Genomic DNA, 55,407 nt, shown 5'->3' with positions numbered 1-55,407 from the left:
CGCGCTGGCGCGGCAGACAGTGTTCGATCCGTTGATATTGGTTTTCAGTGATTTCCATCACCATATTATATCAAATAGTGTTAACAGGCCCTAGTTATTATTCTCTTGATTGCCGCGAGAGTACGTTCTTACTGGTTGCCTTTACTAAATTGTAAACAAGATTCTGATGTTAGCAACGGCAACAGCGGAATTAAGAAATGGATCCGTATTGAATTTATTTTAGCATTGCTGCTACTTCTATTAGCCACGATCATTACCAACATAACACCTGCAAAGCATGCACTTATTGAAAACTGGCCATTTTCATTTCGTTTCTCAGTTATTGCTACTTGGAATCAACCAAATGTCGCTATTCAAGTCTGGAGTGGTTTGGCGGTTCTGGTGCTTGCCGCAGTGATCTTACAATTAGGCCGGCTAAGAAACTGGGAGATAAAGCGTTTAATTTTTATTCCAGCTATATTGTTTATATCGGGGGGAGCGATTGCATTGCAAGCTCTGACAATCCAAGCTTATCCTGAAACTTATCGGAGACCACCTGTACCTTTTGATGTGATTTCTGTGGCGCATGGTGCTACATTATTTGCGCAGCATTGTGTTGAGTGTCATGGACTTCAGGGAATGGGAAATGGTATTAAGTCACGGACTCTATCCACAAAATTGCCGGATTTACTGATTGAGCCGCATACCGTAGAACATACGCCGGGAGATTTCTATAATTGGATTACGAACGGTATGGTGAATACGGATATGCCAGGTTATATCGATAAACTATCTGATGAAGACCGATGGGATCTGATTAATTATATTCATGCATTGTCTCGCGGCTATCAGGCGCGGATTTTAACGCCGGAGATTGTACCCAATAAAGCATATGTAAAACCGCCAGTTTTTTCATACCAAGGCCATGATGGAAGTTCAGGTACATTGCAGGAATATCGAGAAAACAAAGCTGTTTTAATGGTGGTCTTTTCGTGGCCGCAGTCTATAAGTCGTTTAGAGCAGTTAAAACAGGCTTATGGAAGATTAAAGGAGCAAAATGTTATGCTGCTTGCGGTGCCGGATAAAGATCTTGCTGTTGAAGATATGAAGCAATTAGTAGCAAAGGAACTACCTTTCCCAATTGTTACTCAAGGCGCTGCTGAAATTGCAACCAGCTTTGCATTATCACGTAGAACGTTGAGTCATCCTGATATTATCGGCCGAGGAACAACTCCAGATCATATGGAGTTTCTCATAGATAGAAAGGGATATTTGCGTGCACGTTGGATTCCATCTGTAGATCATTCGGGGTGGTCAGATATTGATCAACTAAATTTGCAAATAAACGCACTAAATCGTGAGAAAATGAATATACCTTTTCCAGAAGATTTTGTTCGATAATTGGTTTAGCTATTCAAATCAAGTTGGAGAAATTATTGAATCTGGCAATTCTGGCAGGTTATTGGGGGAAAACAGAAATAGCTGATAGGCGTTATTTTAGGTTCTAAGCAGGAATGGCATGACCGTGAAGGTTGTAGTCGTCACGTCCTTCAGATAACTTCTTGTCAATTTGAATTTAATTTGTTTCAGGTACCTGATAATAATTCAATCGTTGCTTTTTCTGCATTGTTTTCGTTTTTATCCGTCATAAGGAATGATGCGTATCACGTTTTAATACTTTCCACGGTGATCGGAATAATCAGAAAGAGACTTGTTTTTTCTATCGAATGCTTGTGTATATTCCGGGGAACGACCAATTAGTAGCGTGCCGGTGTGTAGCGGATATCTCAATTTACTATTTCAAAGCCTGTATCAACTATAGCTTCTTTGATTTGATCAATATTGATATTGTTCGAATCATATTGGATGGTTGCCTGAGCAGGTTGGAGCGTTACTTCCACTTGAGCTATTCCTGATAGGTTCTTGAGGACCGCTTTGATACTATTAACACAGCCCATACAGGTCATGCCTTTTATTATGATGGTGACAGTTTGCATCGTACATTCTCCTAAAGGAAGATTATTCATGATTGATTTGCCATCGTTTCAATAGCAGCGAATTGCTGACAACTGAAACAGAGCTCATAGCCATGGCGGCGCCGGCAATTACCGGATTAAGCATGCCAATGGCTGCTAATGGAATTTCCAATATATTGTAGACAAAGAATAGGTTCTGACGAATTTTTTGAAGCGCGGCGCGCGATACACATGTCATGCCTTCAATTGGCAATTCAATTTGTCTGAGAGACGATGAATTCAACAGTGTTTCCCGATCTAATTTACTTGTGGGTAGCTATTGACGATCCAATATTAATGCACCATCAACCCATTTAACCCTATCTCCTTGCTGAAAGCTTGCTCCTTCAGGGAGTGCGATAATTGCTTGCCTGCCATCATCCATAGTAATGTTGATCTGATACTGATTCCCAGGATAGATAATATTTCCTCCCTGATTGTAATAATTATCACCTGGAGCCTGTGGATAGTCTGGGTTATGCGGATGATGAGTTTGGCGAATGATCTCCCGCGCGACAGTTCCGGCAACAATTCCGCCCGCTATCGCATTCATGCCAAATCCTTGTCCAATTTTATTGATTGAATTGATAATTCCACAGTTGATACACCCTGATACTGGTGATTGCCGACGAATAGCTCCAGCGTCCGTACTTTTGATGCTGATACTGTTTCGTGGTGCGCTAATCGCTGTGCCAATACGATGAATGGTTCTTGGTGGTTCTGAATCAAGAGGGGTGTCCGGCGGTAAAGATTGAGTTGTCAGATTTTGAGTTTTTGATGGCAATGAATAGTTATGCTCACTATTAGTCATTTGTGGAAAGGCAAAACTAGCGTGGAATGTGCTCAATACAAGACTTATAGCAATGACCAGTGCTTTTAAATCAGCGGCATGGTAACTGTTTGACATCGCCAATCTCCTTCAACATGCGGATCAGAATCAATTTAAAGTTTTTAGATTAAACGGGACCTGGATGGTTGCATTTTATTATGACTGCTGCCTGCTGCGCATAATTCTGTGGGCATGCATATTTCTGGTCATATTTCCTTCAACTATCCTTTTGCTCTGAAGAGGTTTTCTTAGATTCAGATGAAGTGCTTGGGTGAATGCCCCGGTTACGTTTTTTGATCATCAATGCCGCGATAAGTATTCCCAGTTCGTAGAGCAGGCACAGTGGTATCGCTAGCATAAATTGCGAAATAACATCAGGAGGTGTAAAAATAGCAGCAACGATAAATGCGCCGACAATCACGTAAGGGCGCATTTCTTTGAGTTTCTCAATGGTAATTACATTTGTTTTAACTAAAACAATAACAAATACGGGTACTTCAAACGTGACCCCAAAAGCCATGAACATGGACAAAACAAAATTTAAGTATTTGCTGATGTCCGTCATTACCGCCACACCTTCCGGTGCAAAATAAGTAATAAACTCAAATACTACCGGCAGTGCAGCAAAATAGGCGAATGCCATTCCAGCAAAGAACAGCAAGCTGGTACCAAAAACTAAAGGCAGTGCCATGCGTTTCTCGTGGGAATAGAGTCCGGGTGCAACGAAAGCCCATATTTGATATAAGGTGTGCGGTAGAGTAATGACAAAGGCCAGCATCATGGCGACTTTCATGGGTACAAAAAAAGGCGTTGCTACATCCGTGGCGATCATTTGACCACCTTGTGGAAGTTTCTCCAGTAATGGTTGTGCCAGCACGGTATAAAGTTCCCGTGCAAAAAAAGCACAGGGGATAAAGCCCAGTAGGAGCACACCCAGAATACGTATCATCCTGGCACGTAATTCCACTAAATGAGATAGAAATGAACCTTCAAGCATAGTTCTATATTAGAAGTTGTGGGATCGATAACGTGAAAAGTATCGATTAATTTATGATCGATACACTGTAAGCTACTATTTTTATTTTTGTATATCAGCACGTTGCGGATTTTTGCTGTCACTTAGCTTTGATTGCTCGGATTCTAATTGTGATTGAGGCATTACCAAGTCTCTGGGTGATTTTTCCGTAGCCTGAGGATCATTCGTGATAGCCGTCTTTAGTTGCTCTACACTTTCTTGAACTGAAGTTTCAAGCGAATCAACTGTGTCTTGCACAGAAGATTGCATTTTTTTTAGTTCTTCCATACGCATTTCATTATGAATATCAGTTCTGATGCTATACATAAAATTACGACAACGCCCGTACAAATGTCCTATTGTTCGTGCGACAGTTGGTAGTCGTTCAGGTCCGATCACAATTAAGGCTACCATCAAAATGATCAGTAACTCCATGAAACTTATATCAAACATGTTGTCTCGTTGATTGAGATTGCATGAATATAAATTCGATTAGAACTCGATGCAGCAAATAATATACAATTTAATTCTCAGGTCTTGGTCTGATTTTCCTTGAAGTCCGCGTCGTCGGCTTGTCTATTGGTATTCGATGGTTGCGATGCACTGCTTTCAGTTTCGGTAGTTGATTTACTTTCTTTGAAGCTATTGGGAGCAGTATCCTTGTTTGTGGTAACTTCAAAAACTGACTTATTGGCGGATGAAGGCGGATTCTCGGTTTCTGACTCTTTCATTCCTTCTTTGAAGCCTTTTAAGGCGCTTCCTAAATCGCCACCCAGATTGCGTAATTTTTTTGTTCCGAATACCAGAACGACAATAGCCAGTACAATAATCCAATGCCAGATGCTGAATGTGCCCATTACTTCCTCCTGTTAAATGGAACGGAGCTGGTCTAACCTGGGTGAATCATTCCAGGCAAACGCTCTCGGCCACCGATGATATGGAAATGTAAATGAAATATTTCTTGTCCGCCCGCAGGCCCAGTATTAATGATAGTGCGGAAACCATTTTCACATCCTTGTTCTTTTGCCAATTGTGGAGCTAATGATAGCATTTTTCCAAGCAAATTCTGATGAATGCCTTGAACATCAATGAGCGAGTCTATATGCAATTTCGGGATTAGTAAGAAATGAACAGGAGCAGCAGGGTTGATGTCATTAAAGGCAAGAATATTTTTATCTTCGTAGATTTTGCTGGAAGGTATTTCTTTTCTTGCAATTTTACAAAAAATACAATTCTCCATAATCTCTAATTCGATGTTCTTGAAGCTTTTTCTTGTATTCCGGACATGCCTTCACGTCTTTCCAGTTCTTTCAATACGTCATCAGGGGAGAGTTCGTGGAAAGCGAGTAGTATCATGCAGTGAAACCATAAATCCGCAGTTTCGTAAATAATCTGACCGGTATTGCCATCCTTAGAAGCCATGATGGTTTCGGCAGATTCTTCTGCGATTTTTTTAAGTATTTTATCCTGTCCCCCATGAAACAGTTTAGCTACATAAGAGCTGTTTGTCTCAGCTGATTTGCGTGATTCAATGGTTTGTGCCAGACGACGAAGAATATTTATATCGCTCATTTATTGTAAATTTCCTCAGGATTCTTGATAACAGGTGCGGCAAGAACCCAGTTATTGCCTTCTAATTTCTGGAAAAAACAGCTGTGTCTGCCAGTGTGGCAGGCAATTCCGCCAGTCTGTTCTATAATAAGAAGCAATACATCTTCGTCACAATCAAGAAAAATATCTTTCACTTTCTGAATGTGACCAGATTCTTCACCTTTATACCAGAGCTTTTTGCGTGAACGTGACCAGTATACCGCTTCACCTTTTTCTACCGTCAACTTAAGCGCTTCTCGATTCATCCACGCAACCATGAGGATAGTGCCGCTATCTGCTTCTTGAGCGATGACCGGTATCAATCCGTCCTCGGACCAGTTAATTCTGCTAAGCCAGCTATCTGTAGACATGATATAGCAACACTTACAAAGTTAAATTTTCAACCTTCTGCAATTTTAGCATTATAACCGCACTTCAATGCCATGCTGTGCCATATATTGTTTTGCCTGTTGCACGGTGAATTCGCCATAATGAAAAATGCTGGCTGCCAACACGGCATCTGCGTGCCCTTGCAGAATACCGGCAACCAAATGATCCAGATTGCCAACACCACCGCTGGCGATCACTGGTATATTGATAGCATCCGATACTGCGCGGGTTAAAGAAAGATCAAAACCGCTACGTGTGCCATCATTATCCATACTGGTAAGTAAAATTTCACCGGCACCCAGAGATTGCATTTTTATTGCCCATTCAACAGCGTCAATGCCTGTTGCTTTACGTCCTCCGTGGCTAAAGACTTCCCAGCGCGGCGAATTTCCGGATGCATTAACTTGTTTGGCGTCAATTGCCACAACAATACATTGAGAACCATAATGCCCGGCTGAATCAGCTATCAGCTGCGGATTTAGAATTGCCGATGTATTAATGCTCACTTTGTCAGCGCCGGCATTTAGCAACCGGCGTACGTCTTCAACCTGACGTACACCTCCGCCAACAGTCAAAGGAATAAATACTTGCGCGGCAACATCTTCAATAATGTGCAGAATCAGGTCGCGATTATCCGAGCTGGCTGTAATATCCAGAAAAGTGAGTTCATCGGCACCTTGCTCATCATAACGGCGCGAAATTTCCACCGGATCTCCTGCATCACGCAGTTCAACGAAATTAACGCCTTTAACTACACGCCCATTGGTTACATCCAGGCATGGAATAATACGCTTTGCGAGACTCATCAGTGTAAAAGGCCGATTGTAGGTAAGGAAGTAAAATACGCGGTATTAATTTTCTAAAAAAGGGTTTTTTTACGATATACCGTTATCTCTACTCAGTTTATCAGCCAATTGCTGAGCTTCTTTGAAATTCAGAGAGCCTTCATAGATGGCGCGCCCAGTAATGGCTCCGATAATTCCTTCGGATTCGATTGCGCACAGTTTCTGAACATCACTGATATTGGTAATACCGCCGCTGGCAATGACCGGTATAGTAAGTTCTCTAGCTAATTCGATGGTTGCTTCAATGTTAATCCCGTTGAGCATGCCATCTCTGCCGATATCTGTGTAAATAATCGCTTCTACTCCATAATCCTCAAATTTCTTGGCTAAATCAATGACATCATGGCCGGTAATCTTAGACCAGCCATCAACCGCCACTTTACCATCTTTTGCATCCAGTCCAGCCATAATCTGTCCTGGGAAAGCGTTACAGGCATCTTGCAGAAAGCCTGGTATTTTGATGGCTGCAGTACCGATGATTATATAAGAGATACCATCGTCAAGATAACGTTCAATTGTATCAAGATCACGAATGCCGCCGCCTAATTGAATAGGTATCTGATCATCGAGAGATTGGACAATTTCACGTATTGCTACTTCATTTCTTGGTTTGCCGGCAAATGCACCGTTTAAATCGACAAGATGGAGTCTGCGTGCACCTTGACTTAACCAATGGGCCGCCATTTCACCGGGTTCCTTGGAAAATACCGTAGCATCTTCCATTACTCCTTGTTTTAGTCGAACACAGTGGCCATCTTTAAGATCTATTGCAGGAATAATCAGCATAGCTTAATCAGAATTAATAGTTGATTAAAAAAGTCAGTTTACTACGTTTTGATTTTAGAAATTTGGTGTCCATTTGGTAAAGTTGCTCAATAGAGTTAATCCTGCTGATTGACTTTTCTCTGGATGAAACTGTACCGCGAAAATATTATCTTGTGCAATGGCGCAGGTAAATGGAAAGGGATACTGACTTTGAGCAGCGATTGATGTTTCAACAAGGGTTTCGACATAATAACTGTGTACAAAATAAAAGCGTGCATCTTCTGCGATGCCTTCCCATAACGGATGTTTTATAGCTTGGTGCACTTGATTCCACCCCATATGAGGCACTTTTAGCTTTTGTCCATCCGGTGTTGTCATGGCTGCGGCGGGGAAGCGCACTACCTTTCCTGGCAAAATATTCAAGCCCTGGATATTTCCTTCCTCACTTTCTCTAAATAACATCTGTAAACCGAGGCATATGCCGAGATAGGGTTTGTGGGTAGCTGCTTCTATTACGGCTTCTCGCATTCCGCGAGCTTCAAGTTCCTGGATGCAATTACGCATTGCACCCTGTCCCGGTACTACGACACGTTTCGCTTTTCGCACGATATCCGGATTACTGGTTACCGCAATTGATAAAGTAGGCGCAACATGCTCCAATGCTTTGTGAACGGAACGCAGGTTTCCCATTCCATAGTCTACAATTGCGATATCAATCATATGATGATTTAGTTGAAGAGAGTAGCTTACAAAGTACCTTTGGTGGATGGAATAATTCCGGCTGCTGCTGGATCAGGTTCGATTGCCATGCGCAAAGCTCGTCCAAATGCTTTAAAAGCGGTTTCCGCCTGATGATGTGCATTTCTTCCGGCAATGTTGTCGATATGTAAAGTTATCAGAGCATGATTTACCAGTCCCTGAAAAAACTCATGAACCAGATCGACATCAAAATCACCAATATGTGCACGAGTAAAATCAACATTAAATACCAAGCCAGGACGACCGGATAAGTCTATTACAACGCGTGTCAATGCTTCATCAAGTGGAACATAGGCATGACCATAGCGACGTAATCCTTTTTTATCTCCCACCGCTTTCGTCAGTGCCTGGCCTAGAGTAATGCCGATATCTTCAACGGTATGATGCGCATCAATATGTAAATCACCTTTAGCTATCACTTCAAGGTCGATCATGCCGTGACGAGCTATCTGATCAAGCATGTGATCAAGAAATGGCACCCCGGTTTCCAAAATGGATTGACCTGTTCCATCCAGATTCAGATTGATGCTGATCTGAGTCTCCAGCGTGTTACGAATGACTTGTGCTTTGCGCATAGGGGGAAATCTTGGATAAGATAACGAATTTAAAGTTGATTTTAAGCTGTTTTATTCAGTATGGCTTGTAATGATGAACAAAACTGAGCATTCTCGTCGGGTGTGCCTATAGTTACACGTAAGCAATTTTCTAATAAAGGATGTGTACCATCCAAATTTTTGATTAATATTTTTTGTTGTTTCAGCGCTAGAAAAATTTGAGTGGCAGCATGGATTCGAAACAAAATAAAATTAGCCTTCGAAGGATACACTGTGATGCTATCCATTGTAGCAAGAAAAGTACTCATTTTCGCACGTTCTGATTTTATGGCTTCCGCTTGTTCCGACAAAACCACAGTATGGTGTAATACCTTCTCAGCGATTATCTGTGTCATTATGCCAATGTTATAAGGTAAACGCATCTTTTCCAGCTGCGTCAGCCACTCAGATCTTCCAAGTAATAACCCTAATCTTAAGCCCGCCAACCCTGATTTGGATAACGTGCGCATTAATAATAAATTGGGATGATGATTTATTTCGTTGATAAAGCTCGCATCAGCGAAAGCTTGATAGGCTTCATCAATGACAACAATACCGGAAGTGGCCTGTATTATGCTTAAGATTGCTGCATAATCAAAAAGATTTCCTGTGGGATTGTTGGGGTAGGCCAGAAAGATGACGGCAGGCTTATGTTTGGCAATTGCGGTCAACATGGCTTCCAGATCTAGTGAGAAATCCTGTTTTAAGGGCACTCCGACATATTGGATGTTCGCGAATGTGGCGATCATCCGGAACATCACGAAAGAGGGTTCCACACTGATTAATACTGCACCGGGTTTGGCTACAGCCATCGCAATGATTTGAATAATTTCATCTGATCCATTGCCAAGCAGAATATCGATGTCATCGGAAATCGCCAAGGTCTGACGTAATTTTTTCTTAAGCGAAACAGCACTGGCATCGGGATAACGATTTACTGGCGCATTGGCTGCCAGCTGCGCAATTTCGTCACGCAATTCCGGTGATAATGAGTAAGGATTTTCCATAGCATCCAATTTAATCATGCCCGTAGCGGACGGAACGTGATAAGCGGAAAGTGCAAGAATTTCCGGTCTGATAATATGTTCTGGAAGATAAGAGTTACTCATAGGCGCTTATTTTAACTCAATCCAAGGGTAATGACTCAAGTTATCATCGATAATTAAAATAGGTAAACCTCCGTCTCCGCCGGAGGTAATTTACGAGCAATGTGAGATGCTGTGAGGCCATTTTTTCTAAATGATTGAACTATAGATTGGTTTGTAAAACTTATTTTGATATCTGTGCATTCTTGTATTCTTGTTCAATTAATGTTTGCAGCTCATGAATGTATATACCTTCAGTTTGTGCGTGGTCGATATAAGAGTAAGTATCAACTGTTTTTTTATCGGGTTTTCATAATAAGCGACTCATATCTCCCGCGCTAAACCCAATCAGCGGTTCAGTAAATTCTTTTCCAAAAGCGATAACTTTGAATAATTCACCCATTTCGGCAGGGTTGACCAGTTTCTGCAATTGATTGGATTGTGGTAAGTAGCACGCAGTATCCTCGACAGGTATTTGTGCAAGAATTTGGGTAATGCCAGAATTGATCAGGAAGAAAGCTTGGGTTGTGTAACCCAGAAGCGTAAGGTTGCTATCGACCGCAGCATGAGTGACGGCACTGAAATCAACGTGACTGGTGATATCTTGCAGGCCAGGGAGATAAAATGGATTGTCATGGGCGTGGTGGCGATAATGGCACATCAACGTGCCTTGATTGCGTTGGGGATGATAGTATTCGTTACGTCCAAATCCATAATCGATCAATAGAATGACGCCCTGGTGAAGAAGTTTCGCCAGGCTGCGCATAAAACCGATGGCAGTAAGATTAAATTCGCTGACATATTCAAAGCGCGAATCACTGTTTGGGTTAATTTGTGATGCTATTTGACCGGCAATTGAATGAAGATCGATATCCTGCAAAGGCCGGTCTTGCCAGGCGAGTTGATTGTTTTGCCAGATTACGCCACGCTCGAAAATGGCATTATCGTGCCATGCGACCAAGTGCACGGGCATTGCATCCAGTACTTCATTGGCAAGTATGATGCCATTAAATTGATCGGGTAGTTGCTCCAGCCATTCCACGCGATGTATGAGGTGGGGTGCCTTGCTTGCAAGTAACGTTTGTTGTCGTTGGCGCAATTCGGCGCTCACTTCCAGAATAAAATATTTTTCCGGTAATTTAGAGGCTTTTTCCAGTTCAATCAATATGTCGAGTGCCAGCCTGCCTGACCCAGCGCCAAATTCAAGTATGTAAGGATGTTTAAGGCATTCGGAGATTTGTAATAACTGTAGTGCCAGTGTGCGGCCAAATAACGAAGAAATTTCTGGGGCAGTGACAAAATCTCCGGCACTGCCTAATTTAGTTGCGCCACTGCTGTAATAACCCATTCCAGGTGCATACAGCGCCAGATTCATGAATTGTTCGAAGGAAATCCATCCATCTGAAGCAAGAATCCGCTCTTTTATCAAGGTCAATACTGATTGACTGTGAGCTAGTGCGATTTTGCTGGCAAGGGGGAGGGGAGTATGTGAAGACATAAGCAAGTTTCTTTGTGGTAAATTGCAAAAGCAAATAGTGTAGCAGTACTTGAAGGAGGTATGAGTGCAGGAAAAAGTGATTCTGGTTACCGGGGGGGCGAAACGGGTAGGTGCAGCTATCTGCCGCAGATTGCATGCACAGGGCGCCAAATTGATTGTGCATTATCGGTCTTCATTCGAAGAAGCCAAGCTATTACACGATGAATTGAACCGGGAGCGGGCTGATTCGGTGGCTTTGGTGCAAGCCAATTTATTAGAGATTGGATCATTTTCCAAATGGGTGAAAAAGGCGGTTAACTGTTTTGGCCGGCTGGACGTGCTGATTAACAATGCTTCAAGCTTTTTTCCGACACTGCTTTCTCAATGCACACTGGAAGATTGGAACAATCTTGTTGGCAGCAATCTTCAAGCCCCTCTTTTTCTGACCCAAGCAGTAGCGCCATATCTTAAAGAGCAGAGGGGGTGTGTCGTGAATATTGTGGATATTCATGCCGAGCGGCCGCTGAAGAATTATGTGATTTATAATGCTGCCAAAGGCGGATTGTTAGCGCTGACCAAATCACTGGCGGTGGAGATGGCACCCGATGTACGTGTCAATGGAGTTTCTCCGGGTCCCATCTTATGGCCACAAGATGGAACCTGGGAGGATGAGGCGACACGTCAGCAGATAATCGCCGGTACCTTGCTTAAGCGCTGTGGTGAACCGGATGATATTGCCAAAACCGTGCAATTTTTAATTGCTGATGCGCCTTATATTACAGGGCAAATTATTGCAGTGGATGGCGGGCGCAGTATTCATTTATAGTTCATGGAATGAGGTTGATGCGATCAAGAGTATTTCTATCGCCGCAGTTGATTTTTCTCTTGAATCAGACAATTTTAAGAGATTATTTCAAATGTTGTATAAATAATAACCACCACAATTGTTGTGGTAAGATATTGAATATTAATTGTTATATGCTTCTGTAATTTTGGTTTCCTGACCCGGTCCGATAGTTTTGGCGGGCTATGCCATTCCGGCACTGAGACTATTGTATAATCCCGTTCCAACAATTCTTAGCTTAGAGCGGCTTGCCTGATTTCAGTAGTACAAAATTACTCGTCATGCAGTTATCCCAATTATTTGCTTTGCCACAATGAATAAAGTCCATCCTTTGGCATGGCGTGCTGCACTGACATGTATTTCATATCATCACCGTGTCTGGCTGCAGGATCGGGGATCCTTGACGCGCCGCATCCAGAACCGCTGCGTGAAGTTTTGTGTCAAGCGCGTTTTTCAATCACTTAGCAGAATTTGTGAGGATGAGCAAAGAATGATGGGATTGCGCGCGAGTGAGTTGGCGATGGTGCGGGAAGTGTATCTCTATTGTGATACTACACCCGTGGTATTTGCGCATTCGGTGGTGGCGCATAAGGACCTGCGTGGCGCGTGGCGAGGGTTAAGTGGTTTGGGTAATAAATCCTTAGGAACGGTGTTATTTACCAATCCAAAAATCAAGCGCACACCGCTGGAATTTAAAAAAGTAAGCCGTGGTCATTTTTTGTATGATCGGGCGTGCGCGCGTTTGCCAGAAAAACCCCATAATCTATGGGCCCGGCGTTCTTTGTTTACGTTGCACGGGCAATCGATTTTAGTAACCGAGGTATTTTTGCCAGCTATTCTGGATTTGCCCTTGTGAATATTGTTGACCGAATTAAAACTTACGCACAATTGATGCGGCTCGACAAGCCGATTGGAATTTTATTGTTGTGGTGGCCGATGCTGTGGGGATTGTGGTTTGCGGCAAAAGGACTACCCGAGTGGCATATTTTGCTTATTTTTGTTTTGGGTACCGTGCTGATGCGCTCGGCGGGTTGTGTTATCAACGATTTTGCCGATCGCGAAATTGATCCTCATGTCGAACGCACTAAGAATCGCCCGATGGCCGCAGGTCGTGTCAGTACCCGAGAAGCTTTGCTGCTGGCGGCGGGATTGAGTCTGGGCGCATTCTTGCTGATTTTACCATTAAATCAATTGACTATCCTGCTATCCGTGCCAGCGCTTTTTCTTGCCGGAACCTACCCTTTCACTAAACGTTTTTTTGCAATGCCGCAGGCTTATTTGGGGATCGCGTTCAGTTTTGGCATTCCGATGGCTTTTGCTGCGCAAACGGATAGCTTGCCAATGATTGCCGGAATCCTGATGCTGGCCAATTTGTTTTGGGTCATAGCTTATGATACTGAATATGCCATGGTCGATAAGCCGGATGATCTGAAAATTGGAATTAAGACTTCGGCGATTACTTTGGGTCAGTTCGATGTATGGGGTGTGATGGTATGTCATGTCTGCTTTATTGCGGTTATGGTTGTAATCGGCCAGTGGCAGCAGATGAACTTGGCATATTACGCTGGGTTAGTGATTGCAGCGGGGTTGATCGCATACCAATACACGTTGATTCGTAACCGTGAGCGAGCGCTGTGTTTTAAAGCATTTTTGCATAATAACTGGGTAGGTATGGTGGTGTTTGTTGGCATCGCACTCGACTTCTGGATTTTTCAGCATTAAGGATTTTTCATGCGATATAAAGATTTGCGCGATTTTTTGGGGCAGCTGGAAGTAATGGGTGAACTGAAGCGTGTCCAAACAGAAATTGATCCCGTGTTGGAAATGACGGAAATCTGTGACCGTACCCTGAGAACGCAAGGTCCGGCAATTCTCTTTGAGCGTCCCAAAGGGCATGACATACCGGTACTGGGAAATTTGTTCGGCACACCAAAACGGGTTGCGCTCGGGATGGGGCAGGAATCGGTCGAAGCGTTGCGTGAAGTCGGTAAGTTATTAGCCTATCTGAAAGAACCTGATCCACCCAAAGGCTTGAAAGATGCCTGGGATAAATTGCCGGTATTGAAACAAGTGCTGAATATGGCACCCAAAGAATTAAGCAGTGCGCCGTGTCAGGAAATTGTGTGGGAAGGCAATGATGTCGATCTAAGCCGAATACCGATTCAGACCTGCTGGCCGGGCGATGTTGCGCCATTGATTACCTGGGGTCTGACAGTAACCCGAGGACCGCACAAAGCGCGGCAGAATCTGGGTATTTACCGCCAGCAAGTGATTGGTCCCAATAAAGTTATCATGCGCTGGCTAGCGCATCGGGGAGGAGCGCTGGATTTTCGTGAATTCGGCATGCTGTATCCGGATAAACCCTATCCTTTGGCGGTGGCCTTAGGCGCTGACCCAGCGACTATCCTGGGTGCGGTGACCCCGGTGCCCGATACCTTAAGCGAATACCAGTTTGCTGGGCTATTGCGGGGCGCTAAAACAGAGGTGATTAAATGTATCGGCAATGCCCTGCAAGTGCCCGCAACCGCAGAAATCGTGCTGGAAGGCGCTATCCATCCGGGCGAAACTGCGCTGGAAGGCCCTTACGGCGATCATACCGGTTACTATAACGAGCAGGAAACCTTTCCGGTATTTACGATCGATCGCATCACGATGCGGCGCAATCCGATCTATCACTCCACTTATACCGGTAAACCACCCGATGAGCCTGCGATTCTCGGTGTGGCATTGAATGAGGTATTCGTGCCATTACTGCAAAAGCAATTTCCGGAAATTACCGATTTTTACCTGCCGCCGGAAGGATGCTCATATCGTATGGCGGTAGTCAGTATGAAAAAGCAATATGCAGGGCATAGCAAGCGCGTGATGTTCGGTATCTGGAGCTTTTTACGTCAGTTTATGTATACCAAATTCATTATTGTCACCGACGAGGATATTAATGTGCGCGACTGGAAGGAGGTGATATGGGCGATTACTACCCGGGTTGATCCGGTGCGCGATACTTTGCTGGTCGAGAATACTCCGATTGATTATCTGGATTTTGCCAGTCCGGTCTCGGGATTGGGCGGCAAGATGGGACTGGATGCGACGAATAAATTTCCAGGTGAAACAAATCGGGAGTGGGGAACGCCGATTGTGATGGATGCGTCGATCAAGCAGCGAATTGATGCAATCTGGAACGATTTGGAGATTTGATCTTGCGCGCGATAATTATAATTTTGCTATCTTGCTGAATTATAATTCTGTTTTTTGATGGTTGCCGGTTAAAAGTGATAGTACAATGGCGACTAATTTGAATAGTCATTTTCGCCAAGTATTGAGGTGATCCGGGTGCATGAATCAAAACAAAAGAAAAAGCGCGCAATTGAATCAGTTCCGCCGGGATTTTATGAACTAGCAGTAAAATAATGAAACGAATTATCCGAAGCATATTCTTTCTAATCTTGCTTGGCTTGCCGCTGACCTGCTGGAGTGATGAATCATCTGCCGTCAAACTGGAAAGCGAGCAAAATTCAATCATAAAGCCGCAGAAAAAACCGGTACTGATTGAAGCTGACAAAATTACCGGTTATTACAAGCAGGAAATCGAGGCGACTGGAGATGCGGTACTGCATCATGGCGATAATGTCCTCACTGCGGATCGGATGAAATATTATCAGCAAACGGAAGATGCAGAGGTTGAAGGTAACGTGCGTCTGGAACGGCCCAACGATATCCTGCAAGGGCAACAGCTTGAAATTAACCTCAAAACCGAAGTGGGTCATTTAACCGAGCCGCGTTATTCGATGAAAGAGGGCAAGGGGCGCGGTACAGGGGATATCTTGTTGTTTGAAGGTAAAGATAATTACCGGATTAAAGATACTAATTATACGGCTTGCCCGGAAGGGAATCATGATTGGTATTTGCGTGCCAAGGAACTGGAAATTGATAACAAGAAAGAGGTGGGTACTGCACGTCATGTTAGTGTCGTGTTTAAAGATGTTCCGCTTCTATATTCACCCTGGCTGGATTTTTCCTATAGCGGTAAACGTAAATCCGGGTTGCTGGCTCCTGTTGCGGGCTATAACGTTAGAACCGGTTTTGATGTAGGTTTACCGGTTTATCTAAATATTGCACCCAATATTGATGCCACGATAACACCACGGATTATGACTGAGCGTGGTTTCTTGCTGAGTAACGAGTTCCGGTATATCGGTAATAACAATATGAACGGCCATCTGCAGTTTGATATTTTGCCGCAGGATATTGATAGAAACCGGACCCGCTGGGGTATTTTATTTACGCACACGCAAAATCTTGGGAAAGGTTGGCAGGGCTTTATGAATTACAACCAAGTATCGGATGATCGCTATTTTCGTGAGCTAACGCCCAATCTGGCGCAAACCAGCTTGGTTAACTTGTCGCAACAGGGAGGGGTGAGTTATAACGGTAAGCTGGGTACAGACGGTGTATTGAGTTTTATCGGGTTTGCGCAACGTTTTCAAACCATCCAGGATCCTTTTGCATTAATTGTGTCGCCTTATGAAAGATTGCCGCATTTTGCTGTGAATGCGGCTAAATATAATGTTGGAAAACTGGATTTTGAACTGCAGAGCAGCTGGACGAATTTTTATCATCCGACACTTGTCGACGGAAACCGGACTATTTTTTATCCCAGCGTCAGTGCGCCATTACGCAATGAATATGGTTTTATTACACCGAAATTCGGCTTGCATTACACGCATTATAATCTGGCGGCCCCGGTGGATACCAAAGGAGAAAACGTGGATCGCACAGTTCCCATTGTGAGTCTGGATAGTGGGATTGCATTTGATCGTCAAGTGAATTTGAGCGGTAGGAATATTGTTCAGACGCTTGAGCCACGTTTGTTTTATGTTTATGCGCCGTATCGTAATCAGGATTATTTGCCGAATTTCGATTCGGCAGTCAATGACTTCAGTTTTGCGCAGATGTTGACTGAAAACAAGTTCAGCGGCGGCGATCGTATTAACGATGCCAATCGCGCGGTAGCGGCACTGACATCACGCTTCGTTGATAAGGATACCGGCGTCGAGTTTTTACGGTTGGGTGTCGGACAGTTAGTGAATTTTACTGATCCCAGAATCCAGTTGCTGCCACCGCAGGTGACCAGTGGAAGGTCGGATTTTATTGCTGCGATATCAGGCCGTTTAACCTCGAGTATCAGCACGGATGCTAATGTTCAGATAGATCAATCCAAAGGAGTGTTTGAGAAAATCCGCAGTGGTGTCAGTTATCAGCCGGAACCTGGAAAGGTAGTGAACTTTGGTTATCGTTTTACACGTGATGTGCGTGAACAGGTCGATACATCCATTGAACAGGTCGATACGTCAATGCAGTGGCCGATTTATGGGGGTTGGCGTGGTGTTACACGAGTAAATTATTCATTGAATGACGATAAAATTCTGGCAGGTCTGGCAGGACTCGAATACAGTTCTTGCTGCTGGGCTTTAAGGGTAGTATTGCAACGATTGACGACGGCAACACAAACAACGACCACGGCATTTTTTTTGCAACTTGAGCTCAAAGGATTGATGGGGCTTGGTAACAATCCGCTGCAAGTATTGCAGCAGACGATTCCCGGGTATACCAGCGTTCATTAATTATATTGGTTTTGCATTATTGTATTCATCACGTATCATCATTCTATGCACCAAAGAAACGATTTTTGGATTTTTCTGATACTGACCATTCTCATACCCGCTCAAATTACCGCACAAGAATTGGCGTTTGTTCCGGAAGCTAAACCGATTAATCACATAGTCGCTGTTGTGAATGAGGATGTGATTACCCGGCATGAGCTCGATGAAGCAATAAAAACAGCTATCAGCCGAATGCAGCAACAAGGGATGCAAATACCAGATCGGCATACTTTGGAAGAACAGGTGCTGGAGTCTGTTATTACCAAACACATACAGATCCAGCATGCACAGGAAGTCGGTTTGTCCGTTGCTGAAACTGAATTGGATGAAACTATTAATCGCATTGCCGCGGATAATCAATTAACTTTGCCGGAATTTCATGCTGTGCTGGAGAATGATGGCATCAGCTATAACAAGTTTCGCGAAGAAATCCGGGAAGAAATGATTATCGCGCGGCTTAAAGAACGGGAAGTTAAACATCAGGTCAATGTTACAGAAGGCGAGGTGGATAATTTTCTGCAGACGCAGGAGGCGTCGGCTGTAGGTGATGATGAATACCGCCTTGCGCATATTTTGATCCTGGTGCCGGAAAATATGACCTCAGATCAGATCCAGCAAAGAGCCGAACGCGCTGAAATGGCATTGACCAAACTGAAAGAGGGTGTTGAATTCTCACAGATAGTTTCGGAGTTTTCTGATGCGGCAGATGCAAAAAATGGTGGTATTATCGAGTGGCGCCCCATTTCTCAAATGGGACCGGCTTTTGCCCAAATACTGGAAAAGCTTCAACCGGGCGATATCACATCAATCGTGCAAAGCCCGAATGGTTTTCATATCTTTAAATTACTGGGCAGGCGTACTCAGGAAACACCGACAGTCATTATAGACCAAACCCATGCACGTCATATATTAATAAAAATCAATGAATTGACTTCTGAGGATGATGGAAAGCTAAAGATTCTTGCGCTTAAAGAGCGATTAGATAGAGGAGAGAGTTTTGAAGAAGTTGCCAGGCTTTATTCTGAGGATGCCAGCGCATCATCCGGTGGTGATTTGGGTTGGCTCTCACCCGGTGATACCGTGCCGGATTTCGAACGGGTGATGAATGCGCTGCTGCCGGGTGAAATCAGTGATCCGGTAAGATCTCAATTTGGCTGGCATTTAATTCAAGTTGTGGAGCGCCGTACTCAGGATATCAGTCTTGACCGGCGCAGACAATCAGCACGGCAAGCGATACGGACTCGCAAGGCCGATGTGGTTATTCAGGATTGGTTACAGCAATTGCGTGATCAAGCTTATATCGAATATCGTCTGGATCAGGAATTATGAATCAAAAATTCATTCCGGTATTGGCGCTTACAGCAGGAGAACCGGCAGGAATCGGCCCTGATTTATGTGTACAGATCGCGCAACAATCATTGTCATACAAGCTGGTGGTGATTGCAGATGGCGATGTATTGCTGCAACGTGCGCAACAACTTGGATTTCCTTTAAATCTGATCGAGGTTTCTGCGATTCCTCCAGGTCAACATACTGCGGGAAGTCTGCAGATTTTGCATATTCCTGTTGCGGAACCGGTAATGCCAGGCAAGCTCAATCCGGCAAATGCACGATATGTCCTGGCTACATTGGATCGCGCTGTTGAAGCTTGTAAATCAGGACAATTTAACGGCATGGTGACTGCGCCGGTGCATAAGGGAGTGATCAATGATGCCGGTTTTTCTTTCACCGGTCATACAGAATACTTGTCGGAATTGATGCATAGTCCGGTTGTCATGATGCTAGCGGGTGGAAACATGCGTGTCGCGCTGGCGACCACGCATTTGCCGCTCAAGGACGTGGCAAAGGCGATTACAGCAGATAGCATTGAAAGTAAATTGCGCATTCTTCAGCGTGATTTGATCACCCGTTTCATGCTCGATAAACCACGCATCGCGGTCGCGGGACTCAATCCGCATGCGGGCGAATCCGGTCATCTGGGGCGCGAAGAAATTGATATCATTATTCCCGCTTTGAATAAACTGCGGGCTGAAGGCATGCAGTTAGCCGGTCCCATTCCCGCGGATACGTTATTTAGCCCTGCACAACTTAAGCAATATGATTGCATCTTCACCATGTACCACGATCAGGGGTTGCCTGTTTTGAAGCACGCGAGTTTTGGCGGCGGCGTAAATATCACATTAGGATTGCCGATTATTCGAACCTCAGTTGATCATGGCACGGCTCTGGAATTGGCTGCAACCGGGAAGGCAAGCGCCGGAAGTCTGCTGACAGCTATTGACATGGCTGCCCAGCTGGCCAGTAACCAAGCATTCTTTCATAATCATGCGGCATAATCCCCGTAAGCGTTTCGGTCAGAATTTTCTTTCTGATCAATATATTATTAATAAAATTATAACGGAATTTTATCCGCGGAAAGACGATAGCATCATTGAGATAGGACCGGGCTTGGGGGCGTTAACGCGACCTCTGCTACAAGTAATTGATCATCTGCATGTGGTAGAGATCGATCGTGATATCGTGGATAAGTTGAAGATCGAATTCTCGCATGAGAATCTGACTATTCATACGGCTGATGCATTGAAGTTTGATTTTTCTGTTCTTGGCAATCGGCTGCGAATCATCGGTAATTTGCCTTATAACATTTCTACACCGTTATTGTTTCACCTCAGTCAGTTTTCTGAACATATTTCTGATATGCACTTCATGCTGCAGAAGGAAGTGGTCGAACGCATGGTAGGCGTGCCGGGGACATCCGATTACGGGCGGCTTTCCATCATGTTGCAGTACCGGTTCGACATGGAATATGTATTTGACGTACCGGCAGAATCTTTTCGTCCGCAACCGAAGGTCGAATCGGCTATTGTGCGCATGATTCCCCGGCCGGTATCATTGTTGAGGGCTGTTGATGAAGCATTATTCTCACAAATTGTATTAGCAGCATTTTCGCAACGCCGTAAAACCTTGCGTAATGCGCTGCAGCACTATTTAACTGAGGAGGATTTTAGCGCGCTGGGTATTGATTCTGGGTTACGTGCTGAAAATTTACCAGTGGAAAAATTTGTTGCAATCACCAATTTTTTAACCTGATTATTCCAACCGCCAGGATCATTTTGTTATTCTAGTAACAACAGGATTCTGCAAAAATGAATTAAGAAGGCTTGTTGTGATATGACGATACTAATTTCTGGAGGGAGTAAATGATTCGCTACGGGTATATGTTGCTTGCGTTATTCATTTTACTCTTGCTTCCCGCCTGCGCCAGCAAATACAAGGAACAGAAAGCGAGCAATTCAACGAATAAAATAAAAGCTCCGACGTCCTTTGAACAACTGACCTTCAAGTCAGAAGGAAGAACGGTTTTTGAGGATGAAGGAAAATTCATTCTGATTGAAGGTAGTAAATGTATTCAGCATGACAGTGGTGAAGAGGCGGCCACTGTGCTTCAATGGATTGAACTGCCCAGTTACGTGGACAGCGGCACAGTAGTATTGAATGGTTGGGATCTGCGATTTTTGCATGGCGACCGCGAAGTCAATTCGATGCTTGCGGACATCACGCATAGCAAGGTGATTAAGAGTGAGGGTTCTACTTTTTTAGTATTTGAAGCACAAGGTAAATTAAGTGATCAGCATCGCAAAGATGCTTATGAATTTTGTGTATTTTATAGCGGTTTTGGTTATCGCTCAGTCTTTTTTGATGCCACGATTGAAGACGATTACAATGGAATTGAAGTTTCAACCTTACAGGACAAAAATCAAGGCGCACTTGCTACGCTGGAAAATACTGGAAGCAGAGGTACGCTAAAAGGTAACGCCGCCATTGCGATTATTCCGCGTGGATTTGATTTTCAGTTCGATGATACATTTGAATGCGAGTGGCGATTCCCGCCTTGCAAGTGGGGAGATCGCGTGGATTATCGCTTGCTGCAAGCCGCGTACAGCCTCTCTCAATCCAGCACGTTTCCCAGTTTGGATGGTAGTCCGCATTGGACCGTACAGACATTGTTTAAGGATAATAGCGCACGCACGTACCGGATCAAGGCACGTGCTGCAATGATCCGTGGCAGTAGCGTTAAATTGCGCGCAGATTTTCTGGCCTTGAATTCTCGCACTGGAAAAACCGGTATTTGTCGCAAAAATGTCGATGGTGTTGTTCGCACTCAGACATTCCGCATCAGAGATTTGCCTTTTGACTATGCTGTACCCCTGCTGACCGGCTGGGATCTTTCGTATGAGTGTGAGCAACAACAAGTGCAACGAGCCGGGATTTGGTTGCACGATATTCGTTTTGACCCAAATTCAAGCAGCCTAGAATACAAAGTGTCGTCCATTTTGCGGGACAAAGATGGTGCGCCCAGATTCAGTGCCGCACAGCGCATTACAGTATTGGGGCTAAATCGAACTCGTGCGTCGGTTCAGAACAACCGTGCGCCTGTAAACGTTAAGATCAGAGAGCATTGATAGGATATGTTGTAATGCAAGTTGATTGATGGGATTGTTCAGAATGCTTGTAAGCCAAGCTAGTGTTTTTTCTTGATCAACTAATTAACTCTGTTTTTGCTTTGCTTTTCAGACTTCAATGTGAGTTTAACGGCATTATTTAATTGGCGATTTCTGAATATTTTATGAAAGCTTGGTTCGTTTGCTTTTACTAGCAGATTGAAAAGCTGATGATTCGTTAAATCTCGTTTCAATTGTAATAATAAAGCGGTAAGACCTGAAACATGCGCTGTTGCTAAAGAATTTCCGGAAACAAAGTCATAGGTACCTTTGGGTAAGGTTGTTAATATTTCCTCACCGGGTGCATATACTGTAAGAAGATGATTTTCGTATAACGATTGCATGATATTGTTGGCGCTAATGCTGCTAACACCGATGACGCCTGGTTGCTGAGCCGGGAATCCGGATTCTTCGTCGTCTTTATCAGCTCTCGAAGCAATGATAATGATGCCGCGCTGAACGGCTTTCTCGATCAATCTGGCCAAAAGAGGATCATACGGGCCGGTTAAACTTAAATTAAGAATATCTGCTTCCATCTCGATAGCTGTGTTGATTGCTAATGCTAATGTAAAGCTATTGCAGATTGCTTCCAGGCTACCGGCTTTAACTTCCCAGCAAGCTTTTAGCGCGATTACATTGCTATCGGGGGCAATGCCGACTATGCCTTCTCCATTATTTGCTTTGGCTGCTATAACCCCGGCAACGGCTGTACCATGAAGTTCGGTGGATGGTTGTTGTTCCAGTGCCCTTTGTGCGACAAAATTCTTACTGTACTGAATCTGGCCTTCCAAGTCAGGATGTCTGGTATCAACACCGGTATCGATGATTGCGATGGTTACATTCCTTCCGGTAGTCCGCTTATGTATTTCATTGATATTCATTGACTGAATGTTGGTTTGCAGGCGGTAATAAGGATCGGTGTATTCACTACTTGCCATAACCTGGAACGTGCTCATTACTTGCACGCCACTGACGCGATGGTCATTTGTTAACGCATGAATGACATCATCGATAGAGCGGTCCTCATCAATTGCATACACGACACAATGCTCACCAATCTCACTGATTGACCATTGGGAAAGGATTCTTAACTTGTAGTCATCTCCGATATTGGATGCTATTCGTTTGCTCCAAGTCGAACTGCTATAGCTGCCCCTTTGGCGATATATTAGATTGGACATCCCAATGGGGATATTGGTGATGTGCATATCAGTGTAGGTTACTAATATGATGCGATTTGTTTGTTTATTATCATAAATTTCAGGATCGATAAATAGATCCCATCCGGCTTTTACCGGAAAAGCAAAAATCATTGCCATTAACAATAAGGCAACGCCCAGATAGATTTTTGTATGGCTATTCAACATCAAAGTATGAACCTATTCAGAAACAGATAACCCTTGAGCCAGCTCGGCAAATATAACAGATGAATGCTCTCGCAAACGAAAAACTGCATCATTTACCTGATGAGAATCTGTTTGATGATCGCCAATTTGAACTTCGTAAACGCCATTTGGAGAGGGTCCTTTAATAATATGACCTGAAACGCTGTGCACTACGGCGTCAATCTGCTCTGAATCAGGGTGATCTGAAAAAACGATCCTAACGACGTTGTTTATATTGTCTGCGCTTTCAGTTGAGCTGGCCAGTGTTCTGTATGCGCCTTCTATTTCAGGCTGGGCAGTCAAAGAATTAAGCATGAATGGCACTGTCAGGAAGAGCAAGCTAGCTGCTAAGGCAGTGTATTTTGCAAAGCTAAGAAACCGGATTTGAAATGGGAAAAATATTAAATTTTTATTTAAAACATCATAGTTACTCGAAATATAAACTTCTGGTTGTGTTTCAATCCGTTTCTTCAACTGGACAAAAGAAGCTTGTGATACTTGCTGTAGCAAATCAGTTTGCTGTATCTCCCTGAATAGCCGCTCTTGTTGATTTAATTCAATCCTACATGTAATGCAGGTTTTGATATGATTTTTTACAATAGCATGTTCAGCAGGATCTAACGATCGGTTTATATACCAAGGTAAAAGATCCCATGCCTTTTGATGTTCACTTTGATTGGTCATTTTGATCTGCGTGGATATCATCCGTTAACTCCTGCTATTAAGCTCTAGAAAAAATTTAGCTAAAATTTTGCGCGCATGAAACATTCTGGTTTTTACTGTATTCTCCGGACATTGCATAATTTCTGAAATTTCACTGTAGTGCAATCCTTGAAAATATGTCATTTCCACAACGGCGCGTTGCTCTGCCGATAGCTTTTCAAGTGCGACTTCAAGCCAATTACTGTCTTCTAATTGCGAGACCCAATGGACTCCTCGGTCAGGGAAGTAATCCAGCTCATCATTAAACTCAACCGATTCATCTTCTCTTTTTGTATTTTGTTTGGCGCTTTTTAATGATTTTAAATAAGCGATACCTAAAATCCATGTTGACGGCCGACACGTTTGATTATAAGTGGCGGCCTTTTCCCAAACCACATACATCACATCATTGATGATTTCTTCAATACAATCATGGTGCCTGTTAACACGAAAAATAAATTGATATAACCGATTAAAATAGAGTTGATAAAGTTGTTCGAAAGCTTTTCCATTGCCAGCCGCGGCTTCTGCAATCAAGTGCCGTTCCTTAGCTTGTTGTTCTTGCGAGCTAAAGGGTTTCTGCATCATTTTTAAGTCGAGTACTTCCGCATGTTATCTATTAAATTTATTGTATTGATTCTGCGCCAACTAAAATTTAACCGTCTATTACTTATATTGAGTAAAAGGTTCAGTATAGTAAGCAATTTTGAAAAATTAATATCCTACAGTAAAGGAGAATAATATGCGATCGTCAACGGCATGTGGGTGAAATTCCCAATGCGGCGATAATGGGGCATAATGCTTTGTTGCAGTATGTGTGGCTCCATAATAACGAACATCTACGCCTATATTGCGGGCGAAATGCCAAGTTAATCCGGCAGTCCAGTAAAGATAGTTATACTGTAGTATTTTTTTTTGATTATTATAGCCTAAGGTGCTGGATATTTGGATTGAATTAGTAATTGAGTAACGTCCGATAATCTCATACCCGAATGCCGGGTGATTTTGTTGATAGCTATTTTCAGAAAAAAAGAAATTGGATGTCAGTAAGTCACGAAAATGACCTGAGATATAAAATTCGTTGTAATCGGCCTTTTGATCGAATATTTTTCCATTAAAAATATAGCGTGTCCATTCAGCATTAAATCGCCAGTCATCAGATACCTTATAAGCCCAACCTAAGTAAGGACGGAATTCCAGATTGGAACGATTTTCAAGTCCAAAGTCGGCAAAATTAACAGTTGTAATATTCGAGCCCAGGTAGATACCGGATTTGGATTCATAATCAATATTGGCTTGCGCTGCTGGTTTTTCGTTGCTCTTCGAGTAGCCGCGCCAAAAATAGTCTGTTGTTCCGGTAATGTTTCCACTGAGTTGGGCATAGCAGTTCAACGAATTAGTAAGACATAATACTAACCCAAGAATAATGTTGTTTAAGTGTATTAAACGCACTGTTATTTATTAAATTAGAACAATTGTCAATAATCTAAAAATTAATCCGGAGGGCATAATTTATTTTCTTGACAAAGAAATGATTGGGATAAGTTGGTGTGTTCTGCTAAAAGGTTGGCTGCGTAGATTTCTCAATTAGATTAGACAACTCGATTGTTGGCGATTTTATTTTGTTACTTAAATTTTGCAACAAAGTATATTGGTTTTCTACGCGGAGTATGTGATAAGAAGCATTGTGAAATTAACTTATTTCTTTTTTTCAATAACATAATCAAAAATGATGAGAAATTTTCCTTACGATTTGAACTTTTTTAATTTTTATAGAATAAACATTTTCGATGGAAGGGGATTGGATTTTTTTTAAGAGAGGATCGTTGTGTCTTCTTAATCCATTTTAAGTGTATATTTATATTGGGAGATCGTAAGATTGAATAAGTTTTATATAACGACAGCCTCAGTAACATCATTTTTTTTTAGAATGACAATGGCTGCATTCGAGCGGGGGATGGGGGGAACAGGCTGAACCATGCAAATATAAATAACAAGGCTATTTGATTTGCGATGTGCAAGATAATTGTTATACACGTTAATGACTAATACTAATTGCTGGTTTATTTCAAATAATCAATGAGCTGATCTGCTTTTCCCAAGTGATCAGGCTGTTGCATATCACTGCGGCGGCAAAGAGAATGTTTTTTTCAACGGCATGCTGGATTTGTAGGTTGAATACAGGATTGTGCTATTAGATGTGGTTCGATGTTGTTGTGGCCGTTGCTCAAAGTCCGTAAGGACTCAAAAAAGAATTTTTTAGTATGATTTTTTTTGTATTTGAGTGAATATCATGGTTGACCATGAAGCTTCAAAACGTTAACATGCGCATCTCACCAGTTCCCTGATAGCTCAGTCGGTAGAGCGACGGACTGTTAATCCGCAGGTCCCAGGTTCGAGCCCTGGTCGGGGAGCCAATTAGATATAATCCGTATTCTTAAACTCAAAGAGTCCGTTCCGATTATTATTTCCAAGTGCTAAATCGCTGCTCGTTTATTCCGGTTTGATTGTCATTATGTGAGTTTAGCTCGCAACAATTTTAAATGCCCTTTGTAGTTTCAGGCCTTCATTATTCGGGGCGTATACCTTCGTGTCGCCGCTGTTATGCTGAGAAAAAGCCTAATGATTAGACATACATGGTTTTTTGTCTGATCAATTTCTTGAAAATTTTTCAATGTTCTACTGAATATCTGGCAAACCCCAGAGGTGGAGCAAATCAAACTGACAGAATTGCTGGATAACGCTCTCGTTTTACTTTCTTATATAGATTGTACAAGTCTCATAGAAATGAAATTACGTGCTTCATTCAATCAATTCTGATCTTTCAACTTTAGAAGGGAATGGTATGAGAAGTAATATTCAAACCTTATCGGGAATCAGTCTCAGGGTATCGACCACTAACAAGCAAAATAACCAAGCGCATATTTTGTTGGCTGCAATATTATTTTGTATAAGTATGATCTTAGTCCCATTGGGAGCTGTAGCAGCAACATCAGATTCCACAGCGGTCAAGTGGCATCCGGGGCACTACTACATAATCAAAGGTTCGAAAAAAAACAACACTGAATACCTGTCTCAGGTATATAGCGAACTCGATGCAACACCCGCATTGAACGGAATGATGATCCGGTATTTTTGGATGGATCTGGAAGATTCGAAGGGTGTGTATGACTTTTCGTCCATCGATAAACGTCTTGCCGAGCTGGCCGCCAGGGGAAAGCGTCTTGTTATTCAAGTGCAAACAAAATCATTTAATAAAAGGCAAGTTGTGCCAACTTATATGAAAACAGCCGAATATGAGGGTGGCGAATTTTATACTAGCGACTATGGCAGCACAGAAATAAGAGGACGTAATATCAAGTTATGGAATCTTCAGGTGCGGAGTCGCTTGATTGCTTTATTCAAAGCCATGGGGGAGCGATACAACTCACATCCCAACTTTGAGGGTATCAGCATGATAGAAACTGCTCTCGGACAGCCTATTGAGCCACTTTCAAGCACTCAGATTGCTGGATTTTATAATAATAAGATCTTTGTGCATCGGCAAATGCGTTCGTTTTTTCCCAATACGATGACGATTCAGGAAGTAAATTATCCTCGTTCAATTCTCGCATCATTCGTGGGCAGCCTCAAAGATATCGGCACGGCATTGAGTAGCCCGGATACTTTTATTGAGGAAGAAGACCTGCTCTATAAAACAACAAAATATGATCCTAATAAGGGAATCTATAATTACTACGCAGATTTTTCCGGCATGATACCTATGGTTCCAACGGTTATGCCACAGAATTATAAAAATACGAAAGGCGATGGAACGGGTTATGTGCCGACTATTGCAGAGATTTTGACTTTTGCGCGCGATACCTTGCGTGCTAACTACATTTTCTGGGCACGGGAGGCACGGGAAAAACATTACGAGCAAGTATTGGAAGTGTTAAATCTGAATGCACAAAGAAACGCGCCCGCAGGCGGGTTAAATCCCGCATGTCCAGCTGCCTATACATCCTGTATAGATTAAAGCTCGCTTTTTCATTTGTTTTTGTCTGGTCGAGATATTCATTCTTCTTAATAGCTCGCTAAGCGTCTACCGGATTCTCAGTGGAACAGCACATTAAGATCATAGAACTGTTTGATCGCGCTACCCGTTTTACTTTCTACTACGATTGCAGGGTTCTTTTGCAATAAGTTTTGTAGCGTATTCACGCAGTTCCTATCTGCTAACTTTAGAAAGGAATTAATGTATGAAAATCAGCATTCATGCCGGTCTGGCAACACCGAGCACTAACAAGTCAAATAATCACGCACATATTCTACAGGTGCTGCTACTTTTTTTGATGGGTATGATTCTAATGCCCTTGAATGCAGTAGCAGCGACGATGGATCCTACCGCTGTCAAATGGCATCCAGGCCACTATTACATAATCAGGGGGGCGAAAAAAAACAATGCCGACTACTTATCCGAGGTCTATAGTGAACTCAATGCAACTCCCGCATTAAAGGGAATGATGATACGGTATTTCTGGAATGATCTGGAGAAAGCAAAAGGCGTGTATGATTTTTCATCCATTGATAAACGTCTCGCCGAATTATCCGCTAGAGGAAAGCGTCTTGTTATTCAGGTACAAACAAAATCATTTAATGGCAGGCAGGTTGTGCCAAATTATATGAAGACGGTTGAATACGAAGGCGGTGAATTTAATATCAGTGATTATGGAAATAACGTAGTAACCGGACGTAATATTAAATTATGGAACTCACAAGTACAGAATCGCCTGACTGCTTTATTCAAGGCAATGGGAAAGCGTTATAATTCACACCCTTATTTTCAAGGTATCGGCATGATAGAAACCGCTATGGGGGTACCTATCAAACCACTGACGAATGCCCAGATCGCTGAATTTTATAACAATAAGATTAACGTGCAGAAGCAAATGCGTTTATCTTTTCCCAATACAATGACGATTCAGGAAACAAATTATCCGCGTCCTATTCTTGCATCGTTTGTGGGAAAACTCAGGAATATTGGAACTGCATTGAGTAGTCCGGATCTTTTTATCGAAGAAAAAGGTTTGAATTTTCAAGGAACAAAATATGATCCTCATAAGGGAGTTTATAATTACTATGAGGATTTCTCTGGTTTGATACCTATGGTTCCTACGGTTATGCCAGATAATTATAAAAATACCAGAGGTGATGGAAAAGGTTATGTGCCGACTGTTTCTCAGATTCTGGTTTTTGCGCGGGATAAATTAAATGCTAACTATATCTTCTGGACACGGGAAAAACATTACAAGCAAGTACTGGAAGTCCTAAATTGGAAGGAACAAAGAAATACCCGTGCGGGTGGTTTAAATGCAGCTTGTCCCAGAGCCTATTCTTCCTGTGTTAACTAGGGTCGGTCAGCGAAGAGTTTGAGCGGTCTTTTCAAGTTATACGCCATCGCCAGGCATGCGCTTTGGCCAGGCGTCGCCGATGCGCTTCCAGCGTTCGGCGACACGCGGATCGGCCTTGGCCGCATCGGCATACTCCGATGCGTTTTTCAGCAGCCCCAGTTCGACATCGGCCTGTTCCGCCAACTTCAACGCCAGGTGCAAGTCCTTGGTGATGATGTTGTAGGTGGCCACGAAGTCCTGCTCCGGCCCGTCCCAGGCATGGTACTGCTCGCGCCCGGTTTGGGCGTCGACGGTCAGGAAGTTCATGCCGGTGCTGACCGCAAGGATCGGCGACAGTTTCTCGAAGCTGACGCCGTGCCGCTGCGCCAGATCGACGGCCTCGGTTCCCGGCCATGACAAATCACTTGTAAAGCGTCCTGATCGACAGGATTGTCCTGATCAATCTCAAAATTGACGCTATCACCTTCATGAATAGCCTGCATATCATTAAATATATGGCGCAATCCCGCGACTTCCATCAGATAATCACAAGGTGCATTATTTTGCGAAAAATCGGGTACCAAAGCAAAACCGTCACTCGGTAAGCGTGCGCCGGTATAACCCAGCAAAGCCATATCCGAATAACTAAACGGACAAGGCAAACGATGCTGCGCCAGGAACTCAGCGAAATCCTCGCGATTACGCGGCGGCAAACGGCGCAGCAATGATTCAATCACGCCTTGACGCACTTCGTCATTTTCCAGCCGGAAAGCCGGAAAGCCTTTAAAACCCGCTTTGCGGGCTGCCTCAAAATCGGGGGTGTTTTTTAGATAGCGAAAAACGATCTGACCATCATTTTCCCGGCAGACTTCACCAATGACGCGGCGCGTGCGCGATGGCGCATTCATATCCAGCGATTGCCAGGTCATCAATAGTCGCGATGGCTCGACGATATGGCGCAAAATATTCATAGCAATAAAGTGAATCGGTAACGCATGAGATGAAACATACATTCAGGCCTTTCATTGGAAAACGAGGTAACTGCGCATTCGAACAACTCAGCTTGCAGCAGCCGGATTTGTTTTGCTGCGCCCGCGCTGTTTCGTTGCTGGTAAAGTTTTTTGGATGCGTTCCAGCAGCACGCTGGCCGGTTCATCGTTGGGATCTTGCGGCACCAATTCGCCGCGGAAGGCTTTGGCGAGAATTGCGGACGTCAGCTTGTCGGCTTTGGCGCGGGTGGCAGCATAGCGGGCTTCGAGGCGATCGGCGTAGGCGAACAGTTCCTCAACGCGGCGGACGATTTCGGTTTGTTCTTCGATGAATGGCACTTTGATGAGAAAAGTTCGCAGACCGGTTAGCGGGATAGTAAGTTGCGCAGTCCCTGTAGCTGCAGCCAATGCCTGTTTTTGGGTGTTTTTTGCTTCCAGCGCATACTTTAGATAATTGCTAGTGATTTTTGAGTAATCTGGTTTCAAGATTGCAATGTGTCTTTGAAAAGTAAAAGCACAATCAGTATCAATCAGTACCGGAATACCAATAGAGCCGGTAACCGAGTACAAAATATCACCGCGATTTGGCCTTCGATTTCCCTTCAAAGCTTCAAAGTAATATTGAGGGACAAATCGACTCGCTTTTTCCAGCCGGAGGCGACCATCATTAATGGCGGAAATTGTAATAAATGGAATACCAGTTTCAGTTTGTGGTGGAGCCTGATGATCTCCATCCGTGATTGAAAGACACACATCTGAAAGAGGTATCGTTATCCATCCAATTGTCTCTGAGACGCCACGCCATTCCTCCGTCAATTTTCCCGAAGTCGCGGCAGCGAGGACGGATTGGCGGAAGCGTTTGAGGATGGCCGGAATACGGTCGAGGCGTTCGCGGCAGGCATCGACCCGGGTAAGAATGCTGTCGAGTTTGTCGGCGATGCGTTTTTGTTCGTTGAGTGGTGCTAAAGGAATAATGAGACTTTCTATATCATCCTTTCGAAGAGATGGAACTGTGGTTGCCCGGGATAATTCCGTGAAATCTCTTGTTCGTAGAAACATGTATATGTATCGATCTGAATCACTCAGAAAAGCCTTTACTGCCATCACATTGTTGTCAACTAAACATTCATTAACAACAAAAGCTCTTCGATTTAATTTAACAGCCTCTCCGATCTTGGCGAAAACAGTAGCACCTGAAGGAATCGGTTTTCCTTTTAATTCAATAGCGATTTCTTTGGATACACAGTGCTGAGGATTTTTGAGGAATCCTCCCTGTTCAATAACAGCTCTTGATATATCTCCGACTTTATAAAATCCAAGCTCTCCTTCAGTCCTTCCTTGAAATTGCAACGGGAATCCAATACCACTGCATGTTGAGGAAATTTCTCCCAGTGATACTTCACACCAATTATCTGGAAGCTTTTTCACATTTCCACCTCACCCGCCTCTTCTCCCAATTCCTCCAGAATCCCCTGCAATTCCAATAGCGCGCCTTGCAGTTCATCGATGGCTTCCTGCGCGAGCAGCGCCGGTTCCGGCAGGTCGTCGTGACCGGCGGCGCTGTCGTCCTTGAGCCAGCTGATATCGAGGCTGTCGCCGCGTTCAGCGATTTGTTCGCGCGTGAAGGCGCGGAATCGGCCGGTTTCTGGATTCCCGCCTTCGCGGGAATGACGATGTTGGGTGTTGTCGCTGTGTTGGATATCGTTACTGCTCGTAGCACTACGATCCGTGTTCTGGTGCATGTCGCCAGTGCGGGAATGACGGTGTTGAGTGTTTCCGCCTTGCGGGTCGGGGCCGAAGAAGTCTTCGAATCCGGCGAAGTGTTCGGCGTTGAGTTGCGTGCGCTTGCCGAATTGCGGCATGTTGGTGCGCAGGTCGTAAATCCACACTTCTTGCGTGTTGGCTTTGTCGCTGTGGCCGCGCGTGAAGAACAGCACGTTGGTTTTGACGCCTTGCGCGTAAAAAATGCCGGTCGGCAGGCGCAGGATGGTGTGCAGGTTGCATTTGTCCATCAAGTCGCGGCGGATTTGCGTGCCGACGTTGCTTTCAAACAGCACGTTGTCCGGCATCACCACCGCGGCGCGCCCGCCCGGAGCCAGGCCACGGTAAATATGCTGCAAAAATGCAAACTGTTTGTTGCTGGTGGCGTAGGTGAAATCGTCGCGGCTCGGCAGGCCGCCGCCTTTCTTGGTGCCGAACGGCGGATTGGTCAGGATCAGCGTCGCTTTCGGCAGCGCCGCACCTTCGGGACTCAAGGTGTCGCCGTAATGGATGCCGCCGTCGATGCCGTGCAGCATCAGATTCATCAACGCCAGCCGGTGCGCATCCTGCACGTGTTCCATGCCGTAGAAGGTGCTGTTGCGGTATTTACGCTGCTGTGCCTCCGTGAGTGCGTCAAAATCATGGTGCGTGCGCAGATGGGGTATGTTAACTTCTCCCAAAACGCCGTACACTTTTTGAAAGAAGTACAAAATGAGGAGAATAAGCTACCTTGTCACTGCTAACTTGTTATTACCCAATCGTTTGAGTAATCCCACATAAGCATTAATTTCTTCTCGAATCACCTTATCCGGTAATATAGCTTTTGTTACCACAATGCGAGCTAATTGAGGATGCACTCTTATCACGCCCTGCCGATCAATAACAAAATCAGCCCTACGCCATTGCTGCGAAGTTACCCAAGCAAAAATGATTTTATCGATAACTGGTCGCAATGGCTCCATCAAGTCATAGACTAGCGATGCTCTTCCGTCCTGATCAGCATGCAAGCTACCTACTGCCACATCAAGCCCAACAATCTGTAAAGCCCGTTCCACTTGCCCTGCTAATATCGCATAAGCATAATTTAATATGGCATTGACCGGATGAGTAGCTTTATAACCTTTCCCAGAAATTCCCGAGGCTCTTTGAGAAAACCCTCTCCATTCTATCGGCACATCTTTTTCTTTCCATTTTATAACGCAATTATTCCAAGTCGACCAATAAATGATTGCAGCTCTTGCTTCTATAAGGCGCATTTCTTCTAATGTATTAGCATACAAAATTGAATCTGCCGATTGAGTAAAACTTTGAGCGAGTATCGGCATGCATTTAATACACGCATCAAATTTACGATACAAAATCTCTTTAGCGAGCGTTAATGTTTCCACACTATATTGCAATCGCCTTAACGATACGACATGTGGTGTAGGAGCATGCGTTAATGCAGTTAAATGAGCATCACGATCTAATACATAAAGCGCAATGCGCTGATCAGAACACCATTGAATTGCTGCTGTAGATAAATTGCCCGTCGTATTGATCACGATAATTGCTCTGACCGCATGAACACCCCGAGTTATGCGCTTTTCACGTTCTGTAACAGTAGAACAACTATAACCCGATCTTAAAACCAATTGTCCTTTCTCCACTTGAAGACTACATCCATTACCTGCTAATGTTAAAACATCTTTTTCTTTGGCCTCTGCTGCCCAACGTTCACCAGATTCAGCAAATGCTTTGCCATCGAGATTAAATTGAATAAATGCAGGTTTATTATCGGTCGGGATAACTTCAAGGGGTCTATGATCATTAATAGCGGGAATGGCGTGTAATGTGCCAACTGAGTTTGTTGTTTGTTTGGAATTATCTTTCCGATGTAAAGGCTCAGAAAGACTTTCAGTTTTATGCGGCTTTAAGTGCGCTCTGCCACTATTAGAACAAGGCTTGGAGCAATATTTAGCTAGTTTATTTCTGGTTGCAAATTTGGTTTTGCAATTTAGACATATTAGATTAAACATTCAATTGCTCCAACTTGTCGATTGATACCATATTCTCAACAGCTTGACCAAATTGCTGCCTAATCACTTCTTGCAATACTTGGGCAAAAGCTTGACCGTGCACATATAACAGAACACCCCACAGCAGGGCTGAACGACGAAACTCAAACGTGAGCACGTAATCTGTATCCTTAGAATGCATAGGTGGAATAATGGGTTCTATCGCTCCACTCCAACCATGCTCGCGAAACAAATTGGTTATTGATCGAGTTGCGAATCCAAACGAACTAAATTCATCCTGGGATTTTGTAAATATAACTGGCAGTGTTTCATCTGTAACTTTCTGAAATGCGTCTCTTAGTGCAGAGGGATTTAAGAACTCCCCAAGCTGTTCGTAAGTGGATTGCGACACTGATAATTTTGCAGTTCCAACAACAACTTCAGCAAGTGCATTAATCCATTCCGTTGGCTTTTGTTCGTGAAGTATTTGGTCTTTTGAATGTCTACGCTTGACAGATTCTGTAAGTCTTGAAGCTTTCGATGAATCCGAGATTTTGGATTCCATAAATGAGCGCTGTCGCCTCAAATTTGATTCAAGTCTGTCTGGGATTTCTTCCAAATATTTACGAATCAAATCTCCTCGAAGTAAAAATCCATTTGCAAATATCCTTTTACCAGCCTCGTCCATATTTGGCTTGTTTTTCCTATAGGTCGCAACAATCAACTCAATCATAGGAATGCATATTGGCTCCCAGTACTGTGGAATACCTCGGCCCCTACCTCTGGATTTTCCGGCTTTAGGTGGTGGTAAAAGTCCATATTTTACCCAGCGCTTAAGCTGTGGTTCTGTCACTGGATGATCAGAATGACATCTCGCAACCTCTTTTATTAGTTTTTCTTTGGTAAGTTGATCATTCATAACATCAAATTATACAGAGGTACGGAATACAAGTCATTCTATTATTTCAGAGGTATGCAAAATAACCTAGTTTGTTGCGCACTAACTGATGAAAAATAACATTATTCATCAGCAATATAAATATATTAATGTACTATAAAGGAGAAAACTTATTATAGCTAAACTTTCTATTACAGGTAGATGCATTTAGTGATTTCTTTAATTATTTAATGGAGGATTAAAATGAATAAAATTATGCCATCAAAGAAACGCAACTACCAAGCCGAGTATCAACGCAGACGACAATTAGGAATAGAGCGAGGACTATCTATCGCTCAAGCTCGAGGCCATGCTCGCAAAAGTGAATCCAAGATTTCTGAATTGAAACGTTCAGGGATAATTGATCGCACACGCAAATCAACGCTTGAGCGCTACTATCAAGCTATTAATGGAATCGCATCCGGGAAATCACTCTCCAAAGCATCTAAGGAGGCTCGAATTTCTTTAGGGACAATCAGAAAGCTTGATATTGAACGTAACACATTACATTTTTTAAACAACCATAAGTGGGAGATAAAAAGCTCTGCGAGTTTTCCTATCCTAACAAAAGATGGGAAGCTATTTAAAGAGGTTTTACTTGATCGCAAAAATGCTCGCATAGTAGGTCAATATTGGAATGCGGCTCATAATGCTTATCTAGGGGATACCTCAGCAATAACAACTTTCTCAAATATTGTCGTATTTGACTTGTTCGGAAATCAATATTCTTTACTAACTATAGTAGATGATTTAATTTCCATCATGGAACAAATGAATGATGCTGACCGTGAAGCGTATGAACGAATGTTTTCTTCCGAACAACGTGCATTTAGGGTGATGAATCATGGTTAACGATTATCGCTCCTGTAGTGAATGCGCCGAATATCGTAAACCAGCTTTACGAAAATTTGATCGCAATCTATGCCATAACTGTGCTGACAAAACACATAGTCACAGTCATTGTTGGATTTGCCGTCAAGATGACTTGCCTATTGAACTTCATCACTTAGCAGGTAAAAAGCATGCACATCGGACGGTTCCCATATGTCTTAACTGTCATGCCATGCTGTCACGCCGTCAATACCAATGGCCCGATCTATGGCGATGCGAACCTTGTGTCGCCTTCTTATTTGTTGGTTTTATGGACTATTGCGCTTTATATACTGATCCAACTATGCCTCTGGAAGTGTTAAGCGAAAAATCGCAGCAAATGGCAAAGGACACTATTTGGACAGCAATCGATGCAGTGATATTTTTAGTCAAATTAATGCCGTTAGCCATAGTTCTAATCCTTGGCCTAAAAATGGCCCGAGCATCCGTTCAGAACTAATAACGATATTTATTAATATGACAGAATCACGCGATAGAGCAGTAAAACCAGTTTCACAGTATCTACGCTGTTTCATAGACCGCATAAATACAGAAAAACAAGATAATTCAGCGAGTACTAAAATTGAATTAATTGCTGATTATCAAAGTAATGCTAAAGATGAGCTAAATATCGAAGCTCAAGCCATTTGGGAGATTGAACGGCCTTATGGCGGCTATTGTTTTGTATTGGATACCGAAACCACAACCGATAGCCGCCAAGCATTGCGTTTTGGTGTTTATGCGATATATGGCATTGATGAGGAAACCCGCATGTGGCTCTATCGAAAAGGCGAGTTAAATCGTGATGCATTGGATAAATTTGTTAAAGCGGGTCTTTTTTATAATCCTGATGAGATCAGTAATGAAGAACTGATTATCATAAAAAGCTTTGCTGCAACCCATGATATTGAACTACTCGTGAGAGATGATTTTATCTGCAAAATACTTTATCCGTGGGTTTATAAACGAGAAGCTTTATGTATTGGCCACAATCTGCCATTCGATCTTTCACGATTGGCTACCTATTGGGGCGAAGCCAAGGAAAAATTTTATGGCGGTTTCTGGTTAACGCTTTGCAGTTGTCGCGAGGACGATTCCTGCTTTGATCATCCTCCAATACGTATTAAAACGCTAGGTGGTAAGAAAGCTTTATTTGATTTCCGTACCCAGCGTAAACCAAGCAAAAAAGTAAATCGTTATCGGGGGCGGTTTCTGGATACGTCTACTTTTGGAAAAGCGTTGCTCGGGCCTGGTGATACAACGCTTTCAGGCATGGGCAAGCGATTTAAGGCACGTGTGGAAAAAATGGGGGAAGAAGTAAATCATGGAGAAGTCATTACTGAAACATATCTGAAATATGCCGTTCAGGATGTAAAAGCGACTTGGGCGCTATATCAAGCAGAACGAGAAGTTTATCGCAAGCATGGTTTGTCACGTGAACCTTGGAAAATCTTTTCTGAAGCGTCCATTGGCAAAACCTACTTGAAAGATTTGGGGATTCTCCCATTTCTTAAACAACACGCAGATTTCCCAAAGGATGCAATCGGCAAAGCCATGACTGCATATTATGGCGGAAGAACTGAAGTTCGTATTAGATTGCAGCCGACTGAAGTTATATATACCGATTTCACGAGTGAGTATCCAACAGTTAATGCCTTAATGAATATTCAGCAATTGTTGCTTGCCGAGAAAATATCGGTAGAGCCTTGTATTGAAGAAGCGCAGCTACTATTAAACGATTTAACGTTAAATGATTTGTTGAAAAAACAAACATGGCCTTTACTCCGATGCTTTGTAAAAATAATACCTGATGTCGACTTATTACCTATTCGCACAACTTATGGAGAGCAAAGCGCAGCCACTAACATTGGCTTAAATTATGCTAATTCTCATTTATCTGTTTGGTATTGTTTAGCTGATGTACTGGCTTCAAAATTGTTGATCGGAAGAAACCCTCAGATTGTAGATGCGTTTAAGCTTTTACCTCAAGGCCAAATTAAAACCAACCAATGGAAACTATTTGGTGATGAGCGTTTCTCCATCGACCTGACAACAGATGATCTGTTTGCACGTGTCATTGAAATGCGCGCAGATATCAAGAAACAAATGAAAGATCATCCAGTAGGCAGCAATGAATCTCTTTATCTTGATGGTTTGCAGCAAGCCCTCAAGCTAATCGCTAATTCAACCAGTTATGGCGTGTTGGTAGAAATCAATCCTGATGATAGCGAAAGCAAAAATATTCCCGTGCATATCTATGCCGATCAATACAGCAAAGGCAAGACCAAAGCGATTGAAGAACCAGGGCCTTATTTCATGGGGCCGTGTGGAGCGTTAATTCCTGCTGCTGGACGTTTACTTTTATCGATGGCTGAAAAATTGGCAAGTGATCGAGGCATCGATTATGTGTTGTGCGATACCGATTCAATGGCATTTGCCAAGCCTGAGGATATGGATCGGGAAATGTTCAGAATTAAGATTCAGGAAATTTGTGATTGTTTTAAATCATTATCCCCATACAACAATGTTTCTGAAATATTAAAGATTGAAGATTTAAATTATTTCACCAATCAACTTGAACCATTGTACTGCATAGCTATTTCGGCAAAACGATATGCATTGTATAACCGTACAGATACTGGTTATCGAATAAGGAAATTCTCATCACATGGTACGGGTGGCTGGATGAAGCCAGCAGAGTATCAATCCAATACACCGGAGCCTTGGGAGAATGTGTATAAGCTTGGCGGCCATCGATGGATGTACGATTTGTGGTATCACGCAATTACAGAAATTGAAGATGGAAAATCGAGGGTATCTCTAATCAATCTTCCATTTCTATCTGAACCGGCACTAACAAATGTAACTGTCTCTACAACTCAGTTACTGAGAAGATTTAAACATATTGCTGACATAAGGCCTTTCTCCTTCATGGTGATGTTGCCATCCCTCAATCAGTTCGAACTGTTAGCTAGATCGCAAAGTCAATTTGAGGCAATAACTGAAGCAGTCACAACTGATAAAAAGGCCCAACCTTATAATCCAATGGAACTAAAAGGGGTTGCTTTTTATGCACCATACGCTAAGTCATATCAAGCTGTTTATGATCAAATTAGACGGATGGATAGCAATCAATTGATAAAGATTGAGCATAAAACATTGGCTGAGTGTGTAGCAGACTATTTTTTACATGGAGAAGCTAAGGCATCTAACCCGAAAGGAATTGGTATATTGGAGCGGCAACACCTTCAAATAATTGAGCACATCTTTATTGGAAAAGAAACCAATCGCGTCAAGGATGACATTAGTGAGGAAAGTGAAGGGATTATTGAGCTTGAAGCAGTTGTGGAATATGGAAGAAAGGGGTTAGCTGAATTGCTCAAACAGAAACCTATAAAAGAATGGATTCAATTGACGAGGATTCCTAAGCAAACATTGTATGATATTCGAAAGGGAGCGAAACCAAATAGGGATACTATGAGGAAAATTGAAAGTGCTGTGAATAAGTTGAAATAAATTTAAGCTTGACCGTATTACTAGAATATACCGAAAAATAGATTGAATGTTCTAAATTGTCATCTATTGATGGAAATAGCAATATAAACCTAGGCCCAATTATTAATTATAAATATGAGTAAAATTAAGTCTGAAGAACGACAACGATCAAATTTAACTGAAGAAAGACTTGCGGCATTTAAACAGAAATTTTATATCTACTTCTCATATTTCGCTAAAGATTGCAACTAGGAGGCAGCATTTGCAGCGCAGGCATTCTTAGAGAGATTGTTTAGTTAATAACTTGCGAAAAATATACAGAAATCGTAAACAACACAACGTGGGCTACTAGCAGCTTACTCAAAAATTTGAAATAAATTCAATTCCTTCCAAGTTTAACTACTAACTGCTAAGCTCATATGTGGTCGAGGTACATTAAAACAACAAGATTAACTATTACAATTCAGCAGATATTATTAATCTCTGCTTCAAGAGCCTTGATTTATTTTCTAAGAGACTAAAGATCATAGGAAGGTAATGTGATTAACGAAATTGAGAAATCTAATTCTAAAACAATCGAACGCTTGAAAGAACTACTTAGCTATGTACGTCATTTGGGAATTCTCAATCAAAAAGCAGTTTTCAGAATTGATGAGTACAAGCAACTAAATATATGGGAACACGAACTTAAGGGTAAAATTGGCATCCAGCATAATATTGTTGATACCGATGGCATTTTCATCTGGCTTAGAATAGAACGATTAAAGAGGTTAGCGCCTCCATCTCTCCCTAAAAATTTAATTGAATGGGTATCAATCGAAAATGATCCAGAAAGCAATCCTCATATTAACGACAAATTAATAAAAACCCTACCTGAAGCTGATGTTATTCAGCTTGTTAGTGATGGAGTTATTGCAGAAATAGATGTTATTGAACCTTTAAGCGAACAATTTACCGATATAAAAAATAAGGATGTGATATTTCGACTTGAAAATATTCCCCAGGTAAAAAAAGACATTGATACTTATGTCAGCGAACAATGGTTGCCTTGGTCTGAAGAAGAAAAGCCACGTAGAGAAACTATTAAATTATACGACTCTTTATTTAGCTTGCAACAAAACATTGAAGCCCAAGGTGATGAACAACCAAATGAATTGATATTAGGTATTGGGATAGCTCGTTGGTCATGTGAAGGTCATAAAATTGATCACCCATTACTCGAAAAGTCAATTGAAATCGAAATTGACCAAAAAGATGGTGCTATCCTCATACACCCAAGAAACATTGAGCCAGAGCTAGCAATTAGCGCATTCTTTGCGTTAGAAAATCCGGGAGTCGATACATTGTTGCGCTTCAGCAAAAAACATTTTTCTGAATTGTCTGATGATATTGATTTTTCGCCATATATCCATGAAAGCTTTGAGCCTGTACTTAGGCAAGCAGCAACGCATTTGAGTGAAAGCGGAATATACTGGCCAGATATAAATCCTAACAAAGAAAACCGTGAGCCAAATAAAGTAAGTGATTCTCTTGAGATAACAGATAGCTGGGTAATTTTTGCAAAACCCAGGAGTACAACTAATTTTGTACAAGATATTGAGCGTTTTCAAAAGAATCTTGAAGAATCAGATAACTTAGTAGGATATATTCCCAGCCCGACTAAGAAATTGATTACTGAGCTATCCGACAAAAAAACAATATTAACAAGCGGCTCCTTAGATGGCGATTCGTCCTCATCTTCGCTAACCTTATCATCACATATTAACAAAAATTCAGAACTATTTTTTCCTAAAGCTTTCAACGAATCACAAATTCAAATAATTGATAGGCTTGGAGAAAATGATGGAGTTGTAGTTCAGGGCCCTCCCGGCACTGGGAAAACACATACTATTGCTAATATCATTTGCCATTATTTAGCTACTGGGCGGAGCGTACTAGTCACATCTAAAGGCGAATCTGCATTATCAGTATTACAAAATCAAATACCTGAAGAGTTAAGAAGCTTAACGATAAGTCTTCTTTCAAATGAACGACAGGGTATGAAACAGCTTGAAACCGCTGTACAACTGCTAGCTGCTTTGGTTAGTCAAACTAACATAACAGATTTAAAAACGGAAATAGAAGCAAGTGAGTCACGCGTCAAGCAACTCAAATACGAGATTACCCAAATTGATTCAGAAATTAAGGAATGGGGACTAAAGCAGCTTAATCCGATTGAGAAACAGTTTGATGACGCAGGCACTGGAATAACTGCAATGGAACTGGCTCAACAAGTTATAAACGATTCTGGCAACCATGAATGGCTACCGGACGAGCTTGGTTCATCAGAAAAGTATGTTCCTAGTTTTACTGATTCAGATATTTCAAAAATTAAAGTCTGCAGACGTAAGGTTGGTAAAGATATTATTTATGTAGGTAAGAACCTACCCAAATTGCAGGATATGCTCGATAGTGCAAACATCGCTGCTATTCACAGTGATCTTTTGACCTCCATAGAAATTGAAAACAATTCAAAGAATAGCCATATACCACCTCTCGCAGTTTCAGTTGAGAGATCAATTGAGCGAGCAAAAAATCTAGCCAAGTCGCTAAAACAATTGTCTGAACTTTTAGATCACTTTGAGAAACATGATTGGCTTGAGCAAATTTACTCCTCAGGGATTGAGAATATAAAAAATGACTCGGAGAGCAGTGAACTTTTTGCCAGCTTGTTAAATGCTCTATCATCATTGATTAGAGAAAGACAGAAATTTATAACAACCCTTGTAGAGATGGCTGATGTCTCTTCCTGTATTGAAAATGCAAAAACCGCCTTAGAAAATCTTGTAAACGGCAAAAGGGCATTCAGTATATTTTCTTTTGGCAACAAAGACGTCAAAGAAATTATTTATCAAGTAAGTGTAGATGGCGAAAAACCTAAAAATGAAGAACAGTGGCAGTTAGTTCTAGATTATGTAATTTTTCAAGACGAAATGAGAAAATTTATAATCAAATGGAATCATGCTGGCCAGGAATTTGGATTACCCAAATTTACATATACTTATGGCAGTTTATATTCAGAAATTTCCTTTATTCATTATTTAATTACAAACACAAAAAAAATAACTAACGAATGGATTTTTATTAGTCGTGAGGTTTCAGAGCTGTTTCCGCACGGGATTGATGTTTCTAAACTTGCCAGAGATAAGGTAGAAATTGTAAAAATAATTCAAGCAATTGAGTTTAATACATCGCGAATAAGTCTGGGTGCCCAACGATTAAAGTTGCAAGACTTAATGGTTAAACTAAGTCAAGCTGAAGGAGAAATCTCAGAAGAAATAAGGAAATTTATTGAGAATAATATAGGTAATCCAATGTATTCATCGGATAAAATAATCCAAGGGTGGCAAGGATTTGTGGTCGAATTGAATAGATTGAACGAACTTTCTAGCTTTTTAAGTGAAATTGAATTAATTACGGACAAAATATCAGATTCCGGGGCGCCTATTTGGAGTATAAAATTAAAATCCGAACCGTTATTAGGAACTGATGATGAGTTGACGCCAGTTGATTGGTATGGAACATGGCAATGGAAACGACGTAAACAATATTTATATGAAATAGATGGACGTGATCAACTTAAAAGACTGTCGAAAAAAAGATCGACACTAGATCATGATCTAAAGAAGACGTTTTCTGAGCTTGTAAGATTAAAAACGAATATCGGTCTGCATATGAGCATGACAGAGCGAGTTCAAGGTGCTTTGATGCGATTTTTGTCTTCCCTTGCAAAAATTGGTAAAGGCACAGGAAAAAGAGCACCTAGACACCGCAAAGATGCTTACCGAGCAATGCAAGATTGTTATAGTGGAGTCCCATGCTGGATTATGCCCACATGGCGTATCAGTGAAAGTCTACCCTCAGATTTTGGTACTTTTGATTTGGTAATAATTGATGAAGCATCACAATCTGACATAACAGCACTACCTGCTATATTAAGGGCAAAGAAATTATTAATAGTTGGTGATGATAAACAAGTAAGCCCAACGGCTGCATTTGTTGCTGAGGAAAAAATATTGCAGCTTAAACATAATTTTCTCAGAGATCAGCCTTTCTCAGAACTGTTCCTTCCCGGAGTTTCCATATATGATCTAGCTAATGCCACATTTCCCGGTCAACGCATAATGCTAACAGAGCACTTTCGATGTGTTGAGCCAATAATACGGTTTAGTATGCAATTTTATAATGAACCGTTAATTCCATTAAGAATTCCAAAATCTTCAGAGAAACTTATTCCTCCTCTGATTGATGTTTTTGTCAAGGGTGGCTTACGTGACGAACGGAAGAAAGTCAACGAATCAGAAGCAGAGGCGATTATATCTGAAATAAAAACTTTGGTTTCCGATCCAAAATTCAATGGGCGAAGTATTGGCGTTATTTCGTTACTAGGTAATGAACAGGCAAAATATATTCAAGACAAATTGCTGACTACCTTGGGAGAAGATGTATATCAAGACTATCAAATTGCTTGTGGCGATGCTGCGACTTTTCAAGGTAAAGAAAGGGATATTGTATTTTTGTCAATGGTAGATAGTTACAATCCTACTAAGGATAAAGTAACAGGTTCATCAGCGACAAAACGGGAAGCAGAGCAGCGATTTAATGTCGCATTATCTAGAGCAAGAGATAGGATGTATCTCTACCGAAGCCTTCAGGAAGAAAATCTTACTAATGAATCAGATTTACGTTTGAAGATACTGCGTCATTTCCGAGCGCCTATGCCTCAATATCAACATATTGATAATTCTATTAATCTATGTGATTCAGATTTTGAAAGAGATTTTTATAAAAGACTCGCTGAAAAAGGATATAACATTACACCACAAGTAAAAGTAGGTGCATTTTCAATTGACTTAGTTATTGAAGGAGAAAATGATCGCAGATTAGCAATAGAATTAGATGGTGACAAATACCATCCGCCTGAAAAATGGATGGAAGATTGGAAGCGGCAACGGACTATGGAACGAGTTGGTTGGCAATTCTGGCGATGTTGGGGGTCGAGCTATACAATCGATCCGGAAGGCTGTATCGACGATTTAGTAAGCGTACTGAATAGTATGGATATACTGCCATGCAAGCGTGCTACCAATACAAATATTTATACAGAACAACGTGTATATAAAATTGAAAATAATTAGTTTAATTTGAGTTGATGGATAATAAAAAAAAAACCAAATAACGAATAACAGAAGAATTACAGAATAATTCTTGGGGAATGTTGGATTGGGCATTGATATATATATAAACCTTTTCCTCATTTTTACTAATATTTATTATGAAGTAAAGCGATAATTAAAGCTGTAAATTCTCAGCAAGTAAATAAATTTCCTTAAACAGTTAACTCTATTGATCAAGCCGATACAATAGAATCGTTGTGCTTGATAGAAGCAAGAGCTGCAATCATTTATTGGTCAGCCTGGAGCCATAGCGAAATACCTTGGAAATAAAAATACCATATGCAATATTAGCTGGACAAGTGGAGCGAGCCTTGCAAATCACAGGGCTTGATGTTGCAGTGGGAAGCTTGCATGCTGATCAGGATGGCCGTGCATCGCTGGTCTACGATTTGATGGAGCCGCTCAGACCGGTAGTTGATAAAATCATCTTTGGTAGCATTACAACGATGGCGAAGGGCTGATTTTGTGGTGGATCGGCAGGGTGTGATCAGGGTGCATCCTCAATTAGGTCGAGTGGTAGTCACAAAAGCAATGCTACCGGATAATGTGATTCGAGAAGAAATCAATGCTTATATGGGATTACTCAAACGATTGGGTAATAACAAGTTAGCAGTGACAAGGTAGCTTATTCTCCTCATTTTGTACTTCTTTCAAAAAGTGTACGGCGTTTTGGGAGAAGTTAACATACCCCGTGCGTGCGCAGATAATGGTTGGCGGCGATGAGGAAACCGCCGGTTCCCGCCGCCGGATCCTGAATAATGTCGGTTAATGCCGGTCGCATTACGTTGACCATGCAATTGACCAGCGGGCGCGGCGTGAAATATTGCCCCGCGCCGGATTTCTTTTCGTTGGCGTTCTTTTCCAGCAAGCCTTCGTACAGATCGCCGAGGTCTTCGCGGTGCACGCTGTACCAGTCGAGCTTGTCGATTTCCGCCACCAGCGTCGACAGCGTGGCCGGTTTGCGGATGAAACTGCTGGCGTTGGCAAAAATTTCCTGTACCAATGCAGCGCCATGACCGCCCAGATGGATCAGCAGCATTTTGTAGAATTCCAGCCGGTCCGGCGCAGCTTTGGATTCCAGATCGGTCCAGCGGTAACCTTGCGGCAGTTGATTCTCGGTGCCGGTTTCCTTGGCCATTTTGAGAAACAGCAGATAGGTCAGCTCGGTGACGTATTGATGATAGGTGACGCCATCGTCTTTCAGGATGTTGCACAGATTCCATAACTTGGCGACGATATCGGAGGTGATTTTGCTCATGCGGATGGAGAATTCCTTATTCTTTTATTGTGTTGGCGGTTTGTTGCCAAAGTGCGTCATTAAAGGTTTCCAGCACTTGCTGGAGTTCACCGTTGAAAAGCTTATCCAGCCGGTTGAATCCGCCGCCTTCGCGCTTGAACACGAGATCGGGATCGTCCAGCGCTGCGCGATCCACCAGCAAGTTGGCTTTGGTTTGCGCCGCGATGCGTTTGAGCCAATCACGTTGCGGCGTTGTCCAGCTGCCGCGGGCAAGCAGGTTTTGCAGCGCGCGATCGACACGCTCATCGTACGGAATGAGCGCATCGCCGATGGCGGCTTGGCGAATGTAACCCACGATGCGCGCGGCGATATCCTGATTGGTGATTTCACGCCAGGCGGTTGCCAAACCGGTTTCGGTGAAGCCTGCCTTATCGAGCGCTAATATCAATTCGCGCAATTGCTTGCGGGTGAGGTCGCGCGGACGGGTACGAACCGTGAGCAGCGCCGGGATGTCGTTACTGTGGCTTTGAATGAAGGCTGTAAATTCTTTCAAGTAATCATCCGGCTTTTTCCCTTGGCCATACCCTCGCTCCACGTCTCGCAGCCTGTCTTCGTGTTCAGAGATAAACAGGGTTGCCGCCGTTCCTTCACGCTTGCGGTCAAGAATTTCACCCAGATCCGGGTTTTGGGTAAACCAAGCGGTTATTTCATTTAACGGCATGGCCTTAATCTTGCGGATAAATGCTTCCGGCGGCATACCCGCCTGGGTTTCAAAGTCTTGCACGGACTGTCCGGATAAATGCCGTTTTTTACTTTGCAACTTGGCCAGGATTTGATCGCGCACCAATTGACGCGACTCATCGTTATTGACCGTGACCAATTCCTGGATCAGCTGAGTAAAGCTGATTTTGGGATTGACCACGACCGGTTGCATGGCGGTCATGTTATTCAATGCCGCAAAAATCCGCACGGCATCGAACACATGGAAGGCGTCTTTGCCGATCTCATCGCATAAGCGCGTGGCGCGGCCGAGCATCTGGTCAAACAAGATGCGGCTGTTGACCCGGCGCAGAAATACCAGATTGCAAATTTCAGGCACGTCGATACCGGTCGTCAATAAGTCGACCGTTACCGCTACATTGGGATTGCGTTCATTTTTGAAGCGGCGGATTAATTGCAAGGGCTTATCCGCAGCGCCGGTGATTTTGATGACTGCATCGTCGTCCACGCTGCCATAGCGCCCGGCAAAGGCTTTTTTGAGCAAATCGACCACCATGTCGGCATGCGCATCCGTTGCGCAGAAAATTAGTGTTTTCTGGCGTGAGAGCGGATCCAGTTCTTGCGCCAGATACTCGCATACCACACGATTGAACGATTCGGTGATGACCTTGCGATTGAAATCCTCGATTTCCAGTTTGATTTCATCGGGCGTCTTGAAAAGCTCGATCTGGTTATAGCCGTTGAACACCTTGATATCTTCACCGATTTCCCATTTGATGCCCTGAGTGGACAGCTCGGTTTTAATTTGTATCGGCGGCTCGTAATCCACCAAATAGCCGTCAATAACCGCTTCCCGATAACTATAGGTATAAATCGGTATACCGAAAATTTGCGTGGTGTGCAAAGCAGGCGTTGCCGTCAGTCCGATTTTGTAAGCATCGAAGTAATCCAGCACACGGCGGTATTTGGAAATATAGTCTTCAAAGCCTCGAAAAGTCATTTCGGTATCGGAAAGCTCCCGATCCAATAAATAACCACGGTGGCATTCGTCCACCACAATGCAGTCGTATTGATCGACACTGGGCGGCACTGCGTCTTCCGAAGCAAACAGCAGCCGCTTCACCATACCTTGCACTGTGGCAATATGCACTGAGGTAGCCGCATCGGGCGCTTGTTCTCCTAATTCCTTGATACCGAAAGTATCCGCAAAAGTTTGCAGGTTTTCCATGCGGGTATCTTTGAACGCATTCGCCGCTTGCTCACCCAAAGCGGAGCGATCCACAAGAAACAAGATGCGGCGAAAGCGTTTTACTTTGAGTAAGCGATAGATTAACGCGATACAGGTTTTCGTCTTGCCGGTTCCGGTGGCCATCGCCAGCAGCATTGCCCGTTGATTTTCAGCAATCCCTTTTTCTACCGCGAGAATCGCTGCTTGCTGATAATGACGGAGCTGAAAACCATAATTGAACGGTGTTTCCACCAGTTGCGCGTGCGCTTTAGCTTCATCACGTTTGATAAGCGTATTCAAACCTTCCGGCGTATACCAGCCATCCAGTGGATGGCCCAGGTTATCTGCGCGGCGTAGATCACAAAACCAGATACCGCTTTTAGTGGCAAGCTGGCGCAGGAATGGACGGCCATTCGAAGAAAAGGCAAATGGAATGCGATAGTTGCCATCGCTGCCCCAATTTTCAAGCGGCAGCTCGGTTTCGCCGCTGGGTGTAAAAGAACGGCTATACCGTTTGGTTTGTTGCAATGCACCGGATACGTCGATATTTTTGCGCTTGGCTTCAACCACCGCCACTGGCGTAAGACCAATGAACAGAACGTAATCGGCTGGGCCGCTTGCCGTGGGCCATTCTGCAATCGCACGATTACGGCTTTTTTCAGGCCGGGCGCCTTTTTTAAAAGTCAACGTATCCGAATCGACTTCCCAACCGGCTTGGCGCAATTGCTGATCGATGAGTTTACGCGTGTCGGCTTCATCCAGTTGCACGGCTTCGGCAGCCGAATTGGCAGCAGCGGCAATCTTCGCGAGCGCCTCTTTCGGTTGTGCCGATGCGGTTTGCTGTTGGTCAAGGATACTTTTCTCCAGTTTAAGCTTGGCTTGCTCGGTTTCAGCGGCCATCTGCTCCCAGAATATCTGCTCATTCTTGGCTTCACGCAAACTGGATTCGGTGATGCTCAATTTTTCCGTGACGACGGCATGCGACGCTTGATAGTCATTCACCAGCTTTTTGAGACGATCCAATTCAGCGCGCAATTCCTCGCTTTCATCTGGTGGTGGGGAAGGCGGTATGAAGGGGCCGGATTTGAATCCGGCATCCTGGAATGTGCGATGAAACCAGAGGCCGATTTGCCAGGCAAGCTTAAGCGAGGATAATGCGCTGCGATGATCGCCGGATAGCGAATGGTTGGCCGCATTGCCGCTACGGCGTACTTCATTGAACATTTGGTACATTTCGCGCGGCAATATGCCATTATCCTGCAAACGCCGCAGCAGATCGTATTGCGTCTCTTCCGCGGAAATGAACAATCCCGTCCGCGCAGCCAGCAGTTGCGCCAGCGACTCCGTTAGTTGGCGCAGCTTTAAAAGACAGGTATTTGGATCATCCGCAAAATACTTCTCAGCCAACATACCCAGACGAAGCAGTTGTTCGTCGTGCTGGCTTAATACCGAAAAGTTTGACCCCTTCATTGCTATTGATTTTCCGGATGCTTGATAAATTCTTGCATTCTATTACATTTCGCGCGTCTATTCTTTGAACTGCCGGATAGCTCCAAGCTCATGTTTTGAAAAATTCAGCACAGTAGTTCTCGACTTTGACGGCATTGAAGAGATTGATCAAGCTTTCGCAGATGAAGTATTCAGAGTGTTCCAGAATGCGCATAAGAATGCTCACGCCCAGCAGCAAGATTCATCAATCCAATTTGTATGGAACCGTTTTTATGTCAGCTTGATCCCAATGATCCATTGCTGAAGCTTGCATCAGCGATACCGTGGATTGATGGTTGGGTTATTGATACTTCAACGAGTGAAAGTTATTTTTCACAAACAATCGAGACTTCAGATTCGATCTTAAAAAACAATTGCAGGATCCTTTTTCAGGGACGACTAATTAAAACGGGCGGGCAAAACCATGCGGGAGCCGGCGAGGTATGGTTTCGCAGAAATTCCACTGCACAATTTCGCCCATAAAAGGGTATCCAGTACGCAGTGAAGGAGGGTGAAGGGAGCGCGTACTGGATAAGGGCAACTTTCCAGCTCTCCGGTTAAGTGCGAGCATACATCCGGGCTGGCGTGGATTATTCATCTTCAATTTAGCTAAAATGAACGAATAATAGCGGACATTATGCTCTTTTTATTTATCCTTATCTGTACGGTTTGAACACGTATTCAGTTGACCGCCATCGGCTGTCAAAGAGTGCGATTTCAAATCTGACCCTTCTCCATTTCAAAATAGTCGGCAACGTTACCGGATTGCGGATATTAATTACAAACCCGCCAGCCAACAATACACCGGGCAAAAATATCGGTGATAAAAGCCACATAAACAAATCCCGTCTAAGTCGCAACAAAGGTAATGTCTGCAACCCGTAGTTGATTTGGCCGGGTTGCTATAAATTGCCGATTGACTCGCTTTCTTTAAAAAACTTGATCGATTTCTTGCCAACATCATGATTGTATTTAGTTATTATAAATTTCATCTTCATCCTTCATTTAATCTCTCCATTCTAAGAAACTTCGGGTTCCATGAAAATCAGCATACCTCACTTTGTTCTCAATGTAGCTGATGGATTGCTTTGTTTAATGGTTTCCTTTAATAAAAAACAATAGTTTCCTTAATAGGCACATCGTGTTGGTTATATTAAGATCGCCTCATACCCTAACGTTTGAGAGGAATTAATAGAAAGCGCAATGGGGTATTTAGCTTAACAAGCTGAAATGCGCTGTGTTTGTTGACGAATTTGTATGCTGCTTCACTGATACCGATTTGGTATTTGATCCTGGATGTTTAGGGCACACGAAATCAATACGTCACAGCCTCGTTCCAAGCTTATCGAAGAGCTTAATCAAAATTCCTAAAGCTATTTAACGATTATCATGTTTTTTGGAGGATGTAATGAACAATTCAATAGCAATGAAAAGATTCGAAGTCATTGTAGAAACAGAATATCATGATGCGTTAATTGAATTGCTAGAAAGATCCGGAATACGCGGATATACTGTTATTAAGGATGCGGGAGGCTTGGGAGCGCGGGGTTTTCGAAATCCTGATGATAGAATTTTACCCGATGCAAATGCGATAACAGTTTTTGCTTGTAAGGAAGATCTGGCACAGAAAGTGCTCAATGAATTGCAACCCGCGATGGAAGGTTTCGGGGGTGTATGTATGATTTCAGATTGTCATGCACAAATGCATTTCGATAGTTAAGAGCTCGCTTTAAAATTAATTGGTTGTGCCATGACCAAAAAATTGCTGTTGTGTTGTTTACGACAGAGTGAAATAGATTCAATGGTTGAATTTCAGGTTAATGTTCCTGTTCTGTTTTTTTATTTGAAGCAGTTTTCAGTTATTTATGGAAGTATAAATGCTGGAGTCTTGTCGAATTCCTGAAGATCGGAAAAATCACATCAGAATGGACCGGTTATTTCAAATGTTACGCCATTCGCGCTATTTCCGGTTTTGCCTCGCTGAGAACTGAAATATAACCGTGATCCATCGGGGCTCAGAGCTGGCCCGGCTATTTCTGAATGGTCATGACCAATTACTTGTAATAAGGGCAGAACATTATCTCCGGATAGCACCACAATTTGCATATTGCCGCTATCCTCAGCCACGAGCAATTCGCCTGCGGCATTGCCGGTAATATTGTCAACACCGGTTAACACCGGCGAGAGATATGATGCTGCATTATAGAGGATGCTGAGACGCTGTTTCTGTATGTCAAAAGCCCACACACAATCATCTCCCTTGGTGGCAAAGTAGATAAAATCCTGGTGATACCAGATGCCTTCACCGCCATTGAATGCGGTGCTACTGGGAACTTGTTTGCGTGTCGGCATGTTGGTCGCTGAGGGATCTGTCAGCGCGTGCCAGTGAACTGCACCGGTGTTGCCGTCAATCACCTCGGCAACTTCAAGAACACCGTCATCCAGGTTAGGATTACCGGCAGTATCGAATGAATGTGCAGTGTAGCGGTAAAATCGGCCTTCCGGCTTGTCTTCGGTCAAATATAGCTGTTTGTTGCGCATATCCACCGCTACGGCTTCATGCCGAAATAAACCTAGGGATCTTCTGACCTGCGCCGGTTTGTGGCCAAATGGATCGCATTCCCATACTTGCCCTTTATCGGTTTCTTCACACGATAGCCATGTTTTCCAGGGTGTATGTCCACCTGCACAATTACGGTTGGTTTGGCTCAAAATCGAATATGCATCAACCAATTCTCCCTGTGCATTGAAGCGTAATGCGCCTACGCCGCCCGCTTTATTCTCCAGTTCGCAGTTGGAAACATAAATCCAACCGCCATCCGGAGTAGCAAAGGTGGCGCCTCCATCCGGTGCGGCGTGCCAAGTATAGTCAAAAAGCTTTTCACCTGAATGCGCCACGATACGTGAAGTAAATCCTGCAGGCAAACGCACACCATTTTGATCCGGCGGTAAAAGCTTGCCGCGTGCAGCTAGTGATAATGCCATGGTGGCAGCTTTGACTGGGGAAGGTAGCAAGGTGTTACCAAAAAACGCTCCCAAGCTCATAAATCCATACTGCAATAATTTACGCCGCTTTAGATCTGATATTTTCATTCTATATGTAGCCTTATGTTTAAACTCCGCGATAGACACAAGGTTTTATGCGGCGAGATAGTTTACAATGCTGCATCATTTTATATCTATGGGATGAAAGTATTGAGCAATGATTCAAATATTAAAACCAATTGTATCGCTTCTAATGTTTTTAACCGTGCTGTTTTTTATCAACACAATACTTACAATCACGACCAGCTTTTCCAATTGGGTTAATATACTTTTTTCTCTGACCTGTGCTGTTCTAGCTGCTGGGCTTGCATGGAAACTGATCGCTGGCGAGAAAATGAATGCTCTTACTGCCGTCATTGGAGGTGCGTTAATTCTTGGAGGATTATTTTTTACACTAGGTTTTTTAGGGCCGATGATTATCGCCAAAGACACCAACCAAGGACCTATGATCGGAATCTTTATCGCAGCACCGTTGGGGATTATTCTGGGTGGAATCGGGGGGTATGTTTATGCTTCGAAGCAAAAGGGGAATTGACGAACTTCTAACAGGAATGGTGAAAATTGAATGGCTTGTTTGAAAACTCTGGCTTAATAGTGGATATTTTTTATATTTATCAATATCTTCTAGCTAAATTTTCCGCCTCTCGGAGTGAAAGCTGGCTCGAAACCAGAAGATCAAAGAGTGCAGTTCAATACCCCGCAACTCGCGGCGGGGCGCTTTATTTTCACTGGAATATTGTTTGCGTTTCTTGCTCATGCATGATCTTCTATCCTGTCCATAACAGAGCTTAACTACCTGTCCAGTTTTGCGGTATCACTTCATGGCTGCTTTTTGCATTTTATGCTCTCCTAATTGTATGCTGGAGTACTCACATAAAAAATCAGAAGATTCTGATTAAGTCTGAGGACTCAGGCAGCATTGGCAAGCTGCGCGACTTGTTCGGCAATGATTCGGATTTCTTCTGTAATTGCATCGGCTTCGTTGGAATCGATACCTAGATTGCCCCATTCCTGCTGAGTAATTTTTTGTGCGGAGTGCTCAGTAATTCCTGAGTCAGGCAGTAATTTTTCTGCGATATTAACCAGCCTGACCAAGGATTGATTCATTTTCGAATCCATTTTCTCGGGTATATGGTGGTAGCGTATCACGGCGATAATTTCCACAGGTAATTCCCAATAAGTACCAAGTTGTGCGCCGATCTCGCCATGATCTGTCCCCAGCAGCTCATGTTCTATCTCTAATAGCGATATTTCGGGAGTTGTTTTCAATCTTTCGTGAAGTGCATCACTGAGATCTTTGGCGATGAAGCTCAGAACGTTATAGCCAATATCATGCAAGAGACCTGCAAGGAAAATCTGATCCTCCATCGGGCGGATTTGTGCGGGCATGTGTTTAGCGATGGTACGCATTGTAGAAGCGATAGTGAGACTGTGAATCCATAAATCTCTTGCTTTCAGCTTTCCTTCGGGCGGACTGGTGAATGCTGAAATGGCTGCCATGCCGATAGCAACAGATTTAATATGTATTAATCCTAGACGCATGGCAGCATCACTGATAGAAGAAATTATACTTGGTGAACCAAATAAGGAAGCGTTTGACAAGCCGATAATACGTGCAGAAATCTGTGGATCTTGTGCGATAAGTTTGAGTAATTGAGTTTCGCCTTCATCGGTATTTAATGCTAATGCAAGCATTTTTCTTGCAATAATTGGCATGGCGGGTAGTGTGTGGATATGCTCGAGGGATTGTTTTAAATCAATATGGTTAATCATAATAGTATGCTCTTGCAATGAATTATCATTTTTTGATATATGACTTTATTCATCTTGATGGATCATAATCAATTAAAAAATAAGGCTAATGTACAAAAAAGTTCTGAGTATTCTTATAGAGTGTCCAAGTCAACTGTTTATCTTGATGCTTGAAGTGAATTTTACATCCAGGCTTATAGAAGAGGGCTCCAATTTTTGGGCAAGTGTCCTTAGGAGTTTTTTCCACACATCAACTTGTTTTAGCGGCTTAATGGATTCATATAAGTAATGGTGTACCAATCTAAAGCTTTTAAACGGATGCGATGAGCATATATTCGGTGGAACCATATGTGAAGATTCGACAAGTGGTAATGGTGTAAGGCAGAAGCGAATGCGAAGTTGCGCGGTATTTTGGAGTTTACCGCAAAAGACTGCCGGTGCAAGAAAGAGCCCATTTCCCTTAAGCTAGCTGGATTCACCGGCATCCTGGATGCCATTCTGGAAGCTGACACAAGTTCATTCCAAACGGCGCCATACTGCGATACTGCTTCCCGGCAGATACCTGAAACTTGTTGTATGGTAATGAACTCAGCGCGCTTGCCTCGATTCTCAACTGTAACCAGTATCGGTGTTTTGCTTTCGATGTCCCGTTCACGTTCCCTCTAGTTTTTCGTCCTTCTATCATCCACGATACATTAATCTGCTTCGATAAACGTAATGCAGAAATACCGCCTTTATCTGAAGCTAACATGTAAATTATCCGAAACTACTTAGTCATCCCTGAAAAAAGTACCCAACAATTGTTGTTGAGAAATTGAATCTGATATTTCCATTCAATGTGGAGAATAACTTTGGTTGGTTGGAT

General features: G+C 43.0%; 48 protein-coding genes, 1 tRNA gene and 4 pseudogenes. 22 read left to right on the top strand and 31 right to left on the bottom strand.

Going from position 1 to position 55,407, the window contains the following annotated elements; all coding sequences use genetic code 11:
• The first annotated feature begins 105 nt into the window (after positions 1 to 105).
• A complete protein-coding gene (locus C4S39_RS10740) occupies positions 106 to 1,380 on the top strand; it encodes a c-type cytochrome (RefSeq protein WP_258039407.1) in 1,275 nt (424 codons plus the stop codon).
• Between the two features lie 386 nt (positions 1,381 to 1,766).
• Here the strand turns inward: C4S39_RS10740 and C4S39_RS10735 are convergent, their stop codons facing one another.
• The 15 genes and pseudogenes from C4S39_RS10735 to C4S39_RS10665 all read right to left on the bottom strand — a co-directional run bounded on the left by C4S39_RS10735 (position 1,767) and on the right by C4S39_RS10665 (position 11,363).
• A complete protein-coding gene (locus C4S39_RS10735; RefSeq protein WP_103966996.1) occupies positions 1,767 to 1,976 on the bottom strand; it encodes a heavy-metal-associated domain-containing protein in 210 nt (69 codons plus the stop codon).
• Positions 1,977 to 1,998: 22 nt separating this feature from the next.
• Positions 1,999 to 2,184: pseudogene (locus C4S39_RS10730) on the bottom strand (hypothetical protein); the annotation flags it as partial.
• Positions 2,185 to 2,271: 87 nt separating this feature from the next.
• Complete coding sequence (locus C4S39_RS10725) at positions 2,272 to 2,901, bottom strand: urease accessory protein UreE N-terminal domain-containing protein (protein WP_103966995.1); 630 nt, start codon at positions 2,899 to 2,901, stop codon at positions 2,272 to 2,274.
• A gap of 139 nt (positions 2,902 to 3,040) precedes the next feature.
• The gene (gene tatC / locus C4S39_RS10720) at positions 3,041 to 3,820 is read right to left on the bottom strand and encodes a twin-arginine translocase subunit TatC (RefSeq protein WP_103966994.1); all 780 of its coding nucleotides are present in this window, start codon (positions 3,818 to 3,820) and stop codon (positions 3,041 to 3,043) included.
• Between the two features lie 81 nt (positions 3,821 to 3,901).
• Entirely contained in the window at positions 3,902 to 4,291 is a 390-nt protein-coding gene (gene tatB, locus C4S39_RS10715) for a Sec-independent protein translocase protein TatB (RefSeq protein WP_103966993.1), read from the bottom strand.
• 248 nt (positions 4,292 to 4,539) lie between these two features.
• A pseudogene (tatA, locus tag C4S39_RS16055) lies at positions 4,540 to 4,695 on the bottom strand (Sec-independent protein translocase subunit TatA); the annotation flags it as partial.
• 32 nt (positions 4,696 to 4,727) lie between these two features.
• A complete protein-coding gene (locus C4S39_RS10705; protein WP_103966991.1) occupies positions 4,728 to 5,078 on the bottom strand; it encodes a histidine triad nucleotide-binding protein in 351 nt (116 codons plus the stop codon).
• Between the two features lie 5 nt (positions 5,079 to 5,083).
• Positions 5,084 to 5,410, bottom strand: coding sequence for a phosphoribosyl-ATP diphosphatase (locus C4S39_RS10700; RefSeq protein ID WP_103966990.1), 327 nt, complete (start codon positions 5,408 to 5,410; stop codon positions 5,084 to 5,086).
• Positions 5,407 to 5,799 (bottom strand): phosphoribosyl-AMP cyclohydrolase, encoded by a 393-nt coding sequence (gene hisI / locus C4S39_RS10695; RefSeq protein WP_103966989.1) that lies wholly within the window; start codon positions 5,797 to 5,799, stop codon positions 5,407 to 5,409. Before hisI ends, C4S39_RS10700 begins: the two co-directional genes overlap by 4 nt.
• Positions 5,800 to 5,850: 51 nt before the next feature.
• Positions 5,851 to 6,624 carry an imidazole glycerol phosphate synthase subunit HisF gene (gene hisF / locus C4S39_RS10690; protein WP_103966988.1) on the bottom strand — a complete coding sequence of 258 codons (774 nt, stop codon included), beginning with the start codon at positions 6,622 to 6,624 and terminating at the stop codon, positions 5,851 to 5,853.
• Between the two features lie 69 nt (positions 6,625 to 6,693).
• Positions 6,694 to 7,449 (bottom strand): 1-(5-phosphoribosyl)-5-[(5-phosphoribosylamino)methylideneamino]imidazole-4-carboxamide isomerase, encoded by a 756-nt coding sequence (gene hisA / locus C4S39_RS10685; protein ID WP_103966987.1) that lies wholly within the window; start codon positions 7,447 to 7,449, stop codon positions 6,694 to 6,696.
• A gap of 54 nt (positions 7,450 to 7,503) precedes the next feature.
• Positions 7,504 to 8,148 (bottom strand): imidazole glycerol phosphate synthase subunit HisH, encoded by a 645-nt coding sequence (gene hisH, locus C4S39_RS10680; RefSeq protein WP_103966986.1) that lies wholly within the window; start codon positions 8,146 to 8,148, stop codon positions 7,504 to 7,506.
• Between the two features lie 26 nt (positions 8,149 to 8,174).
• Positions 8,175 to 8,762: an imidazoleglycerol-phosphate dehydratase HisB gene (hisB, locus tag C4S39_RS10675; RefSeq protein WP_103966985.1), complete on the bottom strand. Its 588-nt coding sequence runs from the start codon at positions 8,760 to 8,762 to the stop codon at positions 8,175 to 8,177.
• A 41-nt stretch (positions 8,763 to 8,803) separates the two neighbouring features.
• Positions 8,804 to 9,889: a histidinol-phosphate transaminase gene (hisC, locus tag C4S39_RS10670; RefSeq protein WP_103966984.1), complete on the bottom strand. Its 1,086-nt coding sequence runs from the start codon at positions 9,887 to 9,889 to the stop codon at positions 8,804 to 8,806.
• A 286-nt stretch (positions 9,890 to 10,175) separates the two neighbouring features.
• Positions 10,176 to 11,363 (bottom strand): class I SAM-dependent methyltransferase, encoded by a 1,188-nt coding sequence (locus C4S39_RS10665; RefSeq protein ID WP_103966983.1) that lies wholly within the window; start codon positions 11,361 to 11,363, stop codon positions 10,176 to 10,178.
• Between the two features lie 64 nt (positions 11,364 to 11,427).
• On the opposite strand from C4S39_RS10665, the gene C4S39_RS10660 reads away from it, so the two are divergent.
• From C4S39_RS10660 to C4S39_RS10615, 9 genes are all read left to right on the top strand, one after another.
• On the top strand, positions 11,428 to 12,168 hold the full coding sequence (locus C4S39_RS10660) for a pteridine reductase (protein WP_103966982.1): 741 nt from the start codon (positions 11,428 to 11,430) through the stop codon (positions 12,166 to 12,168).
• A gap of 331 nt (positions 12,169 to 12,499) precedes the next feature.
• Positions 12,500 to 13,042 (top strand): chorismate--pyruvate lyase family protein, encoded by a 543-nt coding sequence (locus C4S39_RS10655; RefSeq protein WP_103966981.1) that lies wholly within the window; start codon positions 12,500 to 12,502, stop codon positions 13,040 to 13,042.
• Positions 13,039 to 13,908, top strand: a complete 870-nt coding sequence (ubiA, locus tag C4S39_RS10650; RefSeq protein WP_103966980.1) for a 4-hydroxybenzoate octaprenyltransferase — start codon at positions 13,039 to 13,041, stop codon at positions 13,906 to 13,908. Before C4S39_RS10655 ends, ubiA begins: the two co-directional genes overlap by 4 nt.
• Positions 13,909 to 13,917: 9 nt before the next feature.
• Entirely contained in the window at positions 13,918 to 15,381 is a 1,464-nt protein-coding gene (gene ubiD, locus C4S39_RS10645; RefSeq protein ID WP_103966979.1) for a 4-hydroxy-3-polyprenylbenzoate decarboxylase, read from the top strand.
• 212 nt (positions 15,382 to 15,593) lie between these two features.
• On the top strand, positions 15,594 to 17,807 hold the full coding sequence (locus C4S39_RS10635) for an LPS-assembly protein LptD (protein WP_103966977.1): 2,214 nt from the start codon (positions 15,594 to 15,596) through the stop codon (positions 17,805 to 17,807).
• Positions 17,808 to 17,852: 45 nt separating this feature from the next.
• Entirely contained in the window at positions 17,853 to 19,175 is a 1,323-nt protein-coding gene (locus C4S39_RS10630) for a peptidylprolyl isomerase (protein WP_103966976.1), read from the top strand.
• Positions 19,172 to 20,182, top strand: coding sequence for a 4-hydroxythreonine-4-phosphate dehydrogenase PdxA (gene pdxA, locus C4S39_RS10625; protein WP_103966975.1), 1,011 nt, complete (start codon positions 19,172 to 19,174; stop codon positions 20,180 to 20,182). Before C4S39_RS10630 ends, pdxA begins: the two co-directional genes overlap by 4 nt.
• Positions 20,172 to 20,936 (top strand): 16S rRNA (adenine(1518)-N(6)/adenine(1519)-N(6))-dimethyltransferase RsmA, encoded by a 765-nt coding sequence (gene rsmA, locus C4S39_RS10620; protein WP_181023808.1) that lies wholly within the window; start codon positions 20,172 to 20,174, stop codon positions 20,934 to 20,936. Before pdxA ends, rsmA begins: the two co-directional genes overlap by 11 nt.
• 110 nt (positions 20,937 to 21,046) lie before the next feature.
• A complete protein-coding gene (locus tag C4S39_RS10615; RefSeq protein WP_103966974.1) occupies positions 21,047 to 22,309 on the top strand; it encodes a hypothetical protein in 1,263 nt (420 codons plus the stop codon).
• A gap of 80 nt (positions 22,310 to 22,389) precedes the next feature.
• Here the strand turns inward: C4S39_RS10615 and C4S39_RS10610 are convergent, their stop codons facing one another.
• The 4 genes from C4S39_RS10610 to C4S39_RS10595 all read right to left on the bottom strand — a co-directional run bounded on the left by C4S39_RS10610 (position 22,390) and on the right by C4S39_RS10595 (position 25,827).
• Positions 22,390 to 23,715: a S8 family peptidase gene (locus C4S39_RS10610; protein WP_103966973.1), complete on the bottom strand. Its 1,326-nt coding sequence runs from the start codon at positions 23,713 to 23,715 to the stop codon at positions 22,390 to 22,392.
• A 12-nt stretch (positions 23,716 to 23,727) separates the two neighbouring features.
• A complete protein-coding gene (locus tag C4S39_RS10605) occupies positions 23,728 to 24,417 on the bottom strand; it encodes a zf-HC2 domain-containing protein (protein WP_258039406.1) in 690 nt (229 codons plus the stop codon).
• Positions 24,418 to 24,441: 24 nt separating this feature from the next.
• Positions 24,442 to 24,972 (bottom strand): RNA polymerase sigma factor, encoded by a 531-nt coding sequence (locus tag C4S39_RS10600; protein WP_258039405.1) that lies wholly within the window; start codon positions 24,970 to 24,972, stop codon positions 24,442 to 24,444.
• 177 nt (positions 24,973 to 25,149) lie between these two features.
• Positions 25,150 to 25,827: a TorF family putative porin gene (locus C4S39_RS10595; protein ID WP_258039404.1), complete on the bottom strand. Its 678-nt coding sequence runs from the start codon at positions 25,825 to 25,827 to the stop codon at positions 25,150 to 25,152.
• 949 nt (positions 25,828 to 26,776) lie between these two features.
• Here C4S39_RS10595 and C4S39_RS10590 point away from each other — a divergent pair.
• From C4S39_RS10590 to C4S39_RS10580, 3 genes are all read left to right on the top strand, one after another.
• Positions 26,777 to 26,852: transfer RNA gene (locus C4S39_RS10590), tRNA-Asn, on the top strand.
• A 428-nt stretch (positions 26,853 to 27,280) separates the two neighbouring features.
• A complete protein-coding gene (locus C4S39_RS10585) occupies positions 27,281 to 28,453 on the top strand; it encodes a glycoside hydrolase (RefSeq protein WP_103966969.1) in 1,173 nt (390 codons plus the stop codon).
• 223 nt (positions 28,454 to 28,676) lie between these two features.
• Positions 28,677 to 29,828 carry a glycoside hydrolase gene (locus C4S39_RS10580; protein WP_103966968.1) on the top strand — a complete coding sequence of 384 codons (1,152 nt, stop codon included), beginning with the start codon at positions 28,677 to 28,679 and terminating at the stop codon, positions 29,826 to 29,828.
• Positions 29,829 to 29,864: 36 nt separating this feature from the next.
• Here C4S39_RS10580 and C4S39_RS10575 read toward each other — a convergent pair whose 3' ends face one another.
• The 6 genes from C4S39_RS10575 to C4S39_RS10550 are packed head-to-tail and all read right to left on the bottom strand — an operon-like array spanning position 29,865 to position 35,473.
• The gene (locus C4S39_RS10575) at positions 29,865 to 30,134 is read right to left on the bottom strand and encodes a hypothetical protein (protein ID WP_103966967.1); all 270 of its coding nucleotides are present in this window, start codon (positions 30,132 to 30,134) and stop codon (positions 29,865 to 29,867) included.
• On the bottom strand, positions 30,131 to 30,820 hold the full coding sequence (locus C4S39_RS10570; RefSeq protein ID WP_103966966.1) for a hypothetical protein: 690 nt from the start codon (positions 30,818 to 30,820) through the stop codon (positions 30,131 to 30,133). The genes C4S39_RS10575 and C4S39_RS10570 overlap by 4 nt, the downstream gene beginning before the upstream one ends.
• A gap of 45 nt (positions 30,821 to 30,865) precedes the next feature.
• Positions 30,866 to 32,224 (bottom strand): restriction endonuclease subunit S, encoded by a 1,359-nt coding sequence (locus C4S39_RS10565; protein ID WP_103966965.1) that lies wholly within the window; start codon positions 32,222 to 32,224, stop codon positions 30,866 to 30,868.
• On the bottom strand, positions 32,221 to 33,237 hold the full coding sequence (locus C4S39_RS10560) for an HsdM family class I SAM-dependent methyltransferase (protein WP_219817949.1): 1,017 nt from the start codon (positions 33,235 to 33,237) through the stop codon (positions 32,221 to 32,223). The genes C4S39_RS10565 and C4S39_RS10560 overlap by 4 nt, the downstream gene beginning before the upstream one ends.
• Before the next feature lie 45 nt (positions 33,238 to 33,282).
• On the bottom strand, positions 33,283 to 34,575 hold the full coding sequence (gene cas1, locus C4S39_RS10555; protein ID WP_103966964.1) for a CRISPR-associated endonuclease Cas1: 1,293 nt from the start codon (positions 34,573 to 34,575) through the stop codon (positions 33,283 to 33,285).
• A complete protein-coding gene (locus C4S39_RS10550; protein ID WP_013646284.1) occupies positions 34,568 to 35,473 on the bottom strand; it encodes a hypothetical protein in 906 nt (301 codons plus the stop codon). Before C4S39_RS10550 ends, cas1 begins: the two co-directional genes overlap by 8 nt.
• Before the next feature lie 222 nt (positions 35,474 to 35,695).
• On the opposite strand from C4S39_RS10550, the gene C4S39_RS10545 reads away from it, so the two are divergent.
• The 6 genes from C4S39_RS10545 (at position 35,696) to C4S39_RS15350 (ending at position 45,696) form a co-directional block, all read left to right on the top strand.
• A complete protein-coding gene (locus C4S39_RS10545; protein ID WP_013646283.1) occupies positions 35,696 to 36,343 on the top strand; it encodes a hypothetical protein in 648 nt (215 codons plus the stop codon).
• Entirely contained in the window at positions 36,336 to 36,821 is a 486-nt protein-coding gene (locus C4S39_RS15155) for a hypothetical protein (RefSeq protein ID WP_013646282.1), read from the top strand. The genes C4S39_RS10545 and C4S39_RS15155 overlap by 8 nt, the downstream gene beginning before the upstream one ends.
• Positions 36,822 to 36,838: 17 nt before the next feature.
• Positions 36,839 to 39,877: a DNA polymerase domain-containing protein gene (locus tag C4S39_RS10540; RefSeq protein ID WP_013646280.1), complete on the top strand. Its 3,039-nt coding sequence runs from the start codon at positions 36,839 to 36,841 to the stop codon at positions 39,875 to 39,877.
• Positions 39,878 to 40,395: 518 nt separating this feature from the next.
• Positions 40,396 to 45,033: an AAA domain-containing protein gene (locus tag C4S39_RS10535; protein ID WP_013646279.1), complete on the top strand. Its 4,638-nt coding sequence runs from the start codon at positions 40,396 to 40,398 to the stop codon at positions 45,031 to 45,033.
• Positions 45,034 to 45,332: 299 nt separating this feature from the next.
• The gene (locus C4S39_RS10530; RefSeq protein ID WP_041362056.1) at positions 45,333 to 45,533 is read left to right on the top strand and encodes a CRISPR-associated endonuclease Cas1; all 201 of its coding nucleotides are present in this window, start codon (positions 45,333 to 45,335) and stop codon (positions 45,531 to 45,533) included.
• A gap of 4 nt (positions 45,534 to 45,537) precedes the next feature.
• Positions 45,538 to 45,696, top strand: coding sequence for a hypothetical protein (locus C4S39_RS15350; RefSeq protein WP_181023807.1), 159 nt, complete (start codon positions 45,538 to 45,540; stop codon positions 45,694 to 45,696).
• A gap of 55 nt (positions 45,697 to 45,751) precedes the next feature.
• Here C4S39_RS15350 and C4S39_RS10525 read toward each other — a convergent pair whose 3' ends face one another.
• Together C4S39_RS10525 and hsdR are read right to left on the bottom strand one after the other, a co-directional pair.
• Positions 45,752 to 46,330: a class I SAM-dependent DNA methyltransferase gene (locus C4S39_RS10525; protein ID WP_103966963.1), complete on the bottom strand. Its 579-nt coding sequence runs from the start codon at positions 46,328 to 46,330 to the stop codon at positions 45,752 to 45,754.
• Between the two features lie 16 nt (positions 46,331 to 46,346).
• A complete protein-coding gene (gene hsdR, locus C4S39_RS10520; protein ID WP_103966962.1) occupies positions 46,347 to 49,727 on the bottom strand; it encodes a type I restriction-modification system endonuclease in 3,381 nt (1,126 codons plus the stop codon).
• A gap of 64 nt (positions 49,728 to 49,791) precedes the next feature.
• On the opposite strand from hsdR, the gene C4S39_RS16050 reads away from it, so the two are divergent.
• On the top strand, positions 49,792 to 50,010 hold the full coding sequence (locus C4S39_RS16050) for an STAS-like domain-containing protein (RefSeq protein ID WP_219817948.1): 219 nt from the start codon (positions 49,792 to 49,794) through the stop codon (positions 50,008 to 50,010).
• A 518-nt stretch (positions 50,011 to 50,528) separates the two neighbouring features.
• On the opposite strand, the pseudogene C4S39_RS10505 reads toward C4S39_RS16050, so the two are convergent.
• Positions 50,529 to 50,669, bottom strand: a pseudogene (locus C4S39_RS10505) (IS3 family transposase); the annotation flags it as partial.
• Between the two features lie 484 nt (positions 50,670 to 51,153).
• Here C4S39_RS10505 and C4S39_RS10500 point away from each other — a divergent pair.
• A complete protein-coding gene (locus tag C4S39_RS10500) occupies positions 51,154 to 51,465 on the top strand; it encodes a P-II family nitrogen regulator (protein WP_103966959.1) in 312 nt (103 codons plus the stop codon).
• Positions 51,466 to 51,665: 200 nt separating this feature from the next.
• Here the strand turns inward: C4S39_RS10500 and C4S39_RS10495 are convergent, their stop codons facing one another.
• Positions 51,666 to 52,838: an alkaline phosphatase PhoX gene (locus tag C4S39_RS10495; protein ID WP_103966958.1), complete on the bottom strand. Its 1,173-nt coding sequence runs from the start codon at positions 52,836 to 52,838 to the stop codon at positions 51,666 to 51,668.
• Positions 52,839 to 52,947: 109 nt separating this feature from the next.
• Here C4S39_RS10495 and C4S39_RS10490 point away from each other — a divergent pair, with 109 nt between their 5' ends.
• On the top strand, positions 52,948 to 53,325 hold the full coding sequence (locus tag C4S39_RS10490; protein ID WP_258039403.1) for a multidrug ABC transporter permease: 378 nt from the start codon (positions 52,948 to 52,950) through the stop codon (positions 53,323 to 53,325).
• Between the two features lie 374 nt (positions 53,326 to 53,699).
• On the opposite strand, the gene C4S39_RS10485 is transcribed toward C4S39_RS10490, so the two are convergent.
• Positions 53,700 to 54,563, bottom strand: a complete 864-nt coding sequence (locus C4S39_RS10485; RefSeq protein WP_103966957.1) for an HDOD domain-containing protein — start codon at positions 54,561 to 54,563, stop codon at positions 53,700 to 53,702.
• 512 nt (positions 54,564 to 55,075) lie between these two features.
• Positions 55,076 to 55,224, bottom strand: a pseudogene (locus tag C4S39_RS10480) (IS1595 family transposase); the annotation flags it as partial.
• Positions 55,225 to 55,407 lie beyond the last annotated feature (183 nt).

The organism is Nitrosomonas ureae (assembly GCF_900108305.1).
Classification (GTDB): Bacteria; Pseudomonadota; Gammaproteobacteria; order Burkholderiales; family Nitrosomonadaceae; genus Nitrosomonas; species Nitrosomonas ureae_B.
Note: the sequence above shows the minus strand (reverse complement) of the source record. Positions and strands in the feature narration are given on the sequence as shown.

Bases quoted from the DNA above. Each gene is read 5' to 3' on its own strand.
- C4S39_RS10615 (WP_103966974.1), top strand. From the start codon at position 21,047: ATGATTCGCTACGGGTATATGTTGCTTGCGTTATTCATTTTACTCTTG.
- tatC (WP_103966994.1), bottom strand. From the start codon at position 3,820: ATGCTTGAAGGTTCATTTCTATCTCATTTAGTGGAATTACGTGCCAGG.
- hsdR (WP_103966962.1), bottom strand. From the start codon at position 49,727: ATGAAGGGGTCAAACTTTTCGGTATTAAGCCAGCACGACGAACAACTG.
- C4S39_RS10655 (WP_103966981.1), top strand. From the start codon at position 12,500: ATGAATAAAGTCCATCCTTTGGCATGGCGTGCTGCACTGACATGTATT.
- C4S39_RS10570 (WP_103966966.1), bottom strand. From the start codon at position 30,820: ATGTATGTTTCATCTCATGCGTTACCGATTCACTTTATTGCTATGAAT.
- C4S39_RS10610 (WP_103966973.1), bottom strand. From the start codon at position 23,715: ATGTTGAATAGCCATACAAAAATCTATCTGGGCGTTGCCTTATTGTTA.
- C4S39_RS10540 (WP_013646280.1), top strand. From the start codon at position 36,839: ATGACAGAATCACGCGATAGAGCAGTAAAACCAGTTTCACAGTATCTA.
- C4S39_RS10490 (WP_258039403.1), top strand. From the start codon at position 52,948: ATGATTCAAATATTAAAACCAATTGTATCGCTTCTAATGTTTTTAACC.
- C4S39_RS10585 (WP_103966969.1), top strand. From the start codon at position 27,281: ATGAGAAGTAATATTCAAACCTTATCGGGAATCAGTCTCAGGGTATCG.
- C4S39_RS10550 (WP_013646284.1), bottom strand. From the start codon at position 35,473: ATGAATGATCAACTTACCAAAGAAAAACTAATAAAAGAGGTTGCGAGA.
- C4S39_RS10485 (WP_103966957.1), bottom strand. From the start codon at position 54,563: ATGATTAACCATATTGATTTAAAACAATCCCTCGAGCATATCCACACA.
- hisI (WP_103966989.1), bottom strand. From the start codon at position 5,799: ATGTCTACAGATAGCTGGCTTAGCAGAATTAACTGGTCCGAGGACGGA.
- C4S39_RS10705 (WP_103966991.1), bottom strand. From the start codon at position 5,078: ATGGAGAATTGTATTTTTTGTAAAATTGCAAGAAAAGAAATACCTTCC.
- C4S39_RS10635 (WP_103966977.1), top strand. From the start codon at position 15,594: ATGAAACGAATTATCCGAAGCATATTCTTTCTAATCTTGCTTGGCTTG.
- C4S39_RS10700 (WP_103966990.1), bottom strand. From the start codon at position 5,410: ATGAGCGATATAAATATTCTTCGTCGTCTGGCACAAACCATTGAATCA.
- hisA (WP_103966987.1), bottom strand. From the start codon at position 7,449: ATGCTGATTATTCCTGCAATAGATCTTAAAGATGGCCACTGTGTTCGA.
- C4S39_RS10495 (WP_103966958.1), bottom strand. From the start codon at position 52,838: ATGAAAATATCAGATCTAAAGCGGCGTAAATTATTGCAGTATGGATTT.
- hisC (WP_103966984.1), bottom strand. From the start codon at position 9,889: ATGAGTAACTCTTATCTTCCAGAACATATTATCAGACCGGAAATTCTT.
- C4S39_RS10575 (WP_103966967.1), bottom strand. From the start codon at position 30,134: ATGAACTTCCTGACCGTCGACGCCCAAACCGGGCGCGAGCAGTACCAT.
- hisB (WP_103966985.1), bottom strand. From the start codon at position 8,762: ATGCGCAAAGCACAAGTCATTCGTAACACGCTGGAGACTCAGATCAGC.
- C4S39_RS10605 (WP_258039406.1), bottom strand. From the start codon at position 24,417: ATGACCAATCAAAGTGAACATCAAAAGGCATGGGATCTTTTACCTTGG.
- C4S39_RS10665 (WP_103966983.1), bottom strand. From the start codon at position 11,363: ATGTCTTCACATACTCCCCTCCCCCTTGCCAGCAAAATCGCACTAGCT.
- pdxA (WP_103966975.1), top strand. From the start codon at position 19,172: ATGAATCAAAAATTCATTCCGGTATTGGCGCTTACAGCAGGAGAACCG.
- C4S39_RS15155 (WP_013646282.1), top strand. From the start codon at position 36,336: ATGGTTAACGATTATCGCTCCTGTAGTGAATGCGCCGAATATCGTAAA.
- C4S39_RS10500 (WP_103966959.1), top strand. From the start codon at position 51,154: ATGAACAATTCAATAGCAATGAAAAGATTCGAAGTCATTGTAGAAACA.
- C4S39_RS10725 (WP_103966995.1), bottom strand. From the start codon at position 2,901: ATGTCAAACAGTTACCATGCCGCTGATTTAAAAGCACTGGTCATTGCT.
- C4S39_RS10545 (WP_013646283.1), top strand. From the start codon at position 35,696: ATGAATAAAATTATGCCATCAAAGAAACGCAACTACCAAGCCGAGTAT.
- hisF (WP_103966988.1), bottom strand. From the start codon at position 6,624: ATGAGTCTCGCAAAGCGTATTATTCCATGCCTGGATGTAACCAATGGG.
- C4S39_RS10630 (WP_103966976.1), top strand. From the start codon at position 17,853: ATGCACCAAAGAAACGATTTTTGGATTTTTCTGATACTGACCATTCTC.
- C4S39_RS10525 (WP_103966963.1), bottom strand. From the start codon at position 46,330: ATGAGCAAAATCACCTCCGATATCGTCGCCAAGTTATGGAATCTGTGC.
- cas1 (WP_103966964.1), bottom strand. From the start codon at position 34,575: ATGTTTAATCTAATATGTCTAAATTGCAAAACCAAATTTGCAACCAGA.
- C4S39_RS10735 (WP_103966996.1), bottom strand. From the start codon at position 1,976: ATGCAAACTGTCACCATCATAATAAAAGGCATGACCTGTATGGGCTGT.
- hisH (WP_103966986.1), bottom strand. From the start codon at position 8,148: ATGATTGATATCGCAATTGTAGACTATGGAATGGGAAACCTGCGTTCC.
- C4S39_RS10580 (WP_103966968.1), top strand. From the start codon at position 28,677: ATGAAAATCAGCATTCATGCCGGTCTGGCAACACCGAGCACTAACAAG.
- ubiD (WP_103966979.1), top strand. From the start codon at position 13,918: ATGCGATATAAAGATTTGCGCGATTTTTTGGGGCAGCTGGAAGTAATG.
- tatB (WP_103966993.1), bottom strand. From the start codon at position 4,291: ATGTTTGATATAAGTTTCATGGAGTTACTGATCATTTTGATGGTAGCC.
- rsmA (WP_181023808.1), top strand. From the start codon at position 20,172: ATGCGGCATAATCCCCGTAAGCGTTTCGGTCAGAATTTTCTTTCTGAT.